At 62.6% G+C, this 45,854-nt stretch carries 29 protein-coding genes, 1 other RNA gene and 15 pseudogenes; 12 read left to right on the top strand and 33 right to left on the bottom strand.

Translation table 11 applies throughout. The features are described from left to right. Positions 1 to 218: 218 nt before the first annotated feature. The 3 genes from WYO_RS25200 to WYO_RS25190 all read right to left on the bottom strand — a co-directional run bounded on the left by WYO_RS25200 (position 219) and on the right by WYO_RS25190 (position 1,791). Positions 219 to 485: a hypothetical protein gene (locus WYO_RS25200; RefSeq protein ID WP_007567943.1), complete on the bottom strand. Its 267-nt coding sequence runs from the start codon at positions 483 to 485 to the stop codon at positions 219 to 221. A 38-nt stretch (positions 486 to 523) separates the two neighbouring features. Beyond that, complete coding sequence (locus tag WYO_RS25195) at positions 524 to 1,048, bottom strand: hypothetical protein (protein WP_007567941.1); 525 nt, start codon at positions 1,046 to 1,048, stop codon at positions 524 to 526. Positions 1,049 to 1,548: 500 nt separating this feature from the next. Then, positions 1,549 to 1,791: a helix-turn-helix transcriptional regulator gene (locus WYO_RS25190; protein WP_007567940.1), complete on the bottom strand. Its 243-nt coding sequence runs from the start codon at positions 1,789 to 1,791 to the stop codon at positions 1,549 to 1,551. A 101-nt stretch (positions 1,792 to 1,892) separates the two neighbouring features. On the opposite strand from WYO_RS25190, the gene WYO_RS31790 reads away from it, so the two are divergent. Next, positions 1,893 to 2,123, top strand: a complete 231-nt coding sequence (locus tag WYO_RS31790; protein ID WP_007567939.1) for a hypothetical protein — start codon at positions 1,893 to 1,895, stop codon at positions 2,121 to 2,123. Here the strand turns inward: WYO_RS31790 and WYO_RS30245 are convergent. The 3 genes and pseudogenes from WYO_RS30245 to WYO_RS32255 form a co-directional block, all read right to left on the bottom strand. Then, positions 2,078 to 2,239, bottom strand: a pseudogene (locus tag WYO_RS30245) (IS5/IS1182 family transposase); the annotation flags it as partial. The gene WYO_RS31790 and the pseudogene WYO_RS30245 overlap by 46 nt on opposite strands. A 520-nt stretch (positions 2,240 to 2,759) precedes the next feature. After that, positions 2,760 to 3,680 carry a class I SAM-dependent methyltransferase gene (locus tag WYO_RS30240; RefSeq protein ID WP_165486580.1) on the bottom strand — a complete coding sequence of 307 codons (921 nt, stop codon included), beginning with the start codon at positions 3,678 to 3,680 and terminating at the stop codon, positions 2,760 to 2,762. A gap of 1,095 nt (positions 3,681 to 4,775) precedes the next feature. Beyond that, positions 4,776 to 5,041: pseudogene (locus tag WYO_RS32255) on the bottom strand (IS3 family transposase); the annotation flags it as partial. Between the two features lie 2 nt (positions 5,042 to 5,043). On the opposite strand from WYO_RS32255, the pseudogene WYO_RS30235 reads away from it, so the two are divergent. Further along, positions 5,044 to 5,352, top strand: a pseudogene (locus WYO_RS30235) (transposase domain-containing protein); the annotation flags it as partial. A 48-nt stretch (positions 5,353 to 5,400) separates the two neighbouring features. Here the strand turns inward: WYO_RS30235 and WYO_RS32250 are convergent. Next, positions 5,401 to 5,630: pseudogene (locus WYO_RS32250) on the bottom strand (DUF6429 family protein). A 189-nt stretch (positions 5,631 to 5,819) separates the two neighbouring features. Further along, positions 5,820 to 6,899, bottom strand: a pseudogene (locus WYO_RS30225) (IS5 family transposase). Between the two features lie 239 nt (positions 6,900 to 7,138). Between WYO_RS30225 and WYO_RS32245 the strand changes: the two are divergent. Beyond that, positions 7,139 to 7,282 (top strand): annotated as a pseudogene (locus WYO_RS32245) (IS256 family transposase); the annotation flags it as partial. Between the two features lie 199 nt (positions 7,283 to 7,481). On the opposite strand, the gene WYO_RS30215 reads toward WYO_RS32245, so the two are convergent. From WYO_RS30215 to WYO_RS30200, 3 genes are all read right to left on the bottom strand, one after another. Then, positions 7,482 to 8,084, bottom strand: a complete 603-nt coding sequence (locus WYO_RS30215; protein WP_165486579.1) for a class I SAM-dependent methyltransferase — start codon at positions 8,082 to 8,084, stop codon at positions 7,482 to 7,484. Positions 8,085 to 8,446: 362 nt separating this feature from the next. Beyond that, entirely contained in the window at positions 8,447 to 9,334 is an 888-nt protein-coding gene (locus tag WYO_RS30210; RefSeq protein ID WP_280109753.1) for a rhamnan synthesis F family protein, read from the bottom strand. An 896-nt stretch (positions 9,335 to 10,230) separates the two neighbouring features. Continuing rightward, the gene (locus WYO_RS30200) at positions 10,231 to 11,946 is read right to left on the bottom strand and encodes a glycoside hydrolase family 99-like domain-containing protein (protein WP_007567931.1); all 1,716 of its coding nucleotides are present in this window, start codon (positions 11,944 to 11,946) and stop codon (positions 10,231 to 10,233) included. A 616-nt stretch (positions 11,947 to 12,562) separates the two neighbouring features. Here WYO_RS30200 and WYO_RS30195 point away from each other — a divergent pair. Next, a pseudogene (locus WYO_RS30195) lies at positions 12,563 to 12,776 on the top strand (helix-turn-helix domain-containing protein); the annotation flags it as partial. A 37-nt stretch (positions 12,777 to 12,813) separates the two neighbouring features. Here the strand turns inward: WYO_RS30195 and WYO_RS29145 are convergent. Further along, positions 12,814 to 13,704 (bottom strand): annotated as a pseudogene (locus WYO_RS29145) (IS3 family transposase); the annotation flags it as partial. 91 nt (positions 13,705 to 13,795) lie between these two features. Here WYO_RS29145 and WYO_RS30190 point away from each other — a divergent pair. Further along, entirely contained in the window at positions 13,796 to 14,392 is a 597-nt protein-coding gene (locus WYO_RS30190; protein ID WP_047170938.1) for an IS110 family transposase, read from the top strand. 271 nt (positions 14,393 to 14,663) lie between these two features. On the opposite strand, the pseudogene WYO_RS30185 reads toward WYO_RS30190, so the two are convergent. From WYO_RS30185 to WYO_RS25130, 6 genes and pseudogenes are all read right to left on the bottom strand, one after another. Beyond that, positions 14,664 to 14,957 (bottom strand): annotated as a pseudogene (locus WYO_RS30185) (transposase); the annotation flags it as partial. A 253-nt stretch (positions 14,958 to 15,210) separates the two neighbouring features. Further along, positions 15,211 to 17,274, bottom strand: coding sequence for a GSCFA domain-containing protein (locus WYO_RS31785; RefSeq protein ID WP_007567924.1), 2,064 nt, complete (start codon positions 17,272 to 17,274; stop codon positions 15,211 to 15,213). Between the two features lie 401 nt (positions 17,275 to 17,675). Further along, on the bottom strand, positions 17,676 to 18,737 hold the full coding sequence (locus WYO_RS25145; RefSeq protein ID WP_007567922.1) for a hypothetical protein: 1,062 nt from the start codon (positions 18,735 to 18,737) through the stop codon (positions 17,676 to 17,678). A gap of 44 nt (positions 18,738 to 18,781) precedes the next feature. Further along, positions 18,782 to 19,753, bottom strand: coding sequence for a GDP-L-fucose synthase (locus WYO_RS25140; RefSeq protein ID WP_007567921.1), 972 nt, complete (start codon positions 19,751 to 19,753; stop codon positions 18,782 to 18,784). A 258-nt stretch (positions 19,754 to 20,011) separates the two neighbouring features. Next, positions 20,012 to 21,061, bottom strand: a complete 1,050-nt coding sequence (locus WYO_RS25135; RefSeq protein WP_165486577.1) for an FkbM family methyltransferase — start codon at positions 21,059 to 21,061, stop codon at positions 20,012 to 20,014. A gap of 597 nt (positions 21,062 to 21,658) precedes the next feature. Then, complete coding sequence (locus WYO_RS25130; protein WP_007567917.1) at positions 21,659 to 22,258, bottom strand: acyltransferase; 600 nt, start codon at positions 22,256 to 22,258, stop codon at positions 21,659 to 21,661. Positions 22,259 to 23,153: 895 nt separating this feature from the next. On the opposite strand from WYO_RS25130, the gene WYO_RS31780 reads away from it, so the two are divergent. Next, the gene (locus WYO_RS31780) at positions 23,154 to 23,291 is read left to right on the top strand and encodes a hypothetical protein (RefSeq protein ID WP_007567915.1); all 138 of its coding nucleotides are present in this window, start codon (positions 23,154 to 23,156) and stop codon (positions 23,289 to 23,291) included. Positions 23,292 to 23,508: 217 nt separating this feature from the next. Beyond that, positions 23,509 to 24,828: a hypothetical protein gene (locus WYO_RS25125; RefSeq protein ID WP_128755084.1), complete on the top strand. Its 1,320-nt coding sequence runs from the start codon at positions 23,509 to 23,511 to the stop codon at positions 24,826 to 24,828. Positions 24,829 to 25,429: 601 nt separating this feature from the next. Here WYO_RS25125 and WYO_RS25120 read toward each other — a convergent pair. From WYO_RS25120 to WYO_RS25100, 6 genes and pseudogenes are all read right to left on the bottom strand, one after another. Further along, the gene (locus WYO_RS25120; RefSeq protein WP_039904132.1) at positions 25,430 to 26,461 is read right to left on the bottom strand and encodes a hypothetical protein; all 1,032 of its coding nucleotides are present in this window, start codon (positions 26,459 to 26,461) and stop codon (positions 25,430 to 25,432) included. A gap of 301 nt (positions 26,462 to 26,762) precedes the next feature. After that, positions 26,763 to 27,532 (bottom strand): annotated as a pseudogene (locus tag WYO_RS31180) (IS5/IS1182 family transposase). A gap of 83 nt (positions 27,533 to 27,615) precedes the next feature. Beyond that, positions 27,616 to 28,809 carry a hypothetical protein gene (locus WYO_RS25115; protein ID WP_007567910.1) on the bottom strand — a complete coding sequence of 398 codons (1,194 nt, stop codon included), beginning with the start codon at positions 28,807 to 28,809 and terminating at the stop codon, positions 27,616 to 27,618. A gap of 554 nt (positions 28,810 to 29,363) precedes the next feature. Then, positions 29,364 to 30,530: a capsule biosynthesis protein gene (locus tag WYO_RS25110; RefSeq protein WP_348270299.1), complete on the bottom strand. Its 1,167-nt coding sequence runs from the start codon at positions 30,528 to 30,530 to the stop codon at positions 29,364 to 29,366. A gap of 297 nt (positions 30,531 to 30,827) precedes the next feature. Further along, entirely contained in the window at positions 30,828 to 31,331 is a 504-nt protein-coding gene (locus tag WYO_RS25105) for a hypothetical protein (RefSeq protein ID WP_007567905.1), read from the bottom strand. Positions 31,332 to 31,468: 137 nt separating this feature from the next. Beyond that, positions 31,469 to 31,852 carry a hypothetical protein gene (locus WYO_RS25100; protein WP_007567904.1) on the bottom strand — a complete coding sequence of 128 codons (384 nt, stop codon included), beginning with the start codon at positions 31,850 to 31,852 and terminating at the stop codon, positions 31,469 to 31,471. 314 nt (positions 31,853 to 32,166) lie between these two features. Between WYO_RS25100 and WYO_RS25095 the strand changes: the two genes are divergently transcribed. Further along, the gene (locus WYO_RS25095; RefSeq protein WP_007567902.1) at positions 32,167 to 32,961 is read left to right on the top strand and encodes an ABC transporter permease; all 795 of its coding nucleotides are present in this window, start codon (positions 32,167 to 32,169) and stop codon (positions 32,959 to 32,961) included. Positions 32,962 to 32,970: 9 nt separating this feature from the next. Here WYO_RS25095 and WYO_RS25090 read toward each other — a convergent pair. Both WYO_RS25090 and WYO_RS25085 read right to left on the bottom strand, forming a co-directional pair. Then, a pseudogene (locus tag WYO_RS25090) lies at positions 32,971 to 33,324 on the bottom strand (IS630 family transposase); the annotation flags it as partial. Between the two features lie 796 nt (positions 33,325 to 34,120). Beyond that, complete coding sequence (locus WYO_RS25085; protein WP_007567898.1) at positions 34,121 to 35,107, bottom strand: hypothetical protein; 987 nt, start codon at positions 35,105 to 35,107, stop codon at positions 34,121 to 34,123. 482 nt (positions 35,108 to 35,589) lie between these two features. Between WYO_RS25085 and WYO_RS30180 the strand changes: the two are divergent. Further along, positions 35,590 to 36,669, top strand: a pseudogene (locus WYO_RS30180) (IS630 family transposase). A 417-nt stretch (positions 36,670 to 37,086) separates the two neighbouring features. Here the strand turns inward: WYO_RS30180 and WYO_RS30175 are convergent. Next, positions 37,087 to 37,479 carry a flagellar biosynthesis repressor FlbT gene (locus WYO_RS30175; RefSeq protein ID WP_081497038.1) on the bottom strand — a complete coding sequence of 131 codons (393 nt, stop codon included), beginning with the start codon at positions 37,477 to 37,479 and terminating at the stop codon, positions 37,087 to 37,089. 159 nt (positions 37,480 to 37,638) lie between these two features. On the opposite strand from WYO_RS30175, the gene WYO_RS30170 reads away from it, so the two are divergent. Continuing rightward, positions 37,639 to 38,547, top strand: a complete 909-nt coding sequence (locus WYO_RS30170; protein WP_007567890.1) for a flagellin — start codon at positions 37,639 to 37,641, stop codon at positions 38,545 to 38,547. Between the two features lie 228 nt (positions 38,548 to 38,775). Here WYO_RS30170 and WYO_RS30515 read toward each other — a convergent pair. The 4 genes and pseudogenes from WYO_RS30515 to WYO_RS32240 all read right to left on the bottom strand — a co-directional run bounded on the left by WYO_RS30515 (position 38,776) and on the right by WYO_RS32240 (position 41,032). Next, positions 38,776 to 39,879, bottom strand: a pseudogene (locus tag WYO_RS30515) (IS3 family transposase). A 123-nt stretch (positions 39,880 to 40,002) separates the two neighbouring features. Further along, positions 40,003 to 40,389 carry a hypothetical protein gene (locus WYO_RS25055; protein ID WP_007567885.1) on the bottom strand — a complete coding sequence of 129 codons (387 nt, stop codon included), beginning with the start codon at positions 40,387 to 40,389 and terminating at the stop codon, positions 40,003 to 40,005. Positions 40,390 to 40,547: 158 nt separating this feature from the next. Further along, the gene (locus tag WYO_RS25050) at positions 40,548 to 40,865 is read right to left on the bottom strand and encodes a hypothetical protein (RefSeq protein WP_348270298.1); all 318 of its coding nucleotides are present in this window, start codon (positions 40,863 to 40,865) and stop codon (positions 40,548 to 40,550) included. Next, positions 40,838 to 41,032, bottom strand: coding sequence for a hypothetical protein (locus WYO_RS32240; RefSeq protein WP_085985819.1), 195 nt, complete (start codon positions 41,030 to 41,032; stop codon positions 40,838 to 40,840). Before WYO_RS32240 ends, WYO_RS25050 begins: the two co-directional genes overlap by 28 nt. A 672-nt stretch (positions 41,033 to 41,704) precedes the next feature. On the opposite strand from WYO_RS32240, the pseudogene WYO_RS29135 reads away from it, so the two are divergent. Further along, positions 41,705 to 42,686 (top strand): annotated as a pseudogene (locus WYO_RS29135) (IS481 family transposase). A gap of 9 nt (positions 42,687 to 42,695) precedes the next feature. Here the strand turns inward: WYO_RS29135 and WYO_RS30160 are convergent. Both WYO_RS30160 and ssrA read right to left on the bottom strand, forming a co-directional pair. Beyond that, positions 42,696 to 43,716 (bottom strand): annotated as a pseudogene (locus WYO_RS30160) (IS630 family transposase). 327 nt (positions 43,717 to 44,043) lie between these two features. After that, positions 44,044 to 44,419: a transfer-messenger RNA gene (ssrA, locus tag WYO_RS30155) on the bottom strand. Between the two features lie 318 nt (positions 44,420 to 44,737). On the opposite strand from ssrA, the gene WYO_RS25030 reads away from it, so the two are divergent. Then, positions 44,738 to 45,854: CHASE3 domain-containing protein (locus WYO_RS25030; RefSeq protein ID WP_007567873.1), on the top strand; the 1,117-nt coding region annotated here is incomplete at its 3' end.

Here is a 45,854-nt window from a genome sequence, read left to right as displayed (position 1 = left end):
TTCAAAATACCGGTCAGGTCACTCCGGGCTGATCCAGACCACCCAAGGAAAGGGCCTTTTAGGGGGCGCGGGAATGAGGGCTTCTCCCGAGGGCGCCCCTTTTCCGAATAAAAAAATGGGGGCCCTTTTATGGGACGCCCAATAGCGGCGCGACATGCTTGGTCTTGGCCTCTTACCACGGCCCAGCCTGAGGCCACGGTGTGGGCTTCTTCGTGCCCTCAGTGTCGCCCGGCCGGCCGCGCACGGGTGAACGTGTCCAGACCGTCTGCCTCGACCATCGCGAGGAACGCCGCATAGGCTTCCGTCTCAGTCGCGAAGGTCTGCGCCCACTGGGTGCAGCCGCCGCCGAGGGCGACGACCGCGATCTGCCAGCGATCCTGCGTTCCGGCGAAGTGGTAGATTTCGACATCGACCTCGATGTCGTCTCGGGTGAAAGAGCCGGACAGCGGGGAGTGCTCGAACTCGCGGTCGTCGTCGTCCTCCATCCCGTCCCTCCCAGCATCGCTATGCGTCGGCTGGTCCGCTAATCAGCGACCTTGGCAGGTTCATCATCCGCCGGATCAGACTCCGTGCTTTCAGCCTCTTCGTTTTCAGGGTCATCGTTCTCTGGAGCTGCGGCTGGGGTGCCCGCCCGATAGAAGTCGCCGTTCCGAACCAATTCGCCGCTCGTCGACATCACGCTGAGGTACGTGGCCAGGGTGTTGGCTGCCACGTCTGCCAGACGCTCGGTGATCTGAGCGTGCGTCAGGCCATCAGAGCCGGCTTCCTCTAGAAGCGCTTTCAGCCGCCCCTTGGCAGAATTGGCCCGAGGCCCGCGGGGCCCACGGGTAGCACGAGGTTGACCGTCTTCCGCGGAAGCACGGCGGCGCTTCGGCTGGTTGTCGGCATGCTCGTCCATCGACGTGCCCTCCACGATCGATGCGAGCGACCGCTCGGCCATGCGGAGCTTCGTCAGCTCGCTGCTCACCCGCTCGTACTCGGCCTCAAGGGTCTCGCGCTGATGCCTCACGCTGGCCAGAGCCTGCGCGAGCGTATCGTCATTCGCCATCGGTGGATCGACTTCTTCGGTTTTGGGGCGTGGGCCTGCAGGCGTAGTCGCTAGGCGTATCAATTCGCCCTCTCAGGATCGTTAGGATGCGGGAAGCTGGCACCGGCAGCCCGCAGGGCCTGCGTCAGAGCGTTCAGCTGGGCGATCGTGACAGCTGGCTCGCCGGGGCTGTTCTCGGCTCGCGCCACAACGCTCACAGGCACCTTGGCGTGCTTGGCCAGATCTCTGGGTGCCCAGCGAAGGGAGAGCCGTGCCGCGAGTAGCTGCGGGCCCGTGATCACCCCTTCCGCTCCCGGAACCGAATCCCGGCCCCGCCGCCGTTCTCGGGGATGAACTCCAGGCCAGCGGTCATGCCGATGGCCATACTGTTGTGAGTAGCGTCGCTATCACCGCGGCCATCAGACAATCCGGTAGGGCATCGTCGCCACCCGCAGCCTCCAAGGCCCGCGTCGCGCCGACGAAGACCATGGCGATGCCCAGAGCCGATAGGCGGCGCCCGATCACACAGGGTCCTTCCGACGAAGCTTCACGCCGGGCTCGCCGCCGTTGGTGAATTCGACGCCGGCTTCGCGGAAGGCGGCTTCCAAAGCATGGATCGTTACCGACTTCGTGGACAGGAGCGGGCCGTCCATTTTCTCTAGCCGCTTCACAGTCTCAACCGAGACCCCCGCTTTTTCGGCGACGGTCGATTGCTCCCACCGGATCAGGGCCCGGGCAGCACGTAGCTGTTCAGCCGTCAGCAAAATACACCTCAGGGGTACTGCGATGCCTCTCAGGTGGTGATATCCCAAGCGACCCGTATTACACCCGGAGTGTATCAGACGCCACCTCGGGGGCCAAGACAATGTCGCACCGCACCGTCTTCTGGAACACTCTCTCCCGCAGCCTGCACGACAGCCGGCCGGCGATCGCCCCCGGTCTCCTGTCCGCAAAGGCCCGCATCGACATGACGGTGCGCACCACCCGCCGCCCGCTGTTCGATGCGGGTCAGTTCGACCGCGGCGCCATCATGTCGGCCGCACGCCACTACGGCCCCAGGTCTTGCGGGATCGCACGCCATTTGGCGCCATTCTGATGTCGCTACGGAATGACTGAGAGCGTGCGCGGCAGGCCCTATGGCGGTGTCTTCGCCTTCGGCCGGCGAGCTTCAACCAGTGGCTCCAAAACAGCCCATTGCGCGTCGCGCAGCACCGTCCCTCCTCAGTCGAGGGCAAAAAACGTATACTGAACCAGATGGTTCAGACGACGACCAACCCTAGAGATCCTTCATCTAAATGAACTAATCGACCGCCAAACCCGTGTACTCGTTACTCGAGCGGTATCAGCCCTGCGGGGGCATCTGCCTGCTTGCAGGCAGATGCCGATGCTTTTGCCTTGCGCCATCTGCACCTCGATCTGGCGTAGCATCATGACGATCTACTCCGCGCCCGGCCTTCGTCCTCGCCTCAACCCCAATTCCTTTGGTCCAAGTTGATGCTCTCGATCCATCGGGCTCAAAGCCGGCCAGTCAGGTCGACCCGCGCAGCATTAGCGCTACAGCCCCCCGTCAGGCTCAAACGAAGAAGCTAAACGCTGAAGGTCCGGCCCATCACAGAGTATGTGCTGGAACCAACAACAAGATGCACGACGATCCGCCCCGGAGGCGCTTGGGGATGCCACAGCGAATAACACTTCGCCCATTCCGGACGAAAATTCGAACGACAATGATGATTTACGAACTGGGTTTCTCCGCGACCAAGAAAGTCGCAGAAGCAAGTTCAAACATCTTATCACGGCTCAAACTTGCTACAAAATCTTTACCCATATCATTTAAGCTAAAATTAATTAACTGATCGACGGTCATAGATTTAAATTCTTTCTGGGCGGCATCAGGGAGACCCCAAGCATACGCCATCGCAACCCATTGCATCACCCAAATTGGATGATGATAAAACTTAACTTCATGGCTAACTACATTCAAACCACTGAAAAGATTTCTTAGGCCATCTTTTGTCATATTGTAATAATGATGCGGGTAACCATGATAGGGCTGCAAGAATGGCACGGCGGCAATAACTTGCCCCCCCTTCTTGAGAACCCGCTCAATCTCGCGTGCCGCCATGAAAGGGTCTTTCACATGCTCAAGAACCGCGTTTGAAATCACAAAATCAAAGCATTCGTCCTTAAACGGCAGATCCTCTCCCACTCCCAGAACATCGGTGGTGAGATACGGGGCGATCTCAAAATTTACCACATTGCTGTAGTATGTCGGCCTGAAGCCAGCTCCGTTATCCAAGATCCAACAGTCTGGGTTCGAAACAATGATTTCCTGTATTTGTTCGTCATATTCATGGGCAGAAACCGCGTCTGTAGGCACAACATTGGCGAGCTTCGCCAGCGCTGGTGACAGCCGATCTATAGCATGATAAGCACCGAAGCGGACCTCTCCAGATTCGCGAATCAGGTTCTCGATTACATATCGATTCTTGATATTTTTCGCCTCTATTATTTTTGACTCATTGTGGTATTTGCGATTCTCGCGAATACCATTTTGCTCAAAATGCACTTTTGCACTGTGGATCAACCCGCTATTCAATGCAGCAGCAATATCCGGATTGTACTTGATATACATATTTTCATCAAAGTTCTCCATGTTAACATCGATTAAAGTCGAAATTGCCGTCATATCTACCTCACAATGATGATGCTAGGAAGTACGTTTCTAAAAGCCGGACCGTCCGACGACAAATGACTTCAGACAGTATGTGGCCTTTAGGAACGAGAACTCTGGTTGATTAGGGTCGAGACGTTACGCAGCCTATGCGTGAAGGTGCAAGTGGCGGTCAGTTAGGGTCGAACGGTTTATCCTCATCCGCTCATATAGGATGTCTTCGCCGCGGGCGAGACAGACCCTTACAGGCGTCAGATTGGCCTGACTGTTATTTTTGACAGGACTAATTTAAAGTCTACTGCATGGTAGCGGCCATGGGTAGCCAAAAGGCCAGCTTCGCGAGGCTAACAAGTGCGGACGGCTGGAAGCGTAGCGGCAAATGCGGTCGGACACGCTTAGAGCTGGATTGCATAAGCTGATCACAATCTACGCCTCCATTAGCGAGCTCAAATTTATACGTTAGGTAATTTTTGCGCAAACTTCCGCTGAAACTCTCGCGATAGCAATCCCCTTGCGGAGATGATGGTGAGTTATACTAATTCCTTGAGCCGGATTTGGCAATCAAATTATTTCCTCTGAAATGGTCTTGGAACCATTCTTGCGGCAAATGTTCTTTGGAACCCTGTGTGGGCACATCGTGTCGGCCAATGTCTCAAACACTTCGAAGCTGTTAATACGTCAGACCACTCTCAGCGTGAGGCACGCCTGGCTGTCCGTTCGATAGGCTCAGGTTGAGGTCATCGCTCAGCGTCATGATGCGCAGGTCGGCCATCGTGGTACAGTTCACCGCCCGCATGCGTCGCTTAGGGGAAAGTGATGTTTCAGGCCTACCTTCCGCCGACCGAATTATAGGAGGACGCTGATGATCCCCGGATTAGATAGTTTTGCGTCTATGGTCGAGCCGCCGCGGACTATACAGAGAAGCTCTCGGCTCTCGTTGAAGGACTGAACTGGAAGCGCATTCCAGCGGCTCATCCGGCCAGCGTGACGGGGGCTCCCGGATGATTAAAAGACTGCGGTGGCCTTCATCGCAGGGTTAAGTCAACCCTTGATATTCTATAATCCGCTTCGTGAACACTGGCTATCTCCGCGGAGATGCCGATCGCTTTTTTTAGGACGACGCGCTCCATGCGCGTCCGGTCAGGTTCACGCCTCAGATAGGCGATCTCGGCGGCCTCGTCGGAGGAGGAAGCCACCAGGTTCATGGGCACGGCTCTGAGCAATCCGGCTGGCCGCGATGATGGAGAGCCGGCTGTCAGCGCCATGCACCACCGTCTCAGCATGGAGGGTTGGATCCCAAGTTCCGCCGCGATCTGGATCTGTGGTTGCCCGCTGCTTTCCAGCGGCGGATGCGATCCGCTACGCCCTGAGCTGCTGGGCGGGGCTGAGCCTGTTCCTCGACGACGGGCACGTTGAGATCGACTGCTACACCGTCGAGCGCGCGATCCGGACACTGGCTCTGAATCGCAAGAATGCCCTGTTTGCTGGTTCGGACGGCGGGGGGAAGCATTGGGCGGTGTTCGCCTCGTTAGTCGAGACCTGTAAGCTCATCGGCGTCGAGCCGCTGGCCTACCTAGCCGACGTCATCACCCGCATCGTCGAGGGCCATCCGCATTGCCGCCTCGACGAGCTTCTGCCCTGGGCCGATCCGAGCACACCCAAGCTCCAAGCGGTCGCCCTAGAACGCCGCGGCCCTGGCGGGTCAGTCAGGGGGTGTGAACAGGGTCCGGAACAGCGCCTCGGATTGGCGCAATCCTTCGTCGGTCAGCACCACCGACTTGGCGCGTCGACCGGATCGGCGATGAGCCCCTTGGCGTGGAGAAGGCCAAGCACGGCCCAATCAAAGCCCTTCCAGGCCCAACGCCCGTCGTGGAGCGTCAGCCACAAAAGGGCGAGCACCGCCTCGTCGATGCGCTCCTCGTCGACCGCCATCCAAACAGTTTAGCACGCCGCCCTCAGACCGGGCGTGGTGCCAGCCGATCGGACATTTCGAAGAACCGCATCATTGAAGGGGTTGGTCGATGATTTACCAAAGCCGGCAGCTTTGGCCTGATCGGACTGGCGTTCTGGCCGCCTGACGATCATTGGGAACGGGCCTTGGAAGCCCGTCCAGAGCCATTTTCAGGAGGCTATCGGCTGGGCTTCGATCCAGAGGAAGCGCTTGAGGTTGTAGGCGAGGTTGGCGAGCCCGATCTTGGTCCGGGCCCGGGCCAGGCCGATGGTGCGCACGAACAGGCCGAAGCGATGCTTCCGGGCCGCGACCATCGTCTCCACCCCGGAGCGGACCTTGGAGCGGGAGCGGCTGGCCTTGCGCTGGGACGGCGTCAGGTCGTGGCCGGGCTGGCGCCGGAAGTGGATCTTCGAGCGCCGGCCGTGCTTGGCCAGATGGGCTTCGTTGATCTTTGAGCGGTAGGCAGTATCCGCCCAGACGTCGCTTGCCGTGTTGGCCGGATCGAGGACGTTGGCTAGTTGCGCCCCGTCGTGGGCGGCCGCACTGGTGACGGCGAAGCGGCGGACGAAACCGTATGTGTGGTCGATCGAGACGCGGGTCTTGTAGCCGAACACCGGGGCGGGGATCTCGACCTTGGCCTTCGTGCCGCCCGCCTTCGCCGGCCGCGCCTTGGCCCGATTCAGCGTCCAGCGGGCGTCGCAGTCCTTCTGCGCGAGCTATTTTGGTCTGGCCGCCCACGCGTCCGGGATCTTGCCCTCTTTCAGAGCCGCCTTCTCGGTATCGGTGTTGCGCTGACGCGGAGCCGCGATGATCGAGGCGTCGATGATCTGTCCCGACATCGCAAGGTAACCTTTGCCCTTCAGCCAAGCATCGAAGGCGGCAAACAACGCATCGATTGCACCAGCCCGTGTCAGGTGCTCGCGGAACAGCCACACCGTCTTGGCATCCGGCACCGCATCCTCGAAGCCAAGGCCGAGGAAGCGCATGAACGACAGCCTGTCCCGGATCTGGAACTCTGTAGCGTCGTCCGACAACGTGTAGAGCGTTTGAAGGATCAGGATCTTGAACATGAGAACCGGGTCGTAGGGCGGGCGACCGCCCTTCGTGCCATCGGACCGCTTCAGGGCGGTCGCCAAATTCGGCCGAAACGCTTCGAAGTCGATCAGGGCTGCGAGCTTCACCAGCGGGTCGCCGTTCTCCGACAGACGCTGATAGCGCTCGTCCAGATCGAAGAACCCTGGCTGACCCATTCGAGCCTCCCCAACGCCGACAGCATCAGGGAATCACGGTATCACTTCGCAGGGAGGGGGTATTTCGAGGTGTCAGATCGGTTACCAAAGAGCCCCAGGCAGGACGCCGCCACCGCACGAACACTGGTGGGGATCGGGCTCAACGAATGTATCAGGACCGTCGAGCAACATGCGGCTATGCAGGGGGACTGTCAGAAATTTCGTGTGGGCGGCCATCGCGAACTCGAAGGAGGTTTCCGATGGCACGACGCAAAGCACCTCACATCGGTGAAGCACGCGTGGACCAGTTGCTGGCCGGGGCCGCCCCCAACACGGCATTCGAGTCCGAGGGCCTTCTGGACGCGCCGAAGATGGCCTTGGCCAAGCGGGCACTCAACGCCGATCGGGCGGAACCCAGCCTGGTCTGCTCAGCTTCCTCGTGTTGTCACCCGCTACGAGCGCCAGGCCGAGATTTATCTTGCTTTCACAACGCAGACCACAGACTTCACCGTCGGGCACTTCACTAAACGACAGTTTTATCGAACGTTCAGGCCAACTATTTCAAACCCCCTTTAAAACCGACCTAGCGAAAGAATTCGGCAGTCAAACCTTAGTAAAAGCTAACTGATACAAAGACTGGCCACGGATTATCTTGATATTTTTGTGGTAGATATTCGTAAAACAATCAATCCCAAACTTTGGCGACTGAGCTAAATCGTGACTAATATCCCCCGCGATACTCCAAATATAATCATCGCAGATCATTAGCCCCCCAGGACGAAGCATATTAAAAGACAAAATTAGATCCGCTATAACATCTTGCGACTCGTGCGAACCATCAACATAAATGAAATCGGCGAGACATTTTCCATGATTCAGTTCTACGAGGGCCTCAAACGACTTCTTTTTATGTATGACCACCTTGTGCAGATTACCAGTTGCACGTATATTTGAATTAAATCTGTCATATAAGCCATCAAGTTGATCAGGGCTATATTCCTGCCCCCCCTCGAATGTATCAATGCAATGCAGTTTACTGCGATCATTCTTCAATAAGTTTTGCAAGATCCAAACAGATGACCTCCCCTCAAAGGATCCGATTTCCACGGCACATTTTATCTCATCTGCATTCCAACCGATTGTGTTGAAAATCGTCATCCAATTCGGGATGTTAGTTGAAAACCAATCCTCGCGAAAATTAAACACGCTCATCTCCTGGCAACTCACCCTCAAAAAATTAGCCGCAAGCGACTATTCAGTACCCTCATCGCACAATGAGGAACGGACTTCCAGTGTGAAAGCCGGCGAAGCAGCATGCCATCTTTGGTCATCCCGACCGCTTGTGTCCACGACAGCCGAGTGGCGAAGTGCGTGAACTTTCAAGTGTCAATTGCCTGATCAATCGCTGTATCGAGCAATGAATTCGGCCAGCCAAGTCATACAGATCCAAAACAGTCCCATACAAAAACGAAAATACACCCCAGCTCGTCAACTTGGACTCAAACATATCTTAATAAAATTATCTGGAGTAATCCAAAATTCATCTGGAGCATAAAACGCCCCAATACCTACTTATCCCCTCCCCTAAGATATTTCCTTCTGAGCTCGAGAAACGGCTCAGAAGGTATTATTCTTTCCAAGTGCCTGATGATAAGCCCAAGCTCATACCAACGATGCCGTTCCAGATACTTGAAGACTGCCGATAAATTCGCGTCCAGTGGGTTGTCCCTAAGCAGCTCAATTTTCACGAAGGGAACACCCGCTCTGAGCGCATGTCCCCAAAAGAGCTGCATGGGATTTGGACCATCTTCTTCAAGATAGTATCGTTCTTGATTCAAATTAGCAGTCTCACCAGAGAACAAATTATCCTGCAACGCGGCATGACGATCTTGGATTGTAAGATTCCTCATATCCACAACGGCGCCGATAGAGAACCCTTCCGCGCACAACTCCTGTGAGAGGCCGATTTCATAACGTTGGATAATTTCATTTTTATCATGGAGAACTTCAATACGCGACCAAAATGTTTCAAGAAACTGAGACCGAATTATATTTTCGTTGAACGTCATGAAGAAACTTTGGATGTGCGGAGCAAACTGCATACTCAAGGTAGCGCCCCATACATCAACCGGTATAGATCTGCCACGACCCATAAAAACCTCGATATCATTCACGGGGCCGTAGAAACTATCATTAACGAAAGATATTTCTTTGCATCGCTCAACGTTTAGCTCTTCAAATCCTGTCCGCCAACTCACGAAATCATAGCCACGATTTTCTTTTACTACAAGCTTATCGGCGTATATTAGAATACGAGAGCGCTGGACGGTATCGAGCATCGAAGTAGAGACCACAACTATATAATCAAAATACCGCCTGTAACATCTCAGAGAGTATACGAAATAGTCGTCGGCAAGATCGTGCCGATCAAAATGTGATACAACCGCTACTTTCATTGGTTCACAGAACCCCCGCATATTCATTGCGAAATCTTGGGGGCAAATAAACGTTATACCCCCAGCGATCTATAAGTTTCTCAAACACACCAGGCCAGCAATGCGGCGACGGACACCGGCCATTGAGTGGCACACGTGCAGTGAATCTCCAAAGAGCATTCGTCATTACTTCCTTGGTTTCATATCCTTCGACATATCTCAAGCTTCGGAATGAATTCTCGCCGTGAAGACGATAATTGTACAACCTCTCGGGTAGAAAATAGGGCTCGACGTAGAACAGAGATCGCAACACAAAATCCCAATCATGCACATAAAGATAGCTGTTAAAAGGACCGACAACATCGATTAGACGTCGAGACATGAACATGTTGCCAGTAGTAACTGCTAATTGATTCTTAAGGAAAGCAAATCCTAAGCTCGGATATAATGACGCCGAGTCTTTCTCAACTCGCCGCAGAAACTGGACATACTCGTTATTTTCCAGGACCCGATCCGTCGGATCAGTATAATTAAGTCCTGTGTATATAAATTCCTGACCGTAACGTTCAGCAATTTGTACGCATGACTCTATCCGACCTGGCTCAAAGTAATCATCAGAGTTTAAAACATTTACGTACTTACCATTGGAGTACGATATAGCTTTGTTTATCGTTCGCGCCGCCCCCATGTTAGTTTGAGACACAACTAAGGCTGAAGGATAATTATTCCCCAAAAAATCCCGAGCTAACTCAAATGTACCGTCAGTTGACCCGTCATCGACCAGAATTATCTCTATAGGCCTATAGACTTGGCGAACAACAGACGTCAACGCGCGGATGATGTACTTCTCGTGGTTGTACGACGGCACAATCACGCTGACTAGTGGGCTGCTCATCTTAAATCCTATTTAATACTTCCTAAAGCGGTCCTACCAGAAGTTTACTAATTGCTTGTTCGTACCCTCGAATTATATTAAGCAGCTTGATCTCATCCGAATCGCGCTCGCTATAACTCCCACCATTGCGCAACCGAGTCAGAATAGAAATTACTTCAAATTCGATATTAAGGCTATTTAACGCTGACTGTACGGCTTCCAAATAAGCGAATTTGTTTTCTTCGTCTGGCTCAAGGTGAGCTCCTTCCCCCCACTCGTTCCAAGCGTTGATAAAAACCATAGGCTGACGCCCACTTGCCATCAGCATGGACTGCCGCATCAAATTGAGAAGCCAACGATTGAAATCTTCAGGGCTTGGATTAGCAAAAATATGGGGATTATTTTGCCGACGAGCTGTATTGTCCCAGCCAGGGAATGCGCATCTATGCCAACAATAATCAGGCACCGGTTTTCTTAATGCGAAATCGACACTTTTTTTATAGTCGAGCACTGTTCCGGCAAATTCTTGGTTTACGTACTCTATGGGATACTCGGGAACATTATTCGGCACAAGCCATCCGTGCGGGGGGAACTCTACAGCGGCGTCGAACCCCCAATCTCTAGGGTCACCAATACCATAAAATTGCACAGCACATAGATGCAAGTCACCAAGACCCGCTAATCGAACTTCGTTGCGCCAGATTTCTGCAGTTGCTTTCGAATCCTCCATCAAATCGACTCTATATACAAGCAATACAAGCTTATCGTCATGCCGAAGATATCTGGGATGCGCGAGATACTTCATCGCATCTTTTATGAATGATCGATCGGTTTCGCTGGAATGATTTTGTTCTAGAAGAATATCTTTTTCTTTTCCATCCCAGGTCCTTGTCCAATTTTCGTTGGCCCAGCAGACGCAGAAATCCATAGCGATACTGCTGTCATTTAGCCTAGCGTCGAGCGGGGTTTCCAAGACTCTTCGGCCGTTAAACCAGTACATATAGTAACAAAATGCAGATATGCCGTATTTTTTCGCGAGCTCGGCCTGGTCCCGCTGCACGCTCGGCTGCGAAAGGTCATAGTAATTACGATTTAATGGGATGTGAGGCTGCGCATGCCCCTTATAGTTTGGTTTGGCTTTTTTTACGTTTGTCCATTCAGTGAATCCTTCGCCCCACCAATCGTCATTTTCTTTAACTCGGTGATACTGTGGCAGGTAGAACGCAACGACCTTGGGCACCGAGAAACTAGTCGCGGCAGATGCTGATCTGATCCTGGCAATATAACTCATATTATTATTCTTCGATACCGGGATACTACCGTCTTTATCGAGTTTATATGCTCTATTCTCAAACCTTCCGTAAGTAAGATAGTGAGCTTGGGCGTCGGCGCCCTTGGCGGCCACATCAGGATTCAAACGCAGGTAAGTGTCAGGATCAAAGTCATCAGGTAGAGAAGCCGGGTCGATCTGCTCAAGCTTATAGGCACGGCCCTCGCTTCGGCCAGACGTCAAATAATGTGCGTGCGGATCAACGCCCTTGGCGGCCACATCAGGATTTAAGCGAAGATACGTGTCCGCATCGAACTCGGCCGGGAGCGATCCAGCATTGACCTTGTCAAGCTTATACGTTCGACCTTCGCTTCGACCCGCAGTTAAATAATGTGCGCCGGCATCGATGCCCTTGGCTGCCACGTCTGGATTCAAACGCAGGTAAGTCTCGGGATCGAAATCCTCAGGAATAGTGTCAATATCATTCATGCTTATTACGCTTATCCTTCAAAAACTAAGTTATTGCTGTGTTTTGGTATGTCGGCGTAGACTTCAGACTAACTAAGCCGGGACGGCCAGATTTCGGCAACCTTTGAAAAGCAACAAGGCCCAACGTACTCACGACCATGCCCTAGCTTGACATTTGACATCCTGGATGCGTCCATCAATTCGACAAGTCCATTCTGATCAACCCCGCTAGACGGTTTTTTGGAGTGGCTTCGTCGGTGGGATGGTGCGACGTTCTGATACCACATACCACAGCCCACTACGATCGGAAGAGGCTCAGCTGGGATCTTCCGCTTTGCATCCTTCGAAGCTGGAGCTCCCGGCGATGCAAGGCGTGAGGCGAACGGCCGGCGTACTGGTGCTTTCATAAGCACTGGCGCGCGGTGATCGCTGAGATCGAAGCCGATCAGGGGCAGGATCTTCAGCCATGTAAAGTCGTCAAGTTCATGATCGATAGCTCGTATGCCCGAATTTGCTATATTCGGGTAGGCAAAGATCTCCAGTCGCGCGCTTCGTCTAAGTTTTGTGCAGCAGTTGAATTCTGACGGCTGTGCCGACTCGGCCTTCGTTTTGCGCTGTACCCTGCGGGTCTGGCGGGATGCGCAGCGACGTCTGCTTGATGCTTCCCGCCTCTGATCGCCTTCGGCTCGAGGGCCTCGTGACTGACCGGAATACGCCGCAGAAGCATGTCTGGCGCCCGCATTGTGCTGCTGAGCGCTGATGGCCTGGGCACGCATGCGATCATGCGTCAGGCGGGCATGTCCAAGACCGCGGTCTGGCGCCGACAGGAGCGCTTCGCGCGGGACGGCCTCGATGTGTTCCTCCCTCGGCATCGCGTACACAGGGAGATCAGTTTGCAGTCCCCTCGACTTGCTCGGGCGTGAGGTAGCCGAGTGCCGAATGGATGCGTTGCCGATCATAGTAGCCCTCGATGTAAGCGAACAGGTCGCGTCGGGCCTCGTCCCGGGTTGCCCATCATCGCTGATGGACGAGTTCGACCTTGAGTGTGTGGAAGAAGCTCTCCATCGGGGCATTATCGTAGCAGCAAGCCGTGCGACTCATCGACGGCTTCGCCCCCATGCCGGCGAGCTGCCTCCGGTAGGCCTCGGCCGCGTACTGGGTGCCGCGATCCGAGTGACAGATCAACCCGGCGGCCGGCCGCTGCCGTTGGGCCGCCATCATCAGCGCCGCCACGCTCAACTCGGTGCGCATGTGATCGCGCATCGACCAGCCGACGATCTTGCGCGTGGCCAGATCGAGGACGGCAGCCAGGTACAGCCAGCCCTCGCCGGTCGGCAGATAGGTGATGTCAACCCACCAGACCGTGTTGGGCTGCGCGGCCGAGAAATCCTGCTTTAGGAGATTGGGCGCGATCGGGAATTCGTGGCGGCTGTCAGTCGTGCAAGGCCGGAATCGACGCCCCGCCAGGGCACGGATGCCATGCCGGCGCATGAGGCGCCCTACCCGGCCCCGGCTGGCAGACCGACCGTCAGCCCGTAGGGCGGCATGCACGCGTGGGGCACCGTAGCGCCGATGGTGTGCGGCATGGATGCGCCGGACGTCGTCCAGGACCTGGCGGTTGGAGGCCGAGCGGGCGCTCTCAGGCCGTGACCGCCAACCGTAGAAACCACTGGATGAGACTCCGAGCACGCGGCACATGAGACGCACCGGCCAGGTCCGCGCATGCTGCTCGATGAAGGCGAAGGTCACTTGGGCATCTCCGCGAAGATGCCGATGGCTTATGGGATGGCCCGCCCCTTACCGAACCGTCGTGGCATTCTCCTGTCACGAACATGTGGAGGGATCTGGAATGGCGAAGAGCTTGATCGCCGTGCTGGGTATCGACCTTGGCAAAAATAGCTGCAGCCTCGTCGGCTTCGATGTCGCCGGCGGCGTGGTTCTGCGCCGTCGCGCGCGACGTGAGACGGTCGTCGGTCTGACGGCCAAGCCGCCCGCTTGCATCGTCGCGATGGAGGCGTGTTGCGGCGCCCATCATCTCGGACGCTTGCTCGAAGCCCAGGGCCACACCGTCCGTCTTATATCGATTCCGGGCATCGGAACGATGACGGCTACGGCTCTGCGTGCGGCCGTCGACGACGGTAGCACCTTCGCGCGTGTCCGCGATCTGCCGGCTTGGCTCGGCCTCGTACCACGCCAGCACACGACGGGCGGCAAGCCGAAGCTGCTCGGCATCAGCAAGCGCGATAACGCTTACCTGCGCGGGCTGTTCATCCACGGAGCGAGAGCGGCGCTACCCTCGATGGCCAAGGCTGAGGACGCGACCGGCCGATGGCTGCGGGGTCTGCTGGCACGGGCGCACTACAATGCGGTGGTGGTCGCGCTCGCGGCCAAGCTCGCCCGGGTAGCATGGGCGACGCTGTGGAAAGGCGTGAGCTTCGAGCGCCAGCCGGAGCCGGCTCACGCCTGAGACATCGCAAAAGCTTGACCCTAACCGGAGCACGAGCGACCGGCGCGGGTCCATGAGGTCTGCGGGAGGACAATGAAGATGGCCTGACGGTCGAGCGGCGTTCCGGAAGCCTGGCAAAAAAGCGGCTCTTCGAGGCCGACGTGCTTATGAGGCCCGGAGTGTGCGGCTCTCCATCTTGGCGGCGGCCACTGCGCCGACATGCCGGATACGTTTATGCAGACCGAATAGAGGCGCCTTCATCGACCACCTTGCAGACGGGGCGGGCCATACGTTTTTTTAGCACGTCGCGCTCCATGCGCGTGCGGTCGAGCTCACGCCGCAGTCGGGCGATCTCGGCGGCCTGATCGGATGGGGACGCAACCGGGCTTGGTGGCGAGGCTCCCGTCCATCCAGCTGACCGCGGCCCGGGTGAGGCCCCGTTCAGCATGGCGCGCCACTGCCGCAACATCGAGGGCTGGATCCCGAGCTCGGCCACGACCTGCATTTGCGGCCGGCCGCTGCTCTCCAGCAGGGCGACCGCTTCGCGTTTGAACTCAGGTATGAACTGTCGTCTCGTCTTCGCCATTCGACACCTTCCCCGCTCAGGATGAGCGTATCAGAGGTGTCCGCGATGCCGAGGGAGGATCAAATTTGACCTTCGCCCGTTCTTTGCTCCAGGCTGTGTGATCGCTGCCCGTACGGCATCCAAATCCTGTATCGATCGCTGTCGCCCTGACGCTGCACCCAACGGCCGTGAGTTACCGCTCAGGGATGCAGGCGTGTACCGATCCCCGGTCGCCCAAGAGCCGGCACTACGTAAGACCCGTCCTCGCGACGGATCAGCCCGTCGCGTCCAGCGCCTCTTCATCGCACAGGATCTTCGATGATTGAGCGAATTCCACCCGCAGCGCGTCGTCCTGACGGGGGTTCGGCTGAGGCGAGGCCGCCATGTAGTGCCGGCCGAACACCCGCATCACGTGCGCCACCCCGCTCTCCGCCACCGAGCGGTGATCGGCCTCGAAGTAGGCGCCGGCGCTGTGCCAGCTGGTGATGATCTCGTAGGAGGGGAAGTAGTCCACTCCGACGTGGTCCTGGCAGATCTCCCCCACCGCGGCCCGCAGAACCGACTTGCTGTAGGTCGTGGACACGAGCACATGACGGCCCTCGTAGGTGGCGACCAAGGGCACGGGCGATACGGTGAGCAGGATCTTGAGATCGGGGTTGCGCTCGCGGATGAAGATGATGAACGCCGTCAGGTCGGCCAGCACTTCCGCCGCGGTCAGGTTGGCGAACCGGTACTGCGACGGATCCGGCGGTTGCGCGACGACCCCGGGGGCGACCGGGAACACCGCGCCGTCGGCCGTCGATTCCCAGATCTCGGTCAGACCGACGGTGAAGATGAACAGGTCGCTCTCCTCGAACATCCGCCGGACGGCGGCGAAGTGCTCCGGCAGCGCCTGCGCCACCTCTGGCTCCGAGCCGTATCCTTCGGGCGTGATCTGCGGCCGGAACGGGTCGACGTAGCGGCCGTCCGGTCGAATCCAGGCGATGTCGCGCGGCTGAAACTGGCCGTAGGCGCGGTGCGCCAACTGCAACAGCTGCCGGGCGCTGTAGATATTCCCGAACCGGGCGCTGAACAGCTCGGCTCCGCCCGGACCGGGCTCGGTGACGTGGTAGTTGAACCCCCGCGCGATCAGCGTCCGCGCGATGTGCTGGGCAAAGCAGCTGCCGGCGGTGGCGATCCGGTCGGAGGGGGTCAGCCGGAACTTCGGCTGGATCACCGGGTCGAGGTCTGCCGACGCCACGCCCGCCATGGCCCGGCTCCAGAACTGATGATCCGGCAGGTTCCGGTAAGGGTTGGAGCTGCGTCGCGCCGGTGACGTTAAGTTTTCGAGATCGCGATACCGGTCCGCCTGAGCCGTGAGACGGTCGCACTGGATGTCCGACGGGGCTTGGCTCTCATACGCGGCGAAGGAGCCGGCCACGAAGCCCTCAAGGTCGAGGATGCGAACCGGCGCCCCGCCGGCCTTGAACTCAAAGCTGCCCGCGAGGCCGAGCCGCTCGGCGATCGGCGGGTAGACGGGCCAGATCGGGCCGGCCAGGAGCGGGTCGGCGAGGAACCGCTCGACCCCGCGAACCGAGGGCGCGAGCCCGGCCGCGTCGAGTACACGCTCCGCGATGCGGGCGACCGCCGCGAGGGTGGGATGATTGACGGCGTGGCAGAAGGGAACCTGCCGCTTCAATGAGGCCAGCAGCGCCGCGCCATCGAGCCCGGCCAGATCGCAATCCTCGACGAGGCGCGCGTTCGAACTGGCGGCGTAGGTGAAGTACCCGAGCCGGTCGAACACCCGTTCGCAGTAGAGACCGACCGTCTGCTTGACGCTCAGCCCGCGCAGCCAACCGTAGATCGCCAGGGCTGAATTGTAGTCGTGCAGGGGGCTCTTGAGCGCCGTACCGCCCGCCCGGGCATAGACCAAGTCTGGGTGGAAGCCCGCGTGATAGAAGGTAGGCCAGAGCCTCACCCGCGGGACCTGTCGATCGGGGATGATGGCGCTGTTGTCCTTGAGCGCGGCGAACTCGGTCTGCAGCAGGATGACGTCGCTCACCGCTACGGCCTCGGTGCTCGACACGCCGAGATGGATCCCGTGGATCTCGGCGTCGGGCAGCATCGTGCGCAGGCAGGCAGCGAGGACGGGGGCTTGGCAATTGCCCATCACGGCGATGCGCGTGACGGCCGCGTCCGGCGGCCCGATGACCTGCACCCGACCCTCCAGTCGGCCGTGGAGATCGAAGTGCAAGCGCGCCGAGATCCCGGTCGCCTTCACATCGGGGTTTGCCGCGAGATAGCCGTCGGAATTAAAGTTCTCGTCGGTGGCGATCTCGACATTCACGGGTGCGCTCATAGCTGAAACTACCAATCCTTGGACGATGCGCCACCATCTTCCGATCATGAGGACGGAGGACAGCGGCCGGAAACGGGTACATCGACACGGATCCGATCCGGTTCGGCCTCAGGCTCGCAAAGTGTGAATTCTGTTCAAGACATCCCCGATCTTAGCCCGCAGAACGAAGCTGAGACTGGGATGAAGAAACCTGTAGGCGCTGGAACCTCGACCGCACGAGCCATCCTATCACAGCGAGCGCATGATCGGTCGTGGGCCCGCGCGCAGAGCAGGCGGTCCGGTCCCGAGCGCGATGCATCGAAGCCTACATGCCGTCGGCCGGCTCTCTCACGCGCACGGATCCACCGCGGACGCCGGCATCGCGGACGGCCGATCCGCTCCTCATCAACACGGCCGATGTATCACCCATATGCCACTGCCGAGGAACCTGTCTCAGCCTCCGCCCGGTCATCGAGCGCGCCCTGAACCTCCACCAGGAGCCGGTCGGCCATCATTTGCCGGCCCTCCGACGTGACGTGGACGATGTCGGTGAACAGGGGACGGCTCTCCGCCTCGAACATCCGGCTCAAGTCCCGAACCGCGAAGTGCGAGCCCGCGCCGCACTGCGGTTTCAGCCGTTCAAGGACGCCCGCGAAGCGCGTGTATTGCCGATCGAGATAGGCCAGGAACTCCTCCGAGGCGGCCCGGGCCTCGTCGCCCACGCGTTCGGATTTACGGACCACCGTGGGCTGGAGCAGGAAGCGGATCTGCGCACCGACACCGGGCGCGAGGCGGGCGAGGCGCTTCAGCGCCAGCTCGAACTGGCGCACCACCTCCCACTCCCAAGGATCCGACTGCCAGTTCGTCAGTGCCCGCAGGTTGTCGAGCCGGCCGAAGATCAGCGCCTGGAGGCTGTCGTAGGATAGATCCTCGGCGTCCGCGTTCACTTTCGTCGTGTTGAAGAAGTAGTCGTACAGGGTTTCCTGAGCGAAGTGATTGTACGGGTACCCGGCGCGCGGGTCGAAGCTCCAGGGCTGGAAGATGTCCGTGGCGCCGCCCAGCACGAAGATCACGTCGGGCTGAAGGTCCATCAGCCGGGTCGTGATCAGGGCGATCATCTGGTTCAGGCAGGCCGAGGTCGCGCCGAAATTGTAGACCCGGGCGCCCTCACCGTGGAGGCGCTTCAGGCCCGTCTCGAGGCGCCCGGGAATGGTGTCGGCGAAGACCTGGCCGTCGACCAGCGTGCTATCGCCGACGACGAAGACGCGCAGCGTCTCGGACGCGGGGCGCGCCTCGGGATGGCTGTCGTTCCGGTATCCGAGCGCGTCGTAGCGCCAGCCCTGTCCCGCCGCCGCCGAGAGCGGCTTGCCGGCGAACTGCGTATAGGGCGCCGGGAAGCGGATGTTCGAATCGAACGTGTGGAAGTCGCGCAGGAACTTGCGCCGTCGCGCCTGCTCGGCATCGTCAGGGGCCCGCGGGGCCATGCTGGTTCTCCTGCCCGATTGGGGATGTCGCGCCGCGGACGTGATCAGCCGCGCAGCGTGGCGTGGTTCTCGAGGAACCAGCCATAGGTCTGCCGCAATCCCTGCTCCAGGCCGATCTCCGGCTGCCAGCCCATGGCGCGCAGGCGCGACACGTCCATCAGCTTGCGCGGCGTACCGTCGGGCTTGGTCGCGTCGAATTCGAGCCGGCCCTCGTAGCCGATCACCCGCGCCAGGGCCTCTGCCAACTCGCGGATCGTGCAATCCTCGCCGGTGCCGACATTGATATGCGACAGGTCCGGACGGGTGTTGGCGGCGTAGACCGCGTCGTTCAGCTCCATCACGAACACGCTCGCGCGCGCCATGTCGTCGACATGCAGGAACTCGCGCATCGCCCGGCCGGTGCCCCAGACCGTGACGGAGGCGCGGCCCTCCTGCTTGGCCTCGTGCAGGCGCCGCATCAGCGCCGGCAGCACGTGGGCGTTCTGCGGATGGAAATTGTCGTTGGGGCCGTACAGGTTGGTCGGCATCACGCTGCGGTAGCGCCGGCCGTACTGCCGGTTGTAGCTCTCGCACATCTTGATCCCGGCGATCTTGGCGATGGCGTAGGGTTCGTTGGTCGGCTCCAGCAGCCCGGTCAGCAGCGCGTCCTCGCGCATCGGCTGCTCCGCCAGCTTCGGGTAGATGCAGGAGGAGCCCAGGAACAGCAGCCGGTCGACGTCGCTGGTGTGTGCGGCGTGGATGAGGTTCGACTGGATCAGCAGGTTCTCGTGGATGAACTCGGCCGGGTAGGTGTTGTTGGCGTGGATGCCGCCGACCTTGGCGGCGGCGAGGTAGACCATGTCAATCCGGTTCTGGGCGAAGAAGGCCCGGACCGCGGCCTGATCGAGCAGATCCAACGCCTGCCGGTCCGCCGTGAGGATCCGCCCGTAGCCCAGCTCGCGCAGCCGGCGCACGATCGCCGATCCCACCATCCCGCGGTGACCCGCAACGAAGATGGTCCTGTCCCGCCCGTCCATCACGCGTCCACTCCCCGCGGCAAGCCCAGTTGCCGCCATCCCCTCGTTCCAGCCGACCTCGCCGCATAACCAAGCGCTTTTTTGGCATTTGCGATCGGGGGCGGGTTGTCCCGGAACGACCCGTTTATCCCCGGGTCTGGCAAAGCACCCCGGGCGGCCACGCGGAGGATGACGGGAAATCCGCCGCCCGGAGGGGATCGGCGCCAAGCTAGGACTATAACGGAGTGAGATCGACGGCGCGGGTAGAGGCCGATCGGCTCAGAACACCCGCACTTTGTCGAGGTGCAGGAACGCGCGCTCGGCCAGTTGCAGGCGGACGTACCGGGCGCGCTCGCCCGCGAGCCGAACCTGCAGCGGTCGGCCATCGGCACCGCCGAACGTGCGGCCGCCCTGATCGTGCACGCACCGCCAGGTCTCGCCGTCATCCGACAGGAGCACGCGCAGGGTCCGCGAACGCTCCCGGGCGCAATCCATGCGGTTGAACACCCGCACCTCGTTGAGCGGGCGCACGGCCTCCAGATCCACCTGCCACCACGGCGCGTCCTCGATATCGGTGTGGAAGCCCGGCCGCCCGGTCAGCGGACCGTCGACGCCGCCCTGCGGGCCGTTGGCGGCGTCGAAGTACGACCATTCGCACAGGCTACTCTGCGCCGCCGGCCGGCCCTCGCTCACAACCCCGTCGTACTCCGGCATGCTGACCGCGGGCCTCGGCCGGCAGTAGAACGCCTCGCCGTGGCCGGCAGCGTCGAGATTGAGCCAGCGCAGGCGCAGGTCGAAGCCGCGCAGGAACCCCGTGACCTCGTCCAACGTGCAGCCACCTTCGTAGAGCGGCGCCTCGCTCACCTCGATGTACACCCCGTCCAGAGCCGGGAGGGTCTGCGTGGCCCCCTGCAGCACCCGCAGGTCGGAGCCCTGCGCATCGATCACCAGGAGATTGGGCACCCGGCCCGGGCTGTGCTCGGCGACGATCCGGTCGACGGTGGTCGTCACCATCCGCTGCGCACCGGTATAGACGATGTCAGGATGGTGATCGGCATGTGCGCCCAGCGCGAGCAGGCTGGAGGACTGGCCGCCGTTGCTGGCGACGTTGAATATGACCTCCTCGCCCGTGCGCTCGGCACAGACTGCCCGGATCGCCCGGTGGAACGGCATCCCGGCGAGGTTAGCCTCCAGGATCGCGAACGCTCCGTCGACCGGCTCGACGTACAGGCACGGGCTCGCGCCGTTAGCCGCGTAATCGTGCCGTTCCTGGCCCTCGTTGGCCCCGATGTGGAGAATGCTCTCCACCCAGTGGCCCGCGCGATTCATCTGTTCCAAGGCATCCAGCATAGATCACTCACAGTGGCGGAGGACGGCGTCGATCGCGCCCCACGACACCGACAGCTTACCGGAAGGGGGGGTGATCAAGGTCGTCGGGACGCGTTCGCGGCACCGCTGGCCGACGCTAGGTTCGCGTTCTTAAACCCGAAAGGTGTCGCGGCATTGGGGCGAGGGCAAGGCCGACCGCGGATCGGGCGTAAGAGCCTCACATCCGACGGGAAGACGCGTGTCGGGCGCAGCCGGGGCAGGAGGTAGACAGCGCATGCGCTGGAGCTCCGTGTAGCCGCCATTCGAGTGCCGCCACCGCGATCGCCGCTCGGGGATGGAGACGTCGTAACGCGCGCGTCCAGACCGGAGCTGCGGGTGAGGATGGGGGCGTCCTGGCGCCGGCAGGCTGCAATGCAGGTATGGGCGTGACGGCGGTGCCCTGCGATTTCAATGCATCGGTTTGGTCGGCCCATGCGCGCAGGATGCGGTGGAGCGCAGGTGAGAAAGCGATGCCCGATCTCACAGGACCGAGGGGGCACCTCTCGGAGGACGGCCACGCTTTAGCGGCCGGTTCGCGGATGATCGCGACCGGTGGGGTCAGATCAGGTCGTTGCGCCAAGTCACATCGGAGCGGAGTATCTTTGCGGGAATCCCCCCGACGAGCACGTTGGCCGGGAACGTGCCGCTCACCAGGGAATTGGCGGCGGCGATCGAGCCGTCGCCGATCGTCGTGCCCTTCAGGATCGTCGACATCGTCCCTAGCCAGACCCGATGTCCGACGTGGATCGGCCGGGGCGGATTGACCCGCTCCCCGGTGTTCACGTCGACGATCGAGTGCATGTCGCTCACCGTGAAGCTCACGCCCCCCGCGATCAGGCAGTTATGGCCGATGGTGATGTCGCGGGCCTCGTGGGCGGCGATCGAGGCGTCGCCGACGAAGGCGGTGTGCTCGCCGACGATCAGTTTCGAGGCGGCGAGCAGGTAGACCCGGAGGGTCTCCAGGCGGACGTGGTCGCCGACGTGGATCGTGCCGTGCGATCGGCACAGGATCGACAGGCCGTTACAGTGCGATCCCCGCCCGATCATCACGTGGTTGTGGTGGCCCTCGAAGGTGATCGTCCCGTGATAGGCCTCCAGGAAGCCGTCCGGCGCATCGACCTGATTGTTGGCGCCGCGGTCGTCGATCGTGACAGGCATGTCTCTGAGGTACACCGATCTAAGGGGGCTGATGGGGGAGGGGGCGGACGGGGTCCTGATAATCGGAAATCCGGGGAGTGGCGTAGACCTATGATTCTCGCGGTTCGAACTGGGGCGGCTCGCTCGGGCCCGAACCGGGGCTCTCAGGGCGGGTTGTAGCCGATACCCGATCTCCCCGTCTCGTCGGCCATGACGGAGCGGATCGGAGTGCGCTCCATGGGTGCGATACCAGATGGGTGCGATGTCGGCTCGCCGCGGAATCGGGCGATGGCGCGCGGCGGCCACCGTCATCCCGGCGGTCGCGGCGATTGGCTCCGGCGCATCATTGGGCGGAGCGGGGTTAAGCGGCGGAGCTGGCGCGGAGCGCGATCGTGCCGAACCCATCCCCGACGTGGCGCGAACGACGCGGGCGCCGCGACCGACGTCTCGGCTCCCGCGCGACTTCCTCCGGATGATCCTGCGTAGCCCAGGAGGCCGAGGGCACCGGCCCAGGCGCTGCGGCATCGCCGGGCGGGCCTCTCTCCCGGTGGGCGATCTGCCTGTTCATTCTCACCGCGGTGGGGGAGGCTCCGGTCGATCGCCCCGATCGCGCTCCGACAGCCGAGGCGACACCGCCCCCGGTGGTCTGCCGTGAGAGGGTATCGGCGGAGGGGGGATGCGAAAACCACGGCGACCGGGGCGAGACCGATCCCGGGCGCGTCGATCGAAGCTTCCATCGCCTTGGGGACTGGGCTGTACGCCTCACGCGATCTCAGGCCGCCTCGACCGATGACATGGCCGCCCCGGTCATCACCCTGAATTCCCTGCGGTAAGTTGCATTGCGTAAAAATTAACAACTTCTGGCCATGTTTCCGCGGTCGATATACCGACGTTCCTCGGATCGGGTGGGACGGCCGTGACCCTCAACCTCGTCTTCAGCATCGCCGCCCCGCTCGCGACGGGCGCCGCCGCCCTGTGGTGGGCCGGCCTGGTCGCTCGTGGGATGACCGTGGGACCGCAAACCCCGGCCGAGCGCGATCTCCGGACGTGGTGACCACGCGGCAACCCTGATCAGGTCTCGGGCATGCCCCGTCCCTAGGCCTGACGTCTCCATACCAGCTCGGCCGAGCCCAGCGCTCCATCTGGCCTCGCGATACCCGCGCGCTCGTTGCGCTGTCCCCACGCCAAGCCGCATCCGATTGAGCGAGCCTGCGCCTCGGCGCGCTACGCTCGTACATTCCTCAAGGCGTCATCGGCCCGGCGATCACCGTGTGCAGCCGCGACACACGGATGATCGACTCGATCGCCACGATCTCACTGTCTTCGGGCATCAGGTCCGTGCCGGCCTGCGGCTCGCCCAGCCCAGAAGACCGGGCCGCGAACACCGCTCGCGTCGGCCGCGCCGCGATCGCGATGTCGGCTCTGCTGATCTGGCAAGCCGCTGGATCGACCCGCCCGGATCGCAGGAGCGGGATTTTTCCAGTGACACACCGCGGGTTACGATCGATGAACCGGCGCGCATGTCTCACCCGCACGACAAGGAGATTGGTCTGATGGTCTCGACACCGGCGCTTGAGGCGCGACGGGACAAATTCAAGCATCACGTCAAGCATTTCGATGCCCGGCTGCGCAGACCGGCGCCCTACGTGCAGTTCACGGGCGAACCACGGTACAAGCTCGAACAGCACTGCATACCCTACGATGCGATGGGTTTCCTCAATCCGACGGCCGTCGCCCCCCGGGCCAGTCGGGATGAGGTGCGGATCTTCGTCGTCGGCGACAGCACGATGAACGTGGGCATCCAGTGGCTCGACCTGATCGCCGGGCGGGTCGAGGACATCTTCCATCACGCCGGATCGCGACACGTGAGGGCCTACAATTTCGGCGTCACATCCTCATGCACCGAACAGATGACGAGCCTCATCTTCGCGCGCCTTCTGGATCTCGATCCGGACGCGCTCGTCGTCGTCAGCGGTGCGACCGACGCTTTTCAGCCGCTCACCTACGACCCACGGCCGGGCCATCCCTACAACAGCTTCGTGCACGAGAGCCTGTACGGCTACTTCTTCGACGAGAGCAACGAGGAGGCTTGGCAGGACGGCTTGACCTACGATCGGATGATCGATCGAGCGTTCGACCATCAGAACGCGCTCAAGGCGGAGGTCGGTTTCGGCACCGAGCCCTGGGAGCGGGCGATCGCCGATCACTACAAGAGTTCAGTCAGAAAACTCGCCCGCATCGCGCGGGCGTCCGGCATCCCGATCCTGTATTTCCTGGAACCGATCGTCGTTCGAAAGGATCCACCGCTCGCGTCTGAGATGAACTTGGCTGCGCCCGAGACGCTGGCGCTGCTCTCCAGGCAATACCAGCGTTTCGAGGAAGCGCTCAAGGAATTGAGACGCGAGGGATTGCCGGATAACCTGGAGCTGCACGACGCGAGCCGGCTGCTCGGCCGCACGGGCCCCGGAACATTCTACGACATCGTTCACTATGATTTCGACGGGCGCGCAACCGTATCAAAGTTCATCGCCGGCTGCCTGCGCGATCATATCGCCCGGCTCATGGCGGAAAGGGCCAGCCCGGGGGCCTAGGCGATACCGAGGTGGCCAGAGCGCGCAGCGCTCGCTCCCGCGAGACCCGTGATGCGACACCGAGCGCACGCCCCCGGAGGATCGCACGGCAAACCTGGATGTCGCGCCGTGACGCGTGGCCCGCGGACGGCCGAAGGCCCGTCACGCCGGACCGGCGCTTGACGCCCCTACAGACCCTCCGGTCGACGCCGTCAGAACTCGATCGACGCGGGGGCGACGGGTGGCGCTCGCAGCGCATCAGCCCCCCACTGCCCCCCCCGCGGGCGAGGGGCTCACCTCAACACCCCGCCCTGACCTCGCCGGGAGGCAGACCAATCGTACCATCACGACGCGCCAGCGAACGGAACGCCCGCTCCGTGTGATCAGATGAGCACAGCGCTCAGGCCTGCGTTCGAGCGCGGACACCCCTGAAGGCGCCGAAGGCGGAGGTTCGATCTGCCGGCCATCCGCGCGGGTCGGCAGCCCGGGGGGAGGGCGCGCCTCATCGCACTCCGCCGCTTCGGGACGGAGTATGCCCGATCGTAGGCGGATGCCCCCGGAGATGACCAACCCCCCGGAGGGCGTACGCGACCCCGGACGCGGATAGCGGATCGACGCCCGCTCAACCTCGTCTCAGTCCAATCGGCGTCAGGTCGTCATCTTCGGACTGGTCACCCGAGGCGAGAGGAGCCGTATCCTCGCTCGGGCCTGCGCCGACGCGACCGCGGCACGACCGGTCGCGGATCGCGCCGACTGAATCGTCCGCGGGGCGACACAGGAGCGGGACGCCCCAACCGCTTTTTCGGCGGGCGTAGTTGCGCGACGCTGTCCGTGGGGATGCGTGCCCCGCGAAAGCTGCGACTTCGATGCGATCCAGGAAAAGCTTCGCATTGGCGATCGCTTGATGGCGCAGGGTGTAGAGCGAGATCGGTTTGATGCCACAAGCGTGGCACGCCCGCGTCAGAGCCTTGGCCAGACGATCCTGGAACGCCGGCCGGCTCGAAGCCGCGGCCGCAGCGCGACGCAGACGGCGGAGAAACATCACCAGGCCGCGCCGAAGCTGGGGGTCGAAACCGTGGAGGTCGTAGGCTCGCTCGGTCCCGAGCGCGCGACCGTTCGTAGCCTTCGCGCAGCGGACGACGAGTTGATGACGCCGCACAAACGCGTGCCAGAATTCGGCCGGTCGCAAGCCGAAGTGCTGCCCGTATCCGATCAGACCGGCCAGCAGCCACGACGTCTCAGATCTACGACGCACGAGGTGCTGTATGAGCTCCTCGTACTCATCCCGCGTGAACGTCATCCGTTTGCGCGCGCTGGTGCGCGGCGGGGCCTGCGGCGAGCATGGATTTGGCTTGCGCTGGAGATCGGAGAGCCAGCGTCGCAGATCGCCTCGGTCGGCGAGACCGGCCTCGACCAGCGACCCCACGGCCCAGAGCAGGGCCGCGCGGTGGTGGCGCACGACGCTCTTCCTCCAGGATCCGTGCTGATCGCCGAACCACCCGATGGTCACGGTCAGCCGTTCATCGGCCTCCAGATCTGTCGACGCCCCTGCTTGGCGGAAGAGCGTCCGCACCGATCCGATATAGCTTTCGATCGTGGACGCCGTGCGCGTGGGTTGCAGCCCACAGGCATCCACGCGCGCTTCTAACAACATCTGTCGGACCGCGTCGGGGGCAATCGCTACCCCCGGGTCGGCGTGAGGCGTTCCGGGAACGGGGAAGGGCTCGAACCACCCGAAAGGATCATCGACAGGGTAGGGGGGTGAACCGACGAGGGCGGATTCTCCGGGTTTCACAGGCGGTACTCCTCGTTAGTTGGACATCGACCCCGAGGGCGTCCGGCGCGCACTGGCGGCGTCGCCCCCCCCTGCGCTGGTCGCCCGCGAGCCGTCCCGCGCGACCGGCGCGGGTGCTCAGGGTTCAATCGCCGCGTGAACAACCGGCACGCGCCGTGGCCTAAAGGCAGGCTTTTGAAGTTCGCCGGCGGACCCGGACGGCTACGAGCTCGACGGTGGCGCGTGAGGTGTCGGGATCCTGGTCGTAGCGCGTGGTGACTGCGCGGATGCGCTTGATCTTGCTGAAGAAGCGCTCAATTAGACCGCGCTACGGGTACAGGAATGGACTCGAACGCCAGCACCTGCTTGTGGTTGGGGATCGACTTCCGGTTGGCCCACGGCGCCCCGCTCGACCATCCGGGTCCGCGGCGCATCGCAATCGTAGACCCGGGCATCCAGCGGGATCTGCCACGAGCCCTAACCAGCCAGAATGTCGGCCGCCGAGCCCCCGTCATGCGCTTGGCCGGGCGTGATTTTCGGCGCGAGCGGACGATCCTCCGCATCGAGCCGCGTAGAGCTCGCTGGTCAGGCCGCCGCGCGCCCCTGGACAGGCTCAGGATGAGACGACCCATGCCAGCGGCATCCATCGTCTTTTTGGCGAGGCCGCATGCTGGTGCTTCCACACGCTGACGGCGTCGATCGTCCGCATATCGCCGCCATAAGCCATTGACATAGCAGACAGAAACCATCGCAGGCCCCACGTTTGCACCAGCCCCAGAGACGGTCATCGTAGGTCGTGTAGGGACCGTAGCGAGCCGGGATATCGGCCGAAGGTGCGCCCCTGCGCAGCCGCCGGACGATCCCGGGACACCCGACGGCGCCCACCCGACCCTCGCCACGCACGTCCAGGGGTGGAACCAGCTCGATCGCGACCCACTCCGCATCCGTCAGGTCGACCGCGCCACCCCCGGCCTTCCGTTCAAGGAACGCACGACATTTCGCCCAAACCGTGCCAGCCGTTATGAGTGTGCGACCTAGAGCGGAAGCGCAGCATTCTCCGGTCCCGAGGCGGGAGGCGGCGCGAGATCGTTGCCGGCGCGTCCGGAGCCCACGTTCGCCGACAACTCGTCGGAGACGGAAAGGTCGATGGACACCCCGTCGATGCCGGTCTCGGTCGAGGGCTTCGGCCCACGCAGTACGATGGGTCGCGCACCGGCGCCCGCCGTTGCCTCTGGGGCGGGGCCGTCATCGTGGTCCGCCGGCTGGGCGAGCAGTGCCGGATCGGCGCTCGGCGAGCGCCGGCGATAACGGCCCAGATCGCCCAGCGAAAGGCGGCAGTCTTCCCCGGTCGACAGAGCTTTAAGCTGCTTTGAAATCTTACTCTGAGTGCCGGCTGCGATCCGGCTGAGCGCGTAGCTACCGCGCAGGTGACGGCAGATACCGGCGAAATCGACCTCGCCTTCCCGCGCGACGATCGCCGCCAGAAGTTCACCGCCCGCCGTGGTCGCCATGAGGTGATGCAGCGGCACATCGGGCGCCCGCACGCATGCCGGGTCCGAAGATCGCTCTGCCGACATCCGAACCCGGGGGGCCGGGACCGCTGCGTTCGTGACCAGGCTACCCGGAACGGCCGCCTTCTCTCTCGCGGGAGTGGGGCCCGAACCTTCTGACCCGGTCATCGCGATAGGTGAATCTCTATGGCCGGACGCGGCACCGAGCCGTTCCAGCTCCTGGGTGATGGGGCGCCCGCGGACGATGCCCTCAGCTGCCTTCGAGGTCGAGACCACGTCCGGGTGAGTCACCAGAATCTTGTACGCCTCCAGGACACCGACGCCGAGATGGATCTGCGGGACGGCATCGGCGTCGGAGACGCACTGGAAACCGTCGCGGATGAGAGCGTCCCTGAGCTGGGGGCTCAACGGTGTCCACGACGTGACTTGCAGCCCCTGGTGACGTGGCGGCTTCTCGATGTGCGGATGCTGTTCGGTGAACTGCGCGGTCAGCGGGTCAAGTTCGGTCTGGAAGTCGTCGTCGTCCAAGCTCTGGCTGAGCTTGCATAGGGCCGCCCGGACCCGCGCCATGTCGCCCCGGCATTTCTCCCGGATACCGTAGCGCTGGACGTAGGAGAGCACGCTGAGGTCTACGGCTTTCCGTTCGAGCTTGTCGCACTTGAGCCAAAGCTTATATTCCTCTATGTGACCGTATTCCCGATCCTGAGCCTGCCTCACCGTGGCCTCCGAGTGGTTGGGATCGGTCCATCAACGGACCGTTAAGGTTAAGAGAATCGTCTAGGTTGAAATCCTGTCACGTTCCGTCGACGTGTCAATCGGCCGATCGAGCGGGCCGTGGCCCACGTGTGGTGGCCCGGTGTTGGTTTGGCAGTCCCCGGGCCGGTCGTCCCCGCCGATCCCGAAGCCGAAGACACCCCTGATGGGGGGCGAGATGTTGACCCGCGCATGGCGCCGAAGGAGACCGCTGGCGTCGACCAGCTCCGTGCGAGGACCGATTTTGCCACTGGGCGGCTGTTGAATGAGAACACGGCGGCCTGGCGGCGCAGCCCACGGCGAATGAAGCTCGGGGTGCTTGTCGAGCGCGACGGCCATCGCGACCGGGACTGGTAGGCTCGGCACAGTCGAGCTGCGGACATCTACAGCTGCGCCGGGCGCGCCGACGTTCAGCCGTCACCCGAGACGTCGCCGTGCGCTTCGCGGCCGGCGGTTGCAGTTGTTCCCCCGTCTCGGCGCTCGACCGGGGGGACTCGGTATCCGCTCGGGCGGCAGCTCTAGGCCATCACCTTGCGCGCGAACAATGTCGTCGCGAACAGCGTGGCCGCTCCGGCGGTGATCAGGCTGATCATCAGGATCCGCCGCGGCTCCGTCGAGGACTCGGCCTTTGCCGGCTGCACGATCGCGGCGAACGTCTCCACCTGCTGTGCGGCGACGATGCGGGCCCGCTCGTGGGCTACCCGTACTTGCTCGTAGTACTTCTCCGCGTTCTTACGGCCGTTGTCGACGGCCTCGAACCGGGTCAGCGCGTCGGATAGCAAGCGCTTCTGGGCAGGGTCACCGCCGGCCAATTGCCGCTCGACCCGGGCGATGTTGTCGTCGAGATCGTTGATACGCTGCTTCAGATCGATGATCTGACGCGATTGCGGACCGAGGTCGCGCTGGCCAATCCCGAGCTGGACTGCCAGGTTGATCCGCGAAGATCTCAGATCGCCTATGGTCTTGAGGGCGGCCTCGTTCGACTTCTGGGCGTCGATCACGCCCTCCCGGTTGCGCAGATCGTTCACCGTCCTGCGGGCGTTGATCAGCCGCTCCTCCGCGCCCTGCAATTCGCGGGCGCTCTCGCTCAACGCGTCCTGGCGCGCGGGCGCACTGAGGCCGTTCAGCATCCGCTCGGCCTCATTCAGCACCGCCTCCGCGATGGCGAAGGATTCGGCCGGGTCGAAAGCCTCGACCGACAAGAACATGACACCGGACCCTGATTCGACGTCGATCGTGACGCGACGCTTCCAGTATCGCAGCAACTTCTCGATCGGTTTGTCCGCGTCGAAGCGGGAGAAGTAGTCGATGCTGTCCCGGCTGAACCACGCGCGGATCGGCAGCTTCGCTTCGAGCGCCTCCAGCATCGGGCGGCTGTGGACGTATTCCAGGGTGATCAGGGTATCCTGCGCGATCATCTGGTTCGGCACGCCGGCATTGGTGCCGACCGCGTCCGACGTCGCCTTGTCGGCCGTGCCGATCGTCGGCCGGATCGCGAACCGCGTGTCGGTCACGTACCGGTCCGAGGCGATGAGCCCGTAGTACACGGCGCCGGCTAGCGTCGGCAGCACGAAGCACAGCGCGAACAGGATCGGGACCCACGGGTCGGCCTTGACGTGGCTCTGGTAGGACCGAATGCCCGTCCTGTGATCGGCCAAGCCAGGGACCCGCGCGAACTGGCGCAACGCCGCGGCGATCGCCGTCCGCCGCTGAGATGCCGGGACCGGGCTGCCGTCGGTCTCCCGGATGTGGGTCGTCATCAGCAATCCCCCAGTGCTCAGAGCCCGGGAAACGCGCAGTCCGGTTGACCGAACCGCAGCCGCATACGCGTGGCTCCCTCTCGAAGGTCCTCGCATCGGCTAGAGGCGAAAGCGTGTCGGGGGCGAGATCGATCGCATCGCCCGCGGATGCCGGTGGCGGATCCGGATCGATCGACCGCGGCGTCGGCGGCCGCCTCGCATGATCTTTCGCGCGGAGCGATCTCAATCGCCCGATTCGTCCCGCTCCTCCGCCCCGGTCGCGTCTTCCGCGTCCTCGGCCCCGGCCTCGTCGCGGGGGGAGGGCGCGGCCACGTAGAAGTCGCCCCGGCGCACCGCCTCGCCGCCGGTCACCATCATGCTGAGATAGGTGTTCAACGTGTTGGGCGCGATGTCGGGTAGACGTTGCTCGATCTCCGCGTGCGACAAGCCCTGAGGTCCCGTCTCCTCCAACAGCGCTTTCAACCGGCCCTTGGCAGAGTTCGCCCGGGGGCCGCGGCTGCCCCGACCGGTCACCCGCCGGGTTCGGACAGAAACCTCCCCCGCCGGGTCGAGACCGACGGGCCCCGCTTCATCCAGGGCTCCGCCCTCGACGATCGCCGCCAGGGATTTTTCCGCCGTCCGAAGCTTGTTCAGCTCGGTCGTCAGGCGCTCGTAGTCGGCCTGGAGATCGGCTCGCCGTTGCCGCACGTCGGCCAGGGCCTTCGCCAGCGTATCGTCTCCTGCCATCGTCAATACCCGAACACCACAGCGCGGCAGGGCTTAAGTCATAAGCGGCCCGGGGCGTCAATCGGCTCATGCCCTGCTCAGACGGCCCGCGCGGTCCGGTCTGGAACGATGCGCGTACCCCGCGCGCCGGGAGGCCGTCAGCGGGAACTGGCACCCGCGGCGGCGCCGCTCGATCCGCCCGCGCTCGAACTTGAGAAGGCGTCGTTGCCCGACTGCACGCCGGCCGTGCCGAGCTGAAAGCCGCGGGCATCGACGCCGTAATTGGGATCACGCGCCTGCAGTCCCGGCGGGGCCGGGTCGAAGGGTTGCACCGCCTCGTATTGCGGTTGACCGCCGGCGAGCGGGCGCGTCACCGCCTCGGCTCGGATCGCGTCCGAGCAGAGCCCCTGGCACACGGGGTGGACGAGATCTGTGGGCTGGCAGATCGGCGTGATCACGCCCCGCACGCAGGCGCAGCGGCACAGCGCCGAGGCGGGGAGGGGGAAGAGCAACAGCGAGCAGGCGAGGAGGAGCGGGCGCATGTCAGGCTGTCCGGGAGATCGTTGCCACGCGCCGACCTGTAGCAAACCTGCGCGCGGACCGCGACTCGGGCTCGCTCGCCCCGACCGACCGTTCCCTCATGAGGGCGCTCCCCGGACCGACTGGTCGAGCGTGCCCCCCACCGATCAGGATATCGACGACCGTCGATCGTTGAGGCCGTCGCAGCTCGCGAACGCCCCCGGCAACACCTTCGACGCCTACCTGGCCCGAGGGGACGAAGGACAGCGTCGGGCCGATCCAACGCACTTTTGCCCAGGTTTGCGTCGATGTCTCGCCGACGTCGAGGTTTGGTCCCATGCCCGCATCCATACAGGCTCCTAGCCAACGGAGCCCGCTCGAATCGTATCTGCACGTCCTGCACGCGCTGATCCTGCGCGACATGCGCACCCGTTTCGGCGCCTCGATCTGGGGCTACGGGGTGGTGGTCCTGTGGCCGTGCGTTCACATCTTCATGCTGATCGCGATCTACACGTTTCAGAAAATACCGGCGCCGCTCGGCGACGACCGGGCGTTGTTCTTCGCCACCGGAGCGGTCCCAGTCTTAGTCTTTCAATACGTCTCTCGCGAGGTGATGAAATCGGTGATCATGAACCGACCGCTGACGTACTATCCGCAGGTGAAGCTCTTCGACCTGATCTTCTCCCGCATCCTCGTCGAGATCGTGACCGGATTTCTCGCCCTCTTGGTCGTCAGTTCCGTCCTCCTGATCATAGGGGTCAATCCGATTCCCTCGGCCCCGCTCACGGCGGTGTGCGGCTACGTCGCTGCGATTGGCCTCGGGATCGGCGTCGGCACGATCAACGTCGCCATCATCGGGTTTTTCCCAGGCTGGATGATCGGCTACGCGCTGTTCAGCATCGTCTTGTACATCTCCAGCGGCGTGATGTTCATGCCGAGCTACATGCCCGAAAAAGTCTATTACTGGATGAAGTTCAATCCCGCCCTGCAAGCCGCGGAGTGGGTCAGGTCAGCCTATTATCCTTACGCGGGACTCCAAATCGACCACCTTTACGTGATCATGTTCGGGTTCACCGCCACCACCATTGGGTTGTTTCTGCTGAAGCACGTGGTCAGCAAGATGCAGGGCTAGTGCATCGACTCAGACGGATGGTTTATGGGATCGGCCGACGGCGGCGAGGATGTCGTTGGCCGGCTTGGTCCAGACGAAGGGTCTGGCGCGCCGGTTGTGCTCGGCGATGGCGCGTTCGATTGCCGCCTGCAGGTCGACGACGCCGGTGAACGAGCTGCGTCGCAGCCGACAGCGCGTGAGCGTCGAAAAGAAGCCCGCGACCGCGTTGAGCCAGGGGTCCGAGGTCGCGGTGAAGCGGAAAGTCCAGCGCGGGTGGCGGGCAAGCCAGGCGCGCACCTTCGGGTGCTTGTGGCTGCCAACGTTGCCCAAGATCGCGTGGATCACCTTGCCGCGTGGAATTGCGGCCTCGGCGACGTGGAGGAACCCGAACCGTCCCGACGCCATGTCCGCGGGGCACAGCACCCCGCGCCCAAGACGCAACAGGCCGCCCCTGATCCGCCACGGCCCCGTTTTCGAGACATGATCAAGGCTACGAGATCACCGTCCCGTTCACCGGTCCGGGCTCGCCGCCCCCGCAAACGAGATCGGCGCCAGGCGAAGCGCAGGCCGATCCGGGACGCGTGTCACCGGATGACCGCAATCCGGTCGGTGCATCGGCGCGGCCATGAGCGCCGCTCAAGCGAAGGCGGGGAAGCCGCGCGGTCAGTGCAGGCCCGTTCGAAGCTGAATCCTCCCACTCTCCGGGGCGATTCACTGACCTCGCGTGCGGTTGCGCTCGGCCTCGCCCGAGGCCAAGCCGTCAGCGACCAGGTGCGTGACGCGCGTGGAAAACTCTGGCCCGTAACGGCCCATGCTTTGCCGGCGGCGCGTTCGCCCGCGATCTCGACGGTCACGTCCCCGTCACCGCCGCGGCGTCGGCGCGGCACCTTCGCGACAGCGTCCATCCCCGACCACCGCGGCCGTCGCGTCCCGTCGCGCGTCGATGACGTCACCCACCCCGCCCCCTCGCGGGAACAGCCGAGCCCGGCCCTCGCCGCTGGTCAGCCCGTCGGATCGACAGCCCGGGTGTGATCGCGCCATCAGGCGCGGCGCGCGATCACACACCATCCCATGAACGCGAGACAGGCGAAGCCGGTGCGCTCCGAGCGGCACGGGCTCATCCGGATCTACGGCGCGGCACCCGGGGCAGAGTGCGTGATCGGCGACGGGACGGAGAGCCCTACCAGTCGCTCAGCGCGGCGCGCTTCCAGCGATTCGGGGCGATGCAGCGGTACTCGAAGCTCTCGTCCCAAGCGCGCTCGCCCGCAACGCACGGGGCGGAGGACGATGCCGGGATGTGTGGAAGCGTCTCGATCAATCGGCCCACGTAGGCAGCTCCGTCATCAGTGACGCGCAGCATCGGACCGCCGCGCGTCATGTATGTCAGGGTGCTGTCGGCGGGATTGAAACCGAAGAAGCGGCTGAACGTGCCGTCGGCGTTCCCGTCGAGGCCGACCCACTGCCCCGGGGCCAGAAGCACGGCTGCGCCGCTGAACGAACCTCCCGCGAGATCGAGGCCGATGCCGAACGTCGACCCGACATTGGCCGTCGAGAACGCGCGGTCGATGGTCACGCCCGGCCCCGTCGAGACCATGTAGCCGTAAGCCACGTGGCTCCTGGCCTCCCCGCCGGCTCCCGCATGCGCCAGGACCCGTTGCCGATTCGCATCGGGGCCGACCGCGCCGCCGATGTCGAGTTCCACGCCGATGCACGAGGTTGTCGGGTTCGGGATACCGGTCTGATCCACGCAGTTAAAGTTGCCGGCCCAGGTCGTGCCGGTCTCCTCGCCGTTGTCCGTGGGCTTCTTCCAGGCCGTGCCGTTCACGGCGACGTTCTGGGCGTTCGCGCTCTTGCGAGCGCGGTTATTCAGCTCAGCCGTGATCACCCACTCGAACCCGGGCGAGACGAAGCTCGTCGTGGTGTTCGCCCAGAAGGCCTTGTAGGTCCACCACGGCTTGCCGCCGCCGGACGTGGTCTCCACGTCGCGGTCAACCCGGAGGGTCGCGCGGTCATCGAAGTTCGCACCGGAAAAGCTGTTCGCGAGAAAGAGCGGCATTCCCTGAAGCCCCGGCTGGCCGGAATTGGACACGCTAGCTGTGAAGCGCAGATCGTAGGTCTGCGCAGAGACCGGCGAGGCCATGACGGCGAGGATCAGGAGAGGTTTCACTGCATCGACTCGTTCGCACGGACACCCACGCTTGAACGTCGGAAACCGCGCTCGCGATCCCGATCGCTGCGCGGCCGACGACGGCCCTCTCGTATCGGTGGCGGGGGAGCTATGCGGGAAAACCGCAGTCTAAAAGCGTGCCGTCGCCCCGGCGAGCATCCGGCATCGGACCGGCGCATTGATAGGCACGGCAGTGGGGCGTCCGCCATAAGCGAGGGCAGGTCGAGCACGAAGCCGCGCATCCTCGCCGCGCTTCTCGACCAGCAGCGCGAACATGGCCCGATCGACTTTGGCAAACGGCCGGCGTGGCTTTGAAGTGCCCAGGCGCAACCGTCGTTGCGTATCCCTGCGTCCATCCTGGGGGGTAGCGTCGCGCGGGCGGCCCCGCGGGTTCGTCACGTCATCCCTCCTAAAAAAAACAGCGATGCCTCATACCAAACGGCGATGACGAGGACTCAGGGGGTTACGCCGCGGCGTCGGCTGTGATTCCCTGCGACGGACTGAGAGGGACTGCCACGTTCGTTGCTGTGCCGCTGCGTGAGGACTTTCGTGCCGGTGACCTGCGGCGGCTGGCCCGTGCGAGCCGGGATGCGAGCCAGAGTCGTCGGCTGCTGGCTCTGGCTGCGATCCACGAGGGCGGTAGCCGGTCGGAGGCCGCTTGTTGGATCGGGGCGGAAGGCCTGCAGACGGTACGCGATTGGGTCATAGCCTTCAACGCGTCCGGCCCCGCCGGATTGATCGACCGCAAGGCGCCCGGCAACGCACCCAAACTCAACGTGACGCAACGCCAGGCGCTGGCGCGGGTCATCGAGGTTAGGCCGGCCCCGAAGCGGCACGGCGTGGTGCGCGAGCGGCTGAAAGATCTGGCCGCCTGGGTCAACGCCAGCTTCGGCATCAGCCTCGACGAACGCACGGTGGGCCGCACGCTCAAAGCACTCGGCTTTGCATAGCCGACGGCTCGCCCCATACGAGCAGGATCCGGCCGCACTGACGGCGTTTATAAAAACCTGCCCGCGGTCGTAAGCGCCGTCCGCGTAGGTCTGCCACCGGGCACGGCCTTCGAGATCTGGTGGCAGGCGAGGCCCATCTTGGCTAGAATAACACCCTGCCGCGCTGGGCGCGGCGCGGAACACAGCCCGCAGCGCCCAAGGACCAACGCACGGCCTACCCCTACATTTTCGGCGCGATCTGTCCGGAGAAGGACAAGGGCGCCGGTCTCGTCCTGCCCCGCTGCGACAACGAGGCGATGAATTTGCATTTGGTCGAGATCAGTCGCACCGTCGCTCCCCGCGCCCATGCAGTACTGATCCTGGACGTCGCCGGCTGGCACAGCGCCCATGAGTCTGAGCGTGCCCGACAACATCACCCTGCTGCCGCTGCCACCCAGCGCGGCCGAAGTCCAGTGGAGAACATCTGGCAGTTCATCCGAGACGACTGGCTCGGCGATCTTCACCTCCTACGACGACATCGTCGATCGCTGCTGTGATGCTTGGAACAGGCTGAACGCGCAGCCATGGAAGATCATGTCTCTCGGACTGCACGACTGGGCCTATCGGTTATGATCAACGCCGATTGGTGTAAGCCCAAGTGGGGATCTGCCCGTTCCGTCTGGCGATCCCCATTTTCCTATCTTTCGCAGCGGCTGAGCCCCCGCTGCCTTCCGCTCGCGAGCGCGCCGGCCGCCGTGTTCCCCCCGTTCACGTTTGGCCGGCGTGTCTTCTGTAGATGCACCTTCAAAACCCAACTTCTGTGCTGCCCTGCTGGGTTGTATGACGGTCAAGTGCGCGCCCTAACCTTACGACCTTCGCCCCCACGGAATACCCAAATGCCTATACAGCAAGCGGCAACAACTCCTAATCCTATCGCTGCGCGACTTAGAATCGGGGCATTCAGAGGAGATCCATTCTCAATTATTGCCCGGATTGCGGAATGATATTGAGCACCTGCGATAGGCGGTCAATGCTCCTTGCCTTGATTTCTCAAGCCGAAGCACGTCGCTCAATTATATTGACTTCGTGATAAAGCAGATCGCGGCCAACCTTTATGGCCCGATGTGTCTCATTGTCCGACAAAAATCGCTGGATATCCAGCAAAAACGGAGCGGCAGAAGGCAGATACTTCAATATTTCTACCGATTTCTCAAAAAACAATCTTTCCATCTCGGGACTATTTTCAGATAAATGAATGATTTGTATTAGAAGACAAAGTTGCTTACAGGGAGTGTTCGCCTCGCTCTCAAGAATTATTTCGCTGCCTCTGAGAAACTTACAGTGATTTTCAAAATGCAATACTGTCGATCGGTCCCCGTTTCGGACTGCGCCTCCGTTGATGATCAGGCGCTCATTTGGCTTCAGGGTAATACGCAGGCCCATAACACAATCCCTCCGATTGAATATTTATTAAATCAAATTCGTTAACGACGGCACAACAAACCAGCAACTCGTTGCATCAAATTAATGACTTCGCAAGATCGGTGCACGTATATGGCCCTGACCGTAAAAATGCGGTTTCAGACCAAATAAGGTGCACCGATGTCCTCCCCTATCACTCTTACGTCTGCGACCCGTTCCAGCCTTCTGTCCCTGCAAAACACACAGAGCTTGCAGGATACTATTTCTGAGCGTCTCTCGACTGGCAAAAAGGTCAATTCTGCGCTCGACAATCCCGTAAATTTCTTCACGGCATCGGGTCTTAACAGTCGTTCCAGCCAGTTGACCGACCTTCTAGACGGCATGTCGAACGGTATTCAGACCATTCAGGCTGCCTCGAAGGGCATCGACGGGATGAAGAACCTCGTCCAGCAGATGCAGTCTACCGTCAAGCAGGCGCGCCAGGATACAACGTATGACGCAACAGACGCAACAACATCAAAGGTGAGGGACAACCTAAAAACGCAGTATCTTGACCTCGCAAAGCAAATAAACACTTTGGCGAAAGACTCTGGGTACAACGGCGTCAACCTGTTGAACGGCGAAGAGCTGAACGTCACGTTTAATGAAAAAACCGGCACGAATAAGAGCGACATCACCGTCAGTCTCAAGAATGCCGCTGGGGATGCTGCCGAGGCAGTAACTGCCGGAAGTCTTGGCATTACTACGGCTGGAGCAGCTGGTGCTGCTGATACGCTCCCGGCGGATGCCGCTACTTTCACGAGCAATGAAGACCTCGACAAACTTTCGGATCTTCTGACAACCGCACTCACCTCACTCTCGACCAAAGCTTCAAGCCTTGGTTCGAGCTTGTCAGTGGTGCAGACCCGCCAAGATTTCACGAAGCAAATCGTGAATGTTCTCAAGACCGGCTCTGATAATCTTGTGAACGCTGATATGAACGAAGAAGCGGCTAATTTTACCGCTCTTCAGACTCGCCAATCGATTGCCCAGCAGACTCTCTCGCTCGCGAACCAGCAGCAGCAGGGTATCCTCCAGCTCCTCCGCTGATCCTCAAACGGTATATCGATGACGGCGGCCGGGGTAATACCCGGCCGTTTTCGTTTCTATCCGGTTAACAATGTCCGGGCATCATCATGGCAGCCGGACTGGCCTGCCCCATTCGGTGGCCCAGGTTCGAAGTTAGTGCATCGTCGGCCTGGAGTTGACCCTGTTTGTGGTCCACGGCCTATGCAAGTTCCCGGGTTGTTGGAGTTGACCCCGTTTGTGGTCCACGGCCTATGCAAGTTCTCGGGCTGTGACAGCTTGGTTGGCGAAGGCTCGGGGCGTCAAGCCGCCCAGGGCCGTATGGGGGCGATCTTCGTTGTCGTGGCACCTCCAGTCCTCGATGCGCTCGCGGGCATCGGCCAGCGACAGGAACCACGCGGCGTTCAGACATTCCGCCCGTAGGCGGCCGTTGAACGACTCGATGTAGGCGTTGTCTGTCGGTTTGCCCGGTCGTGAGAAGTCGATCTCGACCCCGTTCAGGTACGCCCACTGGTCGAGCATGCGCCCGGCGAACTCCGGTCCATTGTCCACCCGTAGGCTCTTTGGACGACCGCGGAGCTTCACCAGTGCGTCCAGGGCCTCGGTCACCTGGAAGGCGCGGAAGTTGGCTCTCGGTGTGAGCGAGAGCGCCTCTCGCGTACGGCAATCGACGACCGTCAGGATCCGGAACGGACGTCCGTCGAAGATGCGATCAGACATAAAGCCCATGGCCCAGACCTCGTTGGGTCCGCCGATCGCCGGCCGCCCTTGCCGGTAGCGCCAAGCCCGTTTGCGTTTGGGCAGCTTGGGCCGGATCGACAGTCCCTCGTCGCGATAGATCCGGTAGGTGCGCTTGTGGTTCACCTCCCAGCCCTCCCGTCGCAGTAGGATATGCAGCCGTCGGTAGCCGTAGCGCACCCGCGCGGCAGCGAGTTCCTTCAGCCGCATCCGCAGCGCAACCTGCGGGTCAGAGCGCTTCCTGTAACGCTGGGACGAGCGGCCAAAACCGGTGGCCTGGCAGGCCCGACGCTCGGCTCGAGCCGTAGGCCACCTGCAGGTGGCCGGCGACTTCACGGCGAGCGCCGGGCCTTACCACTTTCGCTTCAGGACATCCTGCAACATCGAGCGGTCCAGCGTCAGGTCGGCCACTAATCGTTTGAGCTTGCTGTTCTCGTCCTCCAGCTGCTTCAGCCGCCGGATCTCCGGCACGCCCATGCCGACGAACTGCTTCTTCCAGCGGTAGAACGTCGGCTCGGACACACCCATCTTCCGGCAGACCTCGTCCACCGTCGCGCCGTTCTCCGCCTGCCGAAGGGCGAAGGCGATCTGTTCGTTCGTAAAGCGCTTGCGAGGCATGGCATCCACCCTCCTTCAGGGTTCAGGATGCCCGAAAAACTTGCGCTCAGCGCGGACCAGTTTGGTGGGTCAGGGTCAGAGGGGCAACGAGCGGGGACGCCGAGCGCTCCAACCGGAGCCGCATCAACCAGCCTTCGTCTTGAATTCCCAGATCGGCGGTCCCCACACCATGCCTGGCGTGCTCCGGTAGGCCGCGGTCCGCTCGAACACGATCCGATCCGCCTCGACTGGCGTCGCCTGCTTGCCAGCGGTCATCAGCCCACCGCAGCAGTCTACCTGAAGCCTGCCGTGCTCGGGATGGACGCCGAAGAGCTGTGGCGCTGTCCAGCTCAAGCTGTGAGCCTCAGCGCCGAAGCGGGTGCAGAAATCGAGCGCCGACTCCCGCATCGTCGCCCACTGTGCAGGTGTCAGGTAGCGACACGGTGAGGCGCGCTCGGAGATGTTTTCGATGGCCCCGTGCCACATCGCGACGGGGTTCGGGAGCAGCGTGGGGGCGAGACCGGCTGACATCCGGCCGAGCTACGCCAAGGCATGGCGATCGACCATGCGGCAGAAGCGGTCTTGCCTGATCCATGTTGAAACCGGCTCAGCCCACCGCCCGATCCGATCACGGGCTGGCGGGGGAGGTCGTCGATCTCGCCCGCGTCTGCGCAAAGTTCTGATCGCGATCAGTGCACGCTCTCGCTGGGACGGGCGCAGAACGACGCGAGGCCGCTTTTCTCAGCCACCTCCAGGAAAGCGGCGTAGGCATCCTCCTCCGTCGCGAACCGCTCCTGCCATTCAGTGTTACCGCCGGACATGTGGACGACGGCCAGCCGCCAAGGATCCTGCGTGCCCGCGAACCGATAAATCTCCACGTCGACCGTCTCACCATCGCGGGTGAACGATCCGGATAGCGAAGAGTGCTCGTAGTCGCAGTCGTCGTCTCGCGGATCTTTTCCACTCACCGCAAGGACTTTCAGAACCGCATCGATCGCTGACGGCAATAGCCACCGTTGTTCTGATACCCGGCCGGGCACCTACGCACACAAGCGCCAGCAGCAAACTTGAACGGTGGCCAGCAAGCGTTGCGGAACCGCTTCTCACGGTATTGATAGGATTGGGCTGGGCCAGCCGATGCAGGAGCAGCGGCGCTGATCGGCAGCACGAGCATCGACAGCGCGACAGCTAGAGAGAACCGCACCGCGCTCATTTCAAGACATCCCTTCGGCCTCAGGAACTCGGTGGTACGCCCTGACCGCCTCAATGCCTATCCCTCTCGCTTCGGGAACCGGATCCCGGCGCCGCCACCGTTCCCGGGGATGGCCTCCAGGCCAGGGGTCATGGTCGGTAGGACACTGCTAAGCGTCTTGGCGGCCATCCGAGGGTCCCTCATCGCGCGACCTTGATGCTGCACAAGCGGTGTGGTCAAAGGACGATGGCCATGTGGGCGAGTGTGCAGCCAGAAGCCTGCAAAGCTTCGCACGTCCGGTTCGACTCCGGGCCCCGCCTCCAACTGTGCCCATCCATTATCTGATTCGCATCGCACAATGGCATTGTAGCCGCTTGGCACGCGCGCAGGTCGCGCGGGGTGGGGCAGAGACCGGATGACATCCGGCCGAGCTGCGCCAAGGTCTGCTCGCAGGCCATGCGGCCAGAAGCGGAGTTGCCGTGACCGTGTCCGATCTCTTCACTGCCGACGAGGCGTCGAAGCTGCTGCGGATTAGCCGCCGGACCCTAGCTGTTTGGTTGAGGAACGTCGTTGGGCTGTGGCCCGTTGGGCGATCAAAGCCTAAGCTTGGCGGTTCGAGGGTATGCGCCGTCGCGCTACCAGGAGGGCTCGTTGATGCTCGCCATCCATCCCCGGGCCCGCACCACTCCGGCCGTCTGCGCCGAGATCGCACGCTCGCCCGAGAGCTCCGGGGTGCGGGCCAAGCGCTACGGCGTATCAACCGAGACCATCCGCAAATGGCGCAGACGCGGCCCCGATGCCTGTCACGATCGCTCGGCCCGGCCACATAAACTGCCCTGGCGCGCCAGCGATGAGGAGCGTGCCATCGTGTGCGCGCTCCGCCGCTCCACCGCCCCCCGACGCGCTGACCTTCGTCGTCAGCCACTTCCTGCCGCACCTGACCCGGGACGCCGTCTACCGCATCCTCAGGGTGGAGGGCCTCAACCGGCTGCCGCCCGCAGAGCAGGCCCGGAAGCCGCACGGCGCCTTCAAGGACTACGAGGTCGGCTTCGTGCATGTCGACGTAAAGCACCTGCCGAAGCTGCGCGACCGCGACGGCTCCACCCACAAGCGCTTCCTCTACGTCGCCGTCGACCGTGCCTCGCGCTACGTGCACCTCGCCGTCGTGGACGACGAGACAACGGCCTCGGCGGTGGCCTTCCCCACGGAGGCACTCGACGCCTTCCCCTTCCAAGTCACCCACGTGCTCACCGATCGGGGCTCCTGCTTCACGGCCGATGCTTTCGAGGCAGCCTGCGAGCGGCACAGGGTGCAGCATCGCAAGACGCGACCCTACACGCCAACGACCAATGGCATGGCCGATCGCTTCAACGGCCGGGTGCAGAGGGAGGTGTTGGGCATCATGATCTACAGCCACGCCGACCTGGAGATCGTGCTGCGCGGCTTCAACGCGGCCTACAACGGTCGCCGGCAGCGCGTGCTCAAAGGTCTCTCGCCCGAGATGGTGCTGCGCCAGCGGCTCAAAGCTGATCCAGCGCTCGCCAATCCCACCTACAGACCGCCCAGCCCAAGTCTCGTCAAACGTGCCCTTCGCATCGTCGCAGACGCCAAGGAGGTTTCGCAACCAGACAGCTAGTGCACTGACTCAGACGGATGGTTCTGGGGATCGGCTGACGGCGGCGAGGATGTCGGTGGCGGGTTTGGTCCAGACGAAAGGTCTGGCGCGCCGGTTGTGCTCGGCGATGTAGCGTTTGATGGCTGCCTGCGGATCGACGACGCCGGTGAAGGAGCCGCGTCGCAGCCGACGACGGGTCAGCGCTGAGAAGAAGCCCTCGACGGCGTTGAGCCACGAGGCCGAAGTCGGGGTGAGGTGGAAGGTCCGGCGCGGGTGGCGAGCCAGCCAGCCGCGCACCTTCGGATGCTTGTGAGTGGTGACGTTGTCGAGGATCGCGTGGATCGCCTTGCCGGGCGGGACAGCAACCTCGACGGCGTTGAGGAACCGGATGAACTCACCGTTCCGGTGGCGCTGCATGCAGCGGCCGAGCACGGTGCCCGCCAGGACGTCGAGGGCGGCAAACAGCGTCGTCGTGCCGTGACGGGTATAGTCGTGGGTCTGGGCGGCGGGATGGCCGGGGGTAAGCGGACGATCGGGGCGGGTCCGCTCCAGCGCCTGGATCTGGCTCTCCTCATCCTGAGCTTATCGAAGGATCGTCGATGGACAGCGCCACCGCCTGGGCGGGCGGGGTCATGTAGAGGCCGACGACATCCTCGACCTTGGCGGCAAAAGCGGGTCGCGCGAGCGCTTGAACGTGCGCAGCCGGTGCAGCTGGAGGCGGTGAGCGTCCCAGATCCGCTGCACGGCACGCAACGAGATCCCGACCGCGCGAGCCACGGCCGGCCCGGCCGGATCCAGTGGGTGACCTCGCCCGGCGGCTCCGAGCAGGTCAGCGCCAGCACCTCGGCCACCGTCTCGGTCGAATGGGGCGGCGTGCCGGGCGTCTGACGCCTGCCCGCCGGGCGACGTCCTGGACGCTCAGGCGCTCGGCTGAGAGCAGGATGATGCGAGCGCGCTGGGTATGTTTGAGCGAACGGGAGTGGTCGCTCGCAATCGCAGCCAACCGTGCCGCATCGGTCGCATCGAGAAGCACGCATACCGTCTGAGCCATCGCCCAGACTCGCACGTCTCATCGTACGCGTGAATCCTCCGTACGCGTCACTGCACTAGTATCCTCCCCGGTACCCGCCCACCGTAGCGTCCAAGCCATCGCTTGCCGGAGGCTTCTTCAAAAAGACTCTGGGGCGGGCCGGTATTCGTCGCTGAAAACACGGAGGGCATCCCCGCCGCCAGCCTGACGAAGCCGGCTCCCGGCAGCAGATGCAGAGACGTTTGCTCGGAGCGAGCAGACATACATCGACGGCCCCCGGGATCGCCGTGGAACGTTGCCCATGCTCATTCCGTCGGAAAAGGTGGGCCCCGGGGCCGAAGCCCCGGGTTCTGTTTCTACGGCTGCCCTGCCGCAAGATGCTTACGCCGCGAGGCGGGCATCCATGACAACGTTATCGTTGGCATTTAGAGTTTTGGTCAGGTGCCCGGAACAGGGGTTGCCTGCGCCGAACCGGTCGAGTCCTTACCGAAAGTCGCATCTTATCCTGCCGAAACAGGGTAGAACTCGCGATCCCTTTACCGTCCAGTCGAACCTAACTTCGCCCCCATCAGAAACACCCTGGCTGCAGACAACGCATCGCAGTCTGCCAAGACCCCTGCATTATCAGGGACAGGATGCTTCTGGTGGAGGCGCCGGGTACCGCCCCCGGGTCCTGAAACGTTATTACGAACCGGTCATCAACCTCACACGCATCATACCGCGTTCGAGGCCGAAGGTCCACAGGCCCCTGAAGGTTCGGGAATCCGGCGATGCGCGGTCGTTGCGGACCGGGGATGACCGCCGTCGCGCTCGCCGTAGCTCCAAATCCCTCTCGAACCCAAGTTGCAACCGCACCCGCGATGCAGGGCCTCCCCGTGCACACCCGACGCAGCGAGGGCGAGAACCGGCGGATCGCCGGGCCGGACCTATTCCATCGGCATACGGCTCGCACCAGCCTGGTTTGGGCGCTATGGGCTTACGCCGCCTTCGGTTGCCGCAGCCGCGCGAGGCCGTGCGCCAGTCGGGTTAGGAAAAGCCGAACATGCCGAACACGTTGGGTCTCAATCGCACCCTCGGGAGCGCCATCGGCGTCATCGCGCTGGTGTCGGTGCTCAGCAGCGGGGCGGTCCTGCTGACCCGCGGCCAGCTGCAGGACGCGAACGACGCTCTGAGTCGCTCGAATCAAACGATCCGCAGCCTCGACGCATTCCGCAATGCCATGCTCAACCAGGAGACGGGGCTGCGTGGCTACCTGATATCCGGCCGAGAGGGCAGCCTGGAACCCTACCGCCAGGGACAACCGGCCCTGGACGCAGCGATCGACCGCCTCAGAAACCTGATCGGCACCGATGCCGCCGCGTCGCGCCTGCTGGCCGATGCCGTGACGGCGGCCCGCACTTGGCAGGCCGATATCGGTCAAGCGGCCATCCGGGGCACGGCTGACCCGGCGACCCGACCCGAGGCGGTGCGTATCGAGTCCGAGGGCACCGGCAAGCAGCTGTTCGACACGCTGCGTGACAAGCTTGTCGCCATCGAGAGCCTGGAGGAGGCCCATCGGGCGATGCTGAGCCAGCGGGCGTCCCAAGCCGAACGCAACGAGACCCTGGCTCTGTGGGGTGGCACCCTGCTCACGCTGCTGATCTGCGCCGGGATCGCGGTGGCCATCAACCGCCTGATCGTCCGCCCGCTCGGAGACGTGATGGCGTTCGTCGAGCGGGTCGGTGCGGGGGATCTGTCGGGCCGGCTGCATTCCGGCGGGCGCCACGAGATCGCGCGCCTCGGGCGCACGCTCGACGCGATGGTGGACGGCCTGTCCGATCTCGCCCGGACGAACCGCGCCGCCACCGCCGACCTCAACGCCGCCGCCGCCGAGATCCGTGCCTCGGCCCAGCAGCAGGCGGCCTCGGTAGAGGAGCAATTCGCCGCCGTGCAGGAGACCGCCGCCACGGTGGACGAGATCACCCATTCCGGCGCGCAGATCGGCAAGCGCGCCACCGAGGTGATCGCCACCGCCCAGGCCACGGCCCAGACCTCCCGCCAGGGTTTGCGCGCGGTGTCCGACACCGCCAAGGCCATGGACGCGATCCGCGAGCAGGCGGAGGCCGTGGCCGGCAACATCGTCAGCCTGTCGGAGAAGACCCAGACGATCGGCGACATCA

This window comes from Methylobacterium sp. GXF4, from assembly GCF_000272495.1.
Lineage (GTDB): Bacteria > Pseudomonadota > Alphaproteobacteria > Rhizobiales > Beijerinckiaceae > Methylobacterium > Methylobacterium brachiatum.
Note: the sequence above shows the minus strand (reverse complement) of the source record. Positions and strands in the feature narration are given on the sequence as shown.

Coding starts and splice junctions, on each gene's coding strand:
- WYO_RS30210 (WP_280109753.1), bottom strand. CDS start 9,334: ATGAAAGTAGCGGTTGTATCACATTTTGATCGGCACGATCTTGCCGAC.
- WYO_RS25195 (WP_007567941.1), bottom strand. CDS start 1,048: ATGGCGAATGACGATACGCTCGCGCAGGCTCTGGCCAGCGTGAGGCAT.
- WYO_RS25130 (WP_007567917.1), bottom strand. CDS start 22,258: ATGCCTGTCACGATCGACGACCGCGGCGCCAACAATCAGGTCGATGCG.
- WYO_RS25055 (WP_007567885.1), bottom strand. CDS start 40,389: ATGTCAGCCGGTCTCGCCCCCACGCTGCTCCCGAACCCCGTCGCGATG.
- WYO_RS30170 (WP_007567890.1), top strand. CDS start 37,639: ATGTCCTCCCCTATCACTCTTACGTCTGCGACCCGTTCCAGCCTTCTG.
- WYO_RS30240 (WP_165486580.1), bottom strand. CDS start 3,680: ATGGAGAACTTTGATGAAAATATGTATATCAAGTACAATCCGGATATT.
- WYO_RS31785 (WP_007567924.1), bottom strand. CDS start 17,274: ATGAGCGCACCCGTGAATGTCGAGATCGCCACCGACGAGAACTTTAAT.
- WYO_RS25135 (WP_165486577.1), bottom strand. CDS start 21,061: ATGAATCGCGCGGGCCACTGGGTGGAGAGCATTCTCCACATCGGGGCC.
- WYO_RS25100 (WP_007567904.1), bottom strand. CDS start 31,852: ATGCGCCCGCTCCTCCTCGCCTGCTCGCTGTTGCTCTTCCCCCTCCCC.
- WYO_RS25120 (WP_039904132.1), bottom strand. CDS start 26,461: ATGTTGTTAGAAGCGCGCGTGGATGCCTGTGGGCTGCAACCCACGCGC.
- WYO_RS25095 (WP_007567902.1), top strand. CDS start 32,167: ATGCCCGCATCCATACAGGCTCCTAGCCAACGGAGCCCGCTCGAATCG.
- WYO_RS30200 (WP_007567931.1), bottom strand. CDS start 11,946: ATGAATGATATTGACACTATTCCTGAGGATTTCGATCCCGAGACTTAC.
- WYO_RS32240 (WP_085985819.1), bottom strand. CDS start 41,032: ATGCTCGTGCTGCCGATCAGCGCCGCTGCTCCTGCATCGGCTGGCCCA.
- WYO_RS25105 (WP_007567905.1), bottom strand. CDS start 31,331: ATGGCAGGAGACGATACGCTGGCGAAGGCCCTGGCCGACGTGCGGCAA.
- WYO_RS25140 (WP_007567921.1), bottom strand. CDS start 19,753: ATGGACGGGCGGGACAGGACCATCTTCGTTGCGGGTCACCGCGGGATG.
- WYO_RS31790 (WP_007567939.1), top strand. CDS start 1,893: ATGTCGCACCGCACCGTCTTCTGGAACACTCTCTCCCGCAGCCTGCAC.
- WYO_RS25200 (WP_007567943.1), bottom strand. CDS start 485: ATGGAGGACGACGACGACCGCGAGTTCGAGCACTCCCCGCTGTCCGGC.
- WYO_RS25145 (WP_007567922.1), bottom strand. CDS start 18,737: ATGGCCCCGCGGGCCCCTGACGATGCCGAGCAGGCGCGACGGCGCAAG.
- WYO_RS30175 (WP_081497038.1), bottom strand. CDS start 37,479: ATGGGCCTGCGTATTACCCTGAAGCCAAATGAGCGCCTGATCATCAAC.